A 51,189-nucleotide genomic window follows, 5' to 3' on the forward strand; every position below is an offset into this window, starting at 1 on the left:
TACCGGGCAGCGTCCCCACGCGCACCATGTCAACCAGGGTGTCGCGCAGTACGCCGGGGTGCTCATCGCCAAACAGGCGTTCGATGGCAGCGATGTCGAGGTCACGCATGGCTCGCCTCCTTGGCGGGGGTGGGGGTGGGGGACTGGCGCTTGGACGGATCCTCGGCGAACTCCTCAATCATCTCAGCAACCGTCAAACGCGCGTCGGCGGATGCGAGGCGTCGAATCATGTCGATGCTCGCGGCCTTTCGCTTCCAACGAGTGGCGAGTTGCCAAAGGTAGGCAGTGGACGTGCCCACCTGCGCAGCCAATGTTTCGCGCTCGTGGGTTGTCAGTGATGGGTATAGGTCAGATAGGCGCATGCGCGGATATTAGCTCGTCACTATGCATTGGGTCAATAGCGATGAGCTACACCATGCGCCGAGCGCTCAGCTATCTAATGTCCGCATGAAGACCATCGAGGAAATCCGCCTAGAGCGGTTGCGCGACCTAGTATCCGAAGCCGGATCGGTAGCCAATCTGAACCGGATCGCCAAACGGAACGAGCGGGACGCCACCATTAGTCAGATACTCAACCGATGGGAGGGAAAGACCGGCAAACCGAAGGAACTAGGCTCAGCTATGGCGCGAGCGCTAGAAGAGGCGATGGGGAAGGAGGTTGGATGGATGGACAACGATCCCGCAACGGGGGGTGCTGCCTGGCCATTTCCAGACATCGATCCGGCACGTTTTTCAGCATTGCCTGAGCGATTGCGAGGTAGGGCCGAAGAACGAGTGCTCGAAATAATTAAGGAATGGGAAGCCTCGATCAAAAGCGGCGCCGCCGCCTGATCCAGGCCCAATGCGGGCGCTCTGTACCAAGGGGAACGTGACCAAGATAGGCCGTTCCCCTTAAAAAAGTTGGTGAGGTAACGAAATGCGTTGGATGTTTCTGATTGCTGCGTTGACTGCCACCACGTCAGGCGCGGCATGGGCTCGCGTCTCTTCCTGGGCTTGAACCGTTGCCCGGATTCTGAGATTTTGCTAAGGGGATTCATGGCCACTCAACAAATCGCACAGCGGGAAGAAGCGCACAGCGTTCCGCTAGATTCGGTCGACGCTCCACAACTTTTTTTCCGGCAAGAGGTTTACCCGTTGACCCACGTTGAATATATCCATCTTTGCAGTGAGAGATCTACTGCTATATTTTGGTCAGCGAACCTTTTCATCGCCGGGGTCGGGAGCGCCCTTGCATTTCTAGCGAAATGCGCAATTTCGATATGGAACAGAGATCTTCTCCGAATTTTGCCCGAAGACTGGCTGCCCGTCGCCCTCCTCATGGCGGCTTCATTCGTTCTCTATTTGGTCGCACGGTTATTCCCGACAGAGGGTGCGCGTATTCGCAAGCAGATACGGCAGCACTTTGCCGAAAAACCTGGGAAATTGTCCGTCGGTGGGAGTGGGGAATGACAGCCGACAAGAGCACAAACATCCCGGTTTATCAGCCATACCGGGCTGTAAGGCTACTATCGAACACAGCTATCGAAACTCCAGAGTTGTTTCTCTTTAGCGGCCAACCAATTCTTCGCATAGGGCGTGGCAACCGCCCCATCGTGTGGCTATGGGCAAACCGAGGAGGACGCCAGGTAATTCCGATTGTTGAGGGGAATAAGCCTGTGTACCCTGGCATTGAAGTGCAGGAAGAGGGTGACGCCGTAACGTTATCGATCTTGAAAAACCGTGTCTTGATTGTCCGACAAACCGCACCTGACGATGTGTCTGTCGAATTCATAGATTTGCGGCCAGCTGGTTTTACCATTTATGGAAGCGGTGATGCTTTGATCGCTGGCAACACTCAAATGGTTGGAAACATCACAGCCCACTGCGGTTCGTTCTTGGCCTTCGATTAAGCCGGAACGTGTGATTCCGGCCTCAACCCCGCCTAGGCGGGGTTTTTTGTGCCCAGCCCTCCCGCGTGGAGGGCTTTTTTGCGTTTCAAAATATTAGCTCAAAGCTATTGACTAAAGATTAGCTCATCGCTAATATTCACCCCATCAACCGCCCACCAGGGCAAGGAGGATGGGAAATGAACAAGACACTCGCTCTTACGCTGCCGCAGGCCCAGGCCGTCTATAGCGCCATGTGTGCGCTGAACAATCTCGGAAAGTCCACGGTCAGCGTCATCATCCCCAAGGCGCCGGGACAAAACGATGAGCCGCGCGTCACCTGGAGCTTCTCAGGCGTGGCGGTTCGCCTGAGCCGCACGTTCCACGTCGAGGACTACGCCGATCAATCCGCCTTCGCCGCCGCCTACGGCCTGGATAGCGGCGCCGATCCCGAGCTGCTGGAGGCGCTGCAAGCCGAACAGGAATGGCGTGATCGCGAGCGAGACGGCGCGCTCGATCCCGAGTGGGATTACGAAAGCATGGTGGGCGCGAAGCGCCGTGCCGCCATCGCTCGCGCCACCGCCTAACTCCACCCCAACCGCCCCGTTGGGGCACGGAGCCATCATGTCCAACACCATCACCCACGAAATCAAACACCGCTACACCGGCGCCGTGCTCTACGCCGCCGAGATCCCCGCTGACACGCCGGAGCACCTGAAGACGCGGGCGGCGCTGCAAGCGGCGACCGCGGCCCGCGCGTACCTGGCCGGCGCGTACCTGGCCGGCGCGAACCTGGCCGGCGCGGACCTGGCCGGCGCGGACCTGGCCGGCGCGTACCTGGCCGGCGCGAACCTGGCCGGCGCGGACCTGGCCCGCGCGTACCTGGCCGGCGCGGACCTGGCCGACGCGGACCTGGCCGACGCGGACCTGGCCGGCGCGAACCTGGCCGGCGCGGACCTGGCCGGCGCGTACCTGGCCGGCGCGTACCTGGCCGACGCGGACCTGGCCGGCGCGCCACGCGACGCGGACGGGCGGGCCGGTACCTGCGTTGCGCGAGGGACCTGAGGGATCGCTCGGGGAACGACAATGGGCCGGGCCGGCACAATGACTGTGACAGCGGCCGCGCGGTGAGGCACGGCATGCAGAGAGAGTGCCAGGGCGGCGATCAGCAGCGATTTACGCATGTACGGTCCTTTCGGGTTGAGCGCGATCGGTGGGCCGACGCAGTTGGGTTTCTGCCTGTCGAATAGCGCACTCGCACCAGTCGGCATCCAGCAGGTGGGCATGGGCGATGTGGGCGCAGTCGGCCAGGTCGAACACCTTGCCCCGCACCAGCGGGCGGAGCCGCGCCTTGATGGCCTCAGGCAGCAACGCCGGCGATCGCCACGGGCTGTATGGCGCACCCGAGTCAGGATGCACGGACGGGCATTCGAGCATGCGGGGTGTACAGTTCTTAACCAGCATCCTTACCTCTGTTCTTCTGTCTCTTCATCGTTGAACCGCTACTGCTTCGTCTACCAGGAGCGATGAGCGGACCCCGCCCATCCTGGCGGGGCCTTCATATGCATGCACCAGTCGCGCGTCGCATAACCCGTCAGCCTTTTCGATCTCGGGGTGCTAACTTCGCCGCCCCTCCCGGTGTTTCAGATCTATCCCCCAGTCCCGGTTCTTCCCGCGCCGCTGGCGTTAAACGATGTCCGTCCAGCGCGGTGCAGTAGGTCGGGAGGCCTTAAGGCACGGTCGCCCCCTGCGGACGCGCCAGATCGCGCAGCAAGGCCGCCAATGCGGGTATTCCTGCATCCAGGTGCATGTCATTGGCGTCGTGGCCTACTGTGGGCGGCATGACCCACGGCAAGCCCGTGGACTCGGCGGCCCGGGCGCCGGTGCCGCTGGCGTCGTTGTCGGCCACCACGAACCGCCGGCCCGGCAGCAAGCCGGCCACATGGGCCAGGTTCCCCGCAGAAAAGCAGATCGCTACCCGCGCCGGGCGATGCAGGTAGCGCAGCGCACTACGCACGCTCAACGCGGTTGCGTAGCCCTCGCACAGCCACGTTTCGCCGACCGTCGCTCCCAGCACCAGGACCCCGCCCTTAGCGGCGCCACCAGGCAAGAATTTCTTCCCCCCAACAGCGTCGATCCACTGCAAACTTTGGACGCGCTGGTAGTTGCCTACGTCACGCATGGGCACCACCAGACGCCCGTCGTAATCGATCAAGCCTTCCTCGTTCGGAAAGCCCTTGCGTTCAAGATATGGATGCCGATCCGCACGACACGCCCGCACAATTTCCTGCGCCTTCGCGGCAGCAGCCGCGCGCCGGCGAGCTTCCTGGCGCTGTTGCTCCGCCATATCACGGCGGGCGGCTGCACGGGTTACCTCGGTAGCCCCCTCGGCGAACCACAGCACCGGCGCTTCATGCTGCGCCCAGTCCTGTACCCATCCCCAGTCGCGGGTGTACCGATACGCGCCATTGCGGGAGCGTGGATGCGTTTCTGTCGGGCAGCGGTTGACCCGGCCATTGTTGAGCGGCTGAGTCAGCACCAGGCCATGCAGCGCGGCGAATTGAACGAACGTCATGCGGCCGCCTTCGCTTGGCCCTTGGCCCATTTCAGGATGTTGTGCTTCACCCTGCGCGCCAGTTGCTCGGTCGGGTCTATTGCTAGGTCCGGGGAATACCTCGTAAGCGAAAATTCGCCGTACAGGGAGTGATACTGACGTTGTGCCCACCGGCGGGCGGCGTCGAAATCATCGCCCTTGCGGTTCACAGCCATACCGCACAGCTGGCGCCAGACGTGCGCGCGATCTTGCAGGAAAGGGGGCACCTTGGAGGCGGCCTGGCCGTCGTGGCCTACTGCCTCCATGACACCCGCGACGTTTTCCACCAAAGCGCGGTTGACGCGCTCCTTGCCGCAGGACGGGCACACCGCCATGACCCGGTCGAACACTTGGCCGCAGGAACACTTCCAACGCTCCAGCTCACGCGGTGTCGGCTCGGCCCTCGCCTTGCTGTCCAGGTTGCCGTCCGCCAGCCTGGATAGGCCGTTGGTGAACAGTTCCTCGACATCGCTGCGAAAGCGCATGAGGTTCCCCGAGTGATCCAGCCACAGCCCGAAGTCCTTCCCCGGCGAGGGTCGCATGACCCGGCCCATTTGCTGGACGTGGCTGGACAGGCTCTTGCGATACGGCCGCGCGGCGATGCCGCACAGCACGTCCGGAACGTCGAACCCTTTCGTAAACACCTCGCACGAGACCAGCCCGATAATCTCGCTGTCCGGCTTGCGGAACTCCTCGATCAGGGCGCGCCGCTGATCGTCGTCCGCGTCCCGGTAAGACACCTGCTGGAAATTGAAGCCGGCGGCCTGGAACTGGGCGCACAACTCGCGGCCGTGGGCCACCGTCGCAGAAAAGACAATCGTCTTGACCGGGCCGCCGAAGTGCTTCTGCGTTTTCACCTGCCATTCGGTCACGATGTCGCCGACAATCTTCAGACCACGGTCCTCGGCTTCCTTGTCGGACCACTCGCCGGCAACCGTCTTGGCTCCAGTCATGTCGATGGCCTTGGCCGCGTACATTCTCAGCGGCACCAGATAGCCTTCGGCCATCAGCTCATTCGTGGTGCAGACGCTGACCAGGTTTGAGTACAGGCCGGCCAGCCCCTTCGCAAACGGCGTGGCGGAAAGACCGATGACCGTCAGGCCCTGCCGCGCCTTGATCAACGCCGTAGTGGCTTGCCGCATTGCGTGGCACTCGTCCACGATAAGCAGGTCCAGGTCAGGAAAGAATCCGCGCTTCTCGATGGTCTGCGCGGAGCAGACCTGCACGCGCTCATAGAGCCGCCGGCGCCAGTGGCCAGCCTGCACCACACCGTGATCGATACCGTAGTAGTCCAGCGTGGCGCTGGTCTGGTCGACCAGGGCCACACGATCCACCATGAACGCCACGCGACTGGCCTTGCGTGCCGCTTCGCGCATCAGGTGGGCGGCGATGACCGTCTTGCCGGCGCCCGTAGGCGCCATCAGGATCTGCGCGCGATGGCCGGCCCGCAACCCGTCGCGCAAGCCGCCGATGGCCTCGTGCTGATAGGGGCGCAGGTCGATTTCACGCATCGCTTTCCCCGAGGCGTCGGCGCAGGCGGTGAACCTCTCGCACCAAGTTGGCCGCCTTTTCCATCTGGGTGTCACGCGCCAGCGTCAGCGCCTGGATCTGCGATTGCAGTTGCTCGATGCGAGTCAAGGCCGCCGGATCGGCAGCCAAGCGCAATGCCTCGTTCTCGCGCTCCAGTTCGCTGTTGCGCTCGCGCAGTGCGTCGATCTGTTCTTCCAGGTCGCCGATGCGCTCTTGCTGCGGATTGGGTGGCGACGTGGGCGCAGGCGCCGGCTTGATAGAAACTTCGGGAGCGATCGGCGGCGGGGTGTCGACCTTGCGCTCGACAGGGGGCGCGGCCGGTGCCGGTACTTCGGGCTCCCCCTCGGCAGCGCCAGCAGCCGGCGGATCTCGTCGGCCGATGTTGGCGGTGTTCATCACCGCCTGCGCGCCGTGCCGGGTCGTATACGTCCGTGCAGTCGATTCCTCACTATGCATTTGCATAGTGACCTCCTTGCGCACGGCGGCGACCGTGTGGGGACTCACGCGGCAAGCGCGCGCCAGTTGGTTGTCGCTCCAGGCCGCCCACTCGCTATCGGCAAGCAAGGTCCGGACGGCCTTGCGCTTGTCGTCATTGGTCCGGCGCAGGCCGTGGGAGGCATTGGCGCCGACGGAATGCAGGATCGCGTCGCGGCGCGTGCCGCCCCGCACATCGGCCTGAATGCTCAACATGCCGATGCCGCGATGGGCGCGATAGCGATGAAAGCCATCGGCGAGCCAATGGGCAACACCATCGAAGAACACCACGACCGGCGGCAGTTTCTCGCCGTCCGTCAGGGCCGCAGCGTAGTCAGCCACCACGTCCTCATTGATCGCGGTACGCGGCTGCGTGCCGCCGTCGATTCGGATGTCATCGAGCGGCAGGTTGATCAGTTGCACAGCTTCCTCCCGGCGCGCGCCAGGGCTTCCCCAAGCATGATGGCCTGGGCGGGCGGAAGCTCGAGAACGACAAAATACTCCGTGGATCGGTCACCGATCTGGAGGGCGACGCCGGTTTCGGTGGAACCGATCTGGAACGGCAGGGCCTCGCCGTCCTTCGTCATGGGCAGGCTGGGCATTAGCGATCCCTCCGAAACTGACGCGGGTCATAGCGAGGGTCAGGGCGACGATCCCGACGTTTCTCGTGGTCCTGGCGCCGACGAACGCGCATTGCCAGCCCCTCGAGCACCAGGGCCACCAGAAACGCCAGAATGAACAGAAGGGGGAAAGGGATAGAGCCGAAGGTGGCGGCGATATCACGCATCGGCCGCCTCCAATTTGACGGACTGCACATGGCGCCAATCAACGTCCGGACGCAGGTCCTGCAACCGGACGGTTGAGCCCGACTCGCGGTCGATGTTGATGGCCAGAGACTCGCGGCAACGGCGATGCCCGTAGGCAACCAGCCGGAGGTAGCCGAGCGACTTGCCGCACCGGGCGGCAAAGTCCTCTTGCTCGTGGACCGGCATGCTGTTCAGGAAATCGCGAAGCGCAGTCGGGGAGCTTGGTGCGCTCGGGAGCTGTGCCGCAGCCCGAACAACCGCGCCGGCTAGATGGATCTCTTCGCCGGGCAACAGGACGATTTCACGCATGGGTGGCCTCGCCGCATCGTTCTTGATGCATCGCGATCAAGGCGACCCCCTTGGAATACTCCAGGTCGCGCCGCCCTTCGGCGCGCAGCACCTGGCTCACGGTGGCTTGGCAGACGCCGATCCGCTCTGCGATTTCACGCTGTGCGACCCCGGCATCCATCAGGTCGCGAATAATTTTTGACCAGTTCATGCAGCAATTATCAGACAGCTACTTAATTAGGTCAATACTTGACACGATCCTTGTGAATATCCTGCTAATATTTCGCGCCCACCACTGGAGAGCAGCATGTCCTTTGCCGAACGAGTCAAGCAGCGCCGAAAGGCCATGAAAATGTCTCAGCAGCAATTGGCCGAGCGTGCCGGGGTAAGCCAAAGCCTGATAGCCGGGATCGAGCGAGGGGCTTATACCCAGACGAAGATGATGGTGGCTATTGCCGAAGCTCTTGATGTCGACCCGCGTTGGCTGGCGATAGGAGAAGGCGATCCCACGAGTCAAGCAAATGAGTCGGGGGCTGCTGGCGTGCGCCAGCGCAGGCTGGCCAAGTTCTTGAGGGAGGTGCTCAAAGGGGACAGAGAGTCCCTGGCTCGCGTTCTTGGGAGAACACCGGCCGAGATCGACGCATTCCTAGATGGTTCGGCAGAGAAAAACCCGATCACAGCCGAATTGGCCCGCGTGTTCGAAGCGGACTTGCATGTCGATGCCGGATGGCTAGACCGGGACCCACCCTCGGTCGCAAAGCGCCTTGTCGAGGCATCAGGCCAGATTGCCGTCTGGGAGCACCCAGCGGACCTTCCCGAGGACGAAAATCGGGTCTGGGTCGATCGGTACGACCTGATTTGTTCGGCTGGGCATGGCGCGGTTCAGTGGGAAATCCGGCAAAAAAATGCACTGCCCTTTACGCTCGACTTCTTCCGCGCCATTGGTTCCGATCCAAAGGATTGCCGCCTGGCAATGGCACGCGGCGACAGCATGGAACACTTTCTGTTCGATCGCGACATGATCATGATCGACGTGAGCAAGACCAAACCGCGCGATGGAGCCGTCTACGCGGTGTGCTTCGAGGACGAGTTTCTGGTGAAGCAGCTTTTCCGCCAAACCGGCGGCGCGCTGACACTGCACTCATTCAACGACAGGTATCCCGACCGCCTCGTGCAACCGGGGTCCGGCTCGCATTTCGAGATCCTGGGCGAAATCGTCTACCGCTCGGGCTCCGGATTCACACAATAAATTAGAAGCAAACTACTTGACTGCCATCAAGTAGCCACCTGATAATCTCCGTACCGACAGCGAAAAACAAAAGGCCACGCCTTGCTTTCGCTGACGCGGCCTCTGCCGGCCAAGTCGCGGCTGCCACCGCGATAAGGCCTAACTCAGACATACGGAGCCCCACATGTCTAAGCAAAATTCCGCCGTTGAGCGGAAGGACTTCTCTACGCCTACGAATTTAGCACAGGCCCCGCAAGCCGGGAAGATCCCGAACATCGCATCGATACTGGAGAGCGATTTTCTTGCGCCGATGGACTCGGTTGCGGGCTCGCTGATGGATCTGGCCGTCCTGTTCCGGACGATCGATGGGATCGCCTCCCAGGGGCTTGCCGACAAGGAAGAGCGAAGCGCCCTGCTTCGCATCAAACACCTGTGCAACATCGGCAGCTACCTCGGCGACGACTTCGGCAACTGGCTCGACAGCGCGCACGAAACGGCGCGGGATCAGCATTGCCCCGCCATCATCGCCGCGCTCGGGGGTGAAGCATGCGCGCGGTCGTTCGAGCCCGCTCGCGGCGGCCAGGTCGCCACCTCGGATGAAATCGAGGGTCTGCGCGCTCAAGTCGCGCTGCTGAAGGTATCGCTGGCCCAAGTCGAGCGCGAGAACGACGAGCTGCGCGAAGCGGCGGGAGGTGAAGCATGACCACCGCCAAGACTCGCGCCCCGCGCAAGCCCGGCCACGCCGCGGCGCAAGCTTTCTACGCCGGCCTGCAAGATCGCCTCGAGCGGGAAGCCGAGCGCCAGGGCGCCAAGAACGCCGTCCCCAGCAACATCGGGACCCTCTTCCTGGCGCTCCATCCTGACGCGCACCAGGACTTCGTGGAAGCCATCGGCGCCCTGCTGGTGGACATGCTGTACAGCGGCGATCCCTACCCGGGCCGCTGGGACCCCGCTCGCGCGATCAAGGCCCACAAGCGCGCCGTCCACGAACTCGCCGCGGAGGAAGCATGAGCGCCTACATCTACTGCGAGGACGAGGGCGGCCGCGTGTCCTGCAGCGAACTGCCCGAGGCCAGCAAGGGCAATACCGCCCTGATGGTGAATCCGGCCGCTACGGCCGAAGTGATCATCGATGCAGCGCTCGCGCGCGTGCGCCGGCTGGATCACCTTACCGCGCTCTTCGACTTCCTGACGCCCGATGCCTTGAGCAACGTGCCCGATGACGTGTTCGGAGACTACCTTCGCGCGCTGAACCGCACGTCGGTTGAGGCGGCCACCCTGCTGGAAGTTGCGCTGGAGCGGCAGCCTTTCCCGGCGGAGCACAGCGAGGCCACCGAATGAAATCGACCCTCGTGCATCACCTCTACGACTTCCAGCGCCCCGGCAAGCCGATCGTGTGCAGCAGCGAGGTCAGCGGCCCACGGGGCGAAATCGAACGGTCGCCCTTTCTCGCAGGCCTGCTGCCGGCGGCAGGCCGCAAGTTCGCCGGGTCGCACCTGCCAGCCATGCCCGGGGTGCGCGTGAAATTCTCGCGCCTCAAGTCCGGTGACGTGCGCCTTGCCTTCTTGCGCTCGCCGATCTGGAGGAACGGCGAGCCACAGCCGGTGGATGTCGGTCTCGATGACCTGCTCCACGAGGCCATGGCCGCCATGCGGGCCGCTGATGGTCGGCCTGCCGGCTGGCCCTTTCCGACCTGGGGAGGCGCCCATGGCTGCTGATTCGCTGGCCGTCGCCGCTCTTGACTGCATCGATGAGGTCCGCATTCTCGGCAGGGCCGCCAGCGCCATGCTGGCCATGACCTGCGGCGAAGGCGCCGAAGCGTTCTTCGCGCTCAACGACGCGGACCGCGTGGCCTACCTGAACCACATCGATTCCACCATCCATCAAATTCTGGCCGCCGTCGATCGTCTCGACGCCACGCGGCAAAGTGAGGCGCGCAAATGAAAACGGCAGTCATGGCGGCATACCCGCCGCCCACCGATGAAGACCTGACCAGCGTGGCCCGCCTGCTCAAGGAGGCCGAGACGGCGGCCATGGACATCTGGACCTTGTTGCAACTGCTCTATGCCGCAATGCCGGACGACGCAGCCGACCTGGGGTTCTGCCCGCGATACATCGTTGGCATGGCGCAGGACATGGCGGAAAAGTTGACTCACAGCCTCGACCATGCCGAAGGGAACATGCTCCGGAGCTTCTGCAATGTCTGAGCCCCGCGACCTTCTCACGCCCACCGTGCCGCGCGAACAGCACCAGCAGGTGCGTCGCCAGCGCGATACCTACGAACGTCTGTACCAGCAGACGCTGGCCGAGCTTTCCGAGGTCAAGGGGAAACTGCACGTCCTGCGCGAGTCCCGGCCCGATGCCGCGGCCCTGGAAGAGGCACAGCGCCAGCGCGACGAGGCCGCCATCGCCCTCCAGGCCCTGGTCCTGAGCGTCACCGGCACCAGCAGTTCCGCCTTGAAGGCGGCCCGACTGGCGAATGACTGGCTCGAAGGGTCGGGCCTGTTGCCCAAGCGCCCTGGAGGCCTTCCCTGATGCCCCGCCGCCCGAAGAACGCGCCGCGGGCGCCTGAGCCCGAGCTGTCCATCGTGCAGTTGCACCTGGACGCCGTGGACATTCCGCCGCGTCTGACCTTCCTGAACAACATCCGCCAGCTGCCGGCCTTCCAGGGCTCCGCCATGCTGAACAACATCATCGCGGACTACCGACATGCGCTGGCCGCCGCTCGAGGACACGACCTATGAACGCCGCCCCTCACGATAACCAGCAGTTGCGCGAGCTGTTCACCTTGCCACCCATCCAGGCCAGCGCCAGCACGGCGCTGGCCGTGCCCGAAATGCCGCCCCAGGAAACCGTCACCGGCGACCGTGAAGTCGATGCGGTGCTGTGGCTGCAGAAGGTCGTCAAGACCGGGCACCAGGCGCTGATCGACAAGGCGCTGGAAGCTCGCAAGCGAATCAAGACCCCCATGAAGACGCTGGCCGTGCGATACGCGCGTCACGTGGCGGTGAAAACCGGCAGCACGTTCGCGGCCGCCTTTTCAACCTTCAATTTCGGCGAGTTGGAGGACCAAGCCAAGGCGGCGATTCAAAAGGCCGCACGACGGCACGAAGCCCTCTCCAGGTTTGGCGACCAAGAAAACCTATTCAGTGCCACGCCCGCCGAAAAAGCATGCGTCAAGGCGCTGCATGGCCTGAAGCGGAGACGAGAGTTCGGAGACTATCCCAAGACCGAAGCCGCGACCCGGTTTGCAAAGGCCGCCGCGCTCACGCCTACGTCAATTTCGGACTGCCTGCACGTCTTCGCCTACTGGAACAAGCTGTACTGGCTGCGCAATGCATGCGTGGACATGGGCAGCGACAGTCCGCAGCAGGCCTGGGCGCACGACGACTACTGCTTCGGCTTTTTGGCGTCCATACCGCCGCGCGATGCCCGCGAAGCCCTGGCCGCGCTCGAGTATGTGCTTGACGAAGGGCGCGACGATCGGAAGGAAGGCCCCGCGATCCTGCGCAATCTCGTCCTCAGCGGCTGGGATTGTGCCGCGCTACCCACTGCGAGGTTGTGACATGGCGCACTTTGCAATGCCGCCCCACTTGCGCAATGCGTTGCTGTCGGCCCTGGAGAGACGCTTTCCTGGGTGTCGGCCGGGCGCCGACCTCAATCAGCACACCCGTACCGAGATCATCCGATTTCGATCGCGCACGGTGTCGCAGCACCTCGAAATTGAGGCATTCGTGGCTGGGTTCCGCGAAGGTGCAGGTGCGGCAGCAGCCCAAGGGCCGGCGCAGCACGAGAATCGGGACCGGGCAAATTTCTCGGCCGCTCACGCGCGCCGCAGGCTGGCCGGCCTGTTCAAGGACGGCGACCATGAATAGAGCCGGTGCTACCCAAAGACGGCGGCCCCTGCCACGCCAGCGCAAGATTTTCGGCACCAGCTACGACGTTGACGGCGAGGTCATGGCCTACACCGAAACACAGGTGGCCGAGTTCGGCGACGCCTGCTACCAGGACGGGCACCGCGACGCGCTGGCGGCCGTCTCCCGCGCCCTGGCCGCCGCTGGGGTACCGGTAGGCCCCGACAGCTACTCGGCCGCGCAACGCGCCGAGGATGACGCGTGGGCCGAATATCGCGCGAGCCGCGCCCTTTCCCCGCAGGGCGATGCGGGATGGATGCTGATCGAAGAGGACGCCCCTATCGACGTGCCGATGGATACGTCCGTGCTGTTGGCGTGGTGGGACGACTGGTCGGAGGAATGGAAGATCGAGGCCAACTACGCCGGCAGTGAGCGGGGCGGATGGCGCCACGGGCGGGCGACGCACTGGATGCCGCTACCGGCTCCGCCCGCAGCCCGCGGCGCCCGCAGCACCCCTGCAAAGGGAGGTGAGCAGAAATGACGCATAGCGATTATCAGGCCGCCGAGGTCGCATGGTATCGCCAGAACGGCCTGCATCATGACCGAGTAGCGACAGATAGCGAGGGCAAGCCCTATGTCATCGGCGACGACGGGTGGAATCGTCGCCACCCGAAGCGACAGGAATGGGTTGACCTTGCTATGAAGGGCTGGATCATTCGCTCAACGTACAGCACCCCGGCAATCGAGAAGGGGGAGTGATGGCATCTCGTTCGCCTGACTATCGACGCGGCTACATTGCCGGCTACCGAAAGGGGTATGACACAGGACAGCGCAAAGTGGCCGAAGCACTCGTCGATAGCCCCGTGTCCAGCAAGGTTGAACGCCTCGCAGTCGCCGCCGTAGAGGCGCGCGAAAAACTAAAGGCTGTGACGTCCATTCTTAACCGTTGCGTGCCGCACTTGCCGGCCGATCTCTCGGCCGAGGCAGCCCGCGTTATCGGCCCCACCCCTGCAAGCAAGACGGAGGGAGAGGCGCCAGCCCCTCCCGCAGTATGATTTTCTGGAGGATCTGGCCATGCCCGGCGGACTCTATCTAACCCCCGACGAACTCAAGGCCCTGACCGACTACCGCACTCGCGCGGCTGTCATTCGGTGGCTGGAACGCAACAATTGGCCGTACGCGGACGGTGCCCGCGATGGCTGGCCCAGGGTGTTGCGCTCGTACCACGACGCCCGCCTATCGGGTGAGGCGCCCATCAAGCGCGCCTCGACATACGAACCGAACTGGAGCACGGCGGGATGATCGCCAAGCGAAGCAAGAACCTCGCGCTGGGGCTGCTGCCCAGGATGGATGCCCGACCGCGCAAGAGCGGCGGCTGGACGTTTCGGTATTACACCTACGATCGGAAATACATCAACCTGGGCCACGACCGGGCCGAGGCGATACGCAAGGTGTTGGAGATGGAGCGCCGGGCACCCGATACCGGGACGGTGGCCGAGCTGGTGCGCGAATTCCTGGCCAGCGGGCAGTTCAAGAACGAGTTGGGTCAGCGCACGCAGGACGACTATATCGAAGCCAGCAAGCACATCCTGCGGGTGTTCGGTGCCATGCCGGTCGAGGCGGTCAAGCCGCCGCATGTCGCGCGGTATCTGCGGGTCGAACGTGCCGCGGCGCCGGTGCGGGCCAATCGGGAAGTGGCGTTTCTGGCCTCGGCGTTCCAGTTCGGCATCGAGCAGGGCTATGCCGCCGTCAACCCGTGCCGCCAGGTGCGCCGGAACAAGGAGCGGCCGCGCTCGCGCTGCCCGAGCTGGGAGGAGTTGGAGTCATTCTGCGCCACCGCAGCCAAGAAGGGGCCGTCCTCGCACGTGGTAGGGCTGATGGGCAAATTCATCGCGCTCACCGGGCGCCGGCGCGCGGAGTTCCTACGGCTGCCCAAAGCCGATGTGGGCGACGATGGTATCGCCATCGGCTTTGCCAAGGCGAAAGCGGGGGAAGCTAAGCGGCGCGGCCTGATCGGCTGGACGCCGGCCCTGCGTAGGCTATTCGATGAACTAGCGGCCCTGCGGCGCACCCAGCGTGACGGTAAGACGCCAATTCCCGAGTCGATTTTCGTTTTTACAAACCGGGAAGGCCAGCCCTACACGGATTCGGGATTCAAGGCGCTGTGGGCCAAGATCATGGGGGACTGGCTGGCCGAGGATCCGACGCGCGAGCGGTTCACGTTCCATGACCTGCGCGGGTATTACGTGACCAGGATGGTAGAGCGGGAGGAAAACCCGGAGACGCATGCCAATCCGGCCACGACACGGCGGGTTTATGACCGTCGGCGCGTGGTGAAAATCAAGGGCAGCGCGTAGGCCAAGCCACCATTCGGCGATCTTGCCACCATTTCAGGGAAGGGGAGATTGCCGGAAAACGGCGTAGATACTGGGGTGGCTGATGGGACTCGAACCCACGACAACCGGAATCACAATCCGGGACTCTACCAACTGAGCTACAGCCACCACTTGAAACGCTGCGCTGATCGAGCGCCGATCAAGCGAGACCGCTATTCTAGCGAATTTCTGGCGATTACGCGAATCGCCCAGGCCGCTAGCGTTCCAGCCGGACTTCGAAGTAGGCGGAGTCGGTTTCGCCCAAGGCCGAGAAGCCTTCCTGGGCCGCCTTGACGGCCGCGCGCTGCCAGCGCAGCGCCAGCGAGCGTTCCTCTTCCGAGATGTCGTCCGCAGATTCCTCGGCCCAGCTCCAGGCCTTGTAGGCGGCGGCGAGGCCTTCGATGCCGCCCAGTGCCTTTTCCAGCGTGCGGGCGTAGCGGCGTTCGGCCTGGAGCCGGAGTTCCTCGGGCAGTTGGGGGTAGTCTTGCAAGGTGACGGTATACATGGTTCTCGCACACGTTACTGTATGTATGTACAGTATCCGCTGAAAATCGTGGCGAAATCAAGAGGTCCGCGCAGGGGCCGTCGTGGCCGTCATGGGAACGGGGGTTGCTCGCCCAGGGTACGCCGCACCCGCGGCATTTTTTTCAGGAGAGCAACCATGCAGATCGCAGAAATCATGACCCGCGACGTCGCCTTTTTGTCCGCCGATGAACCCATCCAGCGCGCAGCGCAATTGATGGCCGACCTGGACATCGGCTCGGTGCCCGTATGCGACGGCCGCCGCCTGGTGGGCGTCGTGACCGACCGGGACATCGCGGTGCGTTGCATCGCGGCCGGCGCGCCGGTATCGACACGGGTCAGGGAGGCCATGACGCCGCACGTGAGCTGGTGCTATGCGGACGAGGACGCCGAGACGGTCAAGGCCAAGATGCGGGATGAACAGATACGCCGCCTGCCTATCCTGGGATCGAACAACGAACTGGTGGGCGTGGTCTCGCTGGGGGACCTGGCCACGCGGGCGGGAGGGACGGACGATACGCTGGCGGGAATCTCCGAGCCCGCGCGTGCGACGGGGGAGTTGTTTCGCTAGGAACGAGCAGGGGAAGCCCCGGCCGGACGGCCGGGGCGGGGAGTCACGAGCTTCCGGGGCTCGTCTGTACCGCATCCTCCTTTGAAGGGCTTTGTGCCTGGGCCTGCGCTTCCGCCGCGCGGCGCCGCCTGTGAGCGTGGCTCAAGGCTCCCGCGGCTCGGGCTTCTTCCGAATTGAATTCGTGCGCATTGCCAGACTGGTGGGCGGCGCGTCCCCCTTCGGCGGAAATGGCCCGCTGTTTCTGTGGGTCCATGGCGGCAAAGCCTCGAGGGCGCTTGGGGCTCGTAAGCGTAGGCATGAGGTTCTCCAAGATTAGGGAATGGTTCGGCTGACGAGACCGCGAGGTCGCAAGCCTCGTGCCAGCTTGGCGGGGCAGCGCAGGAGGCCCGTGGCGGGCCGGGGCGGGGGAGGCACGGCGCAGGTTCGCAGGATTTACATGTGGCGCTGGAGTTTTATGCATGCGGCCATCGGGGCCGGCGTGACGGGTGCGCCCGGGTACGCCACGTGCTGGAGCGTGGCATCGGAATGCCGGAGAGCCGCATGCGGACCATCGAAGACATCGCGCGCGAGATGCGTGAGCGCAAGCTGCTGCTTGCCACGGCCGAATCCTGCACGGCGGGGCTGATCGCCGCGATGCTGGCCGACGTGGAGGGGGCCGGTGCGCTGCTCGATTGCGCCTTCGTGGTGTATTCGCCCGATGCGAAGCGGCATGCCCTGGGGGTGCCCGAACGTATCCTGCGGACGTACAACCTGACCAGCGAGCACGTGGCGCGGGCCATGGGCAGGGGCGCGCTGGCGCGCAGCCGGGCCAACGTGGCGATCGCCAACACGGGCGTGGCCGATGGCGGGGGCGATGGGGTGGCCGCCGGTACCCAGTGCTACGCGTGGGTGTTCCGGGGAGGGGAAGGGAAGATCGCGGTGTACAGCGAAACGCGCCGTTTTCCGGGGGGGCGCAACGCCGTCCGGGAACGGGCGGCCCGCCACGCGCTGGAGCGCCTGCCCTACTATGCGGACCTCGCGGCGCGCACCTGAGGTGGCGCGGCCGCCGTGGCGCCGGTCAGTGCTGTCCGGTCGTATCGGATCCGGTTTCCTCGGTCTGGCAAAGCGTGGCGATGACGTTCTGCCAGCCTTTCTTGAACGAGGGGTGCGCTTCGTTCAGTGTGGGTTCCACCTGTTGCGCGATGGCCTGCATCACCTGGCGCAACTGCTCGGCGTTCGGATGGGCCGAAATCAGCATGCTTACGACGTTCTGCAAGGCGGTGAGTTGTCCCTTCATGAATTCAGGGTCGGTCACGATGGCTCCTTTTGCGGCATGTTCTGGGGAATTTGCAAGGCTCGGGTCGAGTCCAACCGGCATGTTAACGGTTCCCCGATCCGGGTGTTTCAACAAGGGTTTTCGCCAACCTCGGGATAGGTAGATATCCCAGTATGGTGGCGCTGACATCGAGGCCCGGTTGGTCTACGATGGGCGCACGCTGGAGGGCCGTATTCATGGCAACAATGGTGATTGATCGTAAGAAGCTGGTGTGTTTTGTCGTAGCGGCCACTGACCCGGCCGGCGAACCGCGTTGGTGTGCGCTCAACGAAGACCGCGAGTGGCTGACCAACCTGGGCGCCGAACCCGCGGCCGCGGCCGAAAAGGCCGGCGTCTATTGCTGCAACCCCAGCCCCGAAGTGCGGCGTGCCGCCGCCGAAGCCCTGGGGGTCGACCCCGGCGCCGAGTTCGTCGTCCATCGACTGTTCCAATCGTCGGACAGCGACGAGTGCGCCGAGGTCATCTCCCGCAAGGTGGTGCGACTGCACTGACCCGCTCAGGCATGCCGGTTGGCCGCCCGGGTGCGGGCGGCCTTCTTGGCGGCCGCCGAGCGTCCGGCCGCGCCCTTGGTGCGTGCCGCTTTCTTGGCCGCGGCCGACCTGTCCGCCGCGCTGCGGCGCTTGGCTGCCGTCTTGGCGTGAGCGGCCAGGGCGCTCTTCGACGCCCCCGACTTGCCTTCCCGTTTCAGCGCGGTCTTGGTCGCCCGTGAGCGCGTGGCCGACTTCTTGTGCGGCGTTTCGTCGCCCTTGCGCACGTCCTGTTCGGCCTTGGCGCGGGTCTTTGCGCTGGCGCGGCCGGGCTTGGGCGCGGGCAGGGCCACGCCGGAGCGGCGGGCTTCCGACAGGCCGATGGCGATGGCCTGCTTGGTCGACCGCACGCCGTGCCGACCTTCGCGCACGTGATGGATCTGTTCCTTGACGAATTCGCCGGCCTGGGTCGATGCGGACTTGCCCTGGCGCTTGTCCTGCTTCGCTTTCTCGATCGTCTTGCGTTCAGGCATGATGGCTCTCCTTGCGGAAAGCCTTCGGGCAGCAACCCCCGTGCCTACGGAGCCCGCCTGGGGGCCATGCCCGGCCTGTGCGAGCCTCCTTTTAGCGGGAACAGGCCCTAGCCGATGCGGCCCGGCGCTCCCGTCAACACGCAGCCGGCCACGGTGGGCGTGCCGTTTTCCAGCGTGGCCCGCTCGCATTCCAGGTAGACCTTGAAACCGCGCGGCAGCGTGTCCAGTGCCACCTGCTCCGGACAGTCGCGCCCGCCGTCGCAGGCGGGGTCGGACTTCAGCCGGACCCGCACCGGATGGGCCGGGTCGGCCGCCTTCAGATCGAGTTGCAGTTCGCCGGTGCCGACGATGTGAACCTTCTGCAGCCGTCCCGTCACGATGAAGGGACCCTTGCTGTATTTTTCCAGGGCGCGCGGATCCCGGGCGGCGAAGTCGACGTAGACCAGTTCGGCGTCGTAGCGAGGCGGTCCGTCGGCCGTGGCCGACGGCACGGCGGAGGGCAGGGGGTCCGGAGGGGACTTGGAGCAGGCGTGCAGGGTGACCAGCGCAAGGACGAGAAGCGACAAGCGGCGATACATGAAATGTCCTGTGGACGGGAAATGAGGCGTTTCCCGGAAGGCGCTCGTCCGCGTCGGGACGGCCTTAGGGCGTAGTGTAAACGGTCGCGCGTGCCGCCGGCTTGCCGGGCGGGCTGGCCATGGGAGTGCCTGCCGGTGCCGCGTCGGCCCTGGCGCGGCCGGCGGGCAGCACCGGCGCGACCTCGGGGCGGACTTCCGTCAGACTGTTCTGCAGCATGTAGTCGTTCATTTCCTTCCAGCCGGTGAAGATCGCGGCCTTGGACATGTGCGGATTGAACGTGTAGCAGTCTTCCAGCGCGCGGCCGGCCTGGCGGCAGGCCCCGCCGATGGCGCGCCCCTCGGAGTCCTTCCTGGCCTCGATCTGCGAGACGGGCTGCAGGCCCAGGTAGTCGCAGCCGGCCGCCGCCAGCAGGACCCACGCGGCCAGCAGCCGGCATCCTGCGCGCAGCGCGCGGCGGGTCGGCGGGGGGGCGAAAGGACGGGAAAGGAAGGTTCGCGGGCTCATGGAATCTCTTATCGGACGCAGGCCGGCGGAACTGTAGGGCGAACTCAATTTGCCCGCCTCGATGCCGATAAACGGGGGATGACCGGCCATATTCCCTCCCATCTTCCTCCAGACGGCTCGCCCGGCGACCTGACCGCCGAGGACCTGGATGCCCTGGCCCGCTCGCCGCTGTTCGCCGGCTGCACGCCGGACCAGCGCGACCGGGTCCGGGAGTTCGCCTTCGCCACCCACCTCGCCCACGGCGCGATCCTGTTGCAGCCGGGCGAGCCCAATCACCATGTCTATGTGCTGGTGGAAGGGCAACTGGCCGCCTTCCTGGACGCCGACCTGCAGAAGCGGGTGGCGCGCTTCGTTCCCGGCGACGGCCTGGGCGAGCATGCGCTGGTCGGTCCCGAAGGCGGTACCGTGTACGTGGCCGCGCAGTGGCCCGCCCGGCTGGTGGCGCTGGAGGCAACGCGGCTGCGCGCGGTGATGGAAACGGTGCCGCGCATCGCGCTGAACGCGCTGGACATGCTGAGCGCGCGGCTGCGGGCGGCCAATCTGCGCCACGATCCGCGCGAGGCTTCTGCCGGCATCGACTTCATGGCCAGTCACGATGCCGTCACCGGGCTCTACAACCGTCGATGGATGGCCACGGCCTACCCCGCCGAGATGGCACGCGCCGAGCGCGATGGCGAACCCCTGTGCCTGGCGCTGATCGACATCGACCGTTTCGACCGCCTGAACCAGGCGTTGGGCCGCGCCGCGGGCGATGCTATCCTGCGCCAGTTGGCCGATCTGACAAGGAATCTGCTGCCCTCGCTCGACATGCTGGCGCGGGTGGCCGGCGACCGCTTCGCCGTGCTGGTTCCGGCTTCGCTGGCGGAAACGCTCGCCATGTGCGAACGCCTGCGCCTGCACGTCGGCGGACGCCAGTTCGCGCTGCGGGGCAGCCTGGGCACGCAGATCACCCTGTCGGCCGGCGTGGTCCGGGCACAGGGGGATTTCGAGGCGACGTTTTCCAGGGCGCAGGCGGCACTGGAGCGCGCCAAGGAACGGGGCCGAAACACGGTCGAACCTCCGCCGGGCTGAATCGTTTCTTCGTCAACCGCCGTGTCCCCAAGGAGGGTTCCATGGACAGCCCGGGTACCGAATTCGACAGTCTCCTGCCGCCGCTCAGCCTGAACCGGCGCGGCTTCCTCACCACCACGCTGGCCGGCGGTTTCACGCTGGCCGCGGGGCCGGTCATGGCCCAGACGGCAATCCGCACCGGCACGGACGGACTGGTCGCGGGCGAGGTCAGGATTCCCGTGCGCGGCGGCGAGATCCCCGCCTACCGGGCGGCGCCGGCCGGCAAGAAGAACGCGCCGGTGGTGCTCGTGGTGCAGGAAATCTTCGGTGTGCATGAATACATCCGCGACGTCTGCCGCCGCTGGGCCAAGGCCGGCTACCTGGCGGTCGCGCCCGAGCTGTACGCGCGCCAGGGCGATCCGTCCAAGTACACCGAGATCGCCAGGTTGTCCGCCGAAGTGGTCAGCAAGGTGCCCGACGACCAGGTCCTGGCCGATCTCGACGCCACCGCGCGCTGGGCCGCCACGCATGGCGGCAGCCGTACGCGGCTGGGCGTGACCGGTTTCTGCTGGGGCGGCCGCATTGTCTGGCTGTATGCCGCCCACAATCCGGCGGTGAAGGCCGGCGTGGCCTGGTACGGAAAGCTCGTCGGCGATCCCACGGCCTTGCAGCCGCTCAGTCCCGTCGACATCGCCGCGCAGGTGAAGGCACCGGTGCTGGGCCTGTATGGAGGCCAGGATGCGGGCATTCCGCCGACTTCCATCAATGCCATGAAGGATGCCCTGGCCAAGGGCGGCCCGGCCGCTCGCGAGTCGAGTTTCGTGCTGTTCCGCGACGCGCCCCACGGATTCCACGCCGATTACCGGCCAAGTTACCGCGAGGCCGATGCCAAGGAAGGATGGCGGCTGGCCCAGGACTGGTTCGCGCGGCATCTGTGAACGCGTTTCCCCCGATACCCGGGCCGGCCGCGGACCACCCGCCGCTGTGGCTGGTCCTGGATGCCTGCGTGCTGATGTCCAGCATCCTGCGGCCGTTGTTGCTGGACCTGGCCCAGACCGGCTGGTTCCGGCCGGTCTGGAGCGAGCGCATCGGGCAGGAGTGGCGGCGCAACGCGGCCCGGATCTGGGAGGTCGAGCCGGCGGTACTGGAAGAAGAGTGGGCGTCCATGGGGCGCCGCTTTCCCGAGGCGAACGCCGGCGATGTCTCGGCCTACGAGGTGGGCCTGCACTACAGCGATCCGAAAGACCGGCACGTGGTCGCGGCGGGGCTGGCGAGCCGTGCCCGGAGCGCCCGGCTCGTGCGCCCCGAGGTGTGCGTGCTGACCTGGAACCTGAAGGATTTCAATCGCTCGGAACTGCGCCGCCTGGATGTGTCCGTCAGGGATCCGGACCGGCAATTGGCGGCCTGGGTGGACCAGGACAGGGTTTCCTTGGCGGCCGCGCTGCGGCGCCTGCCGGAGTATGCCCGGACCTTGGGCCGGGACGAGTCTCCGGCCGCCATCCTGAGGCGCGAACGCCTGTTCCGCACCGCGCGGCTGTTGGCCGGCGACATCGATTCGTAAAACTCCGGAAGTTACGTATACTTCTGTTTCTGCAACTGAGTTTCACGAGCATCCCGTGACCCTAACCTTCATCCTGCTCGCCACCCTGGCGAGCGGAGTCCTGTCGGTGGTCGTCGCCGGCTGGCTGGCCTTCCGGTATTTCGCCCGCTTTCTTCACCAGATGATCAGCTTTTCGGTCGGCGTCATGCTGTCGGTGGCGTTGCTCCACACGCTGCCCGAGGCTTTCGATTCCGAGGCCGACACGCGCGTGCTGTTCGCGCTGCTGCTGGCGGGGTTGCTGGGTTTCTTCATGCTCGAGAAGCTGGCGGTGCTGCGCCACAACCACCACCACGAGCACGACGGGCACGGGCATCCTCCCGGGCACGATGCCCACGAGGCCGGACGCGGCGGGATGGCCGTGCTGGTGGGCGACGGGCTGCACAATTTCTGCGACGGCATCGTCATCGCCGCCGCCTTCCTGGCCGATCCCATGCTGGGGGTGCTGACCACGCTGACCATCGCCGCGCACGAGATTCCGCAGGAACTGGGCGATTTCATCGTGCTGGTCAACGCCGGTTTCACGCGCAAGAAAGCCTTGCTGTTCAACGTGCTGTCGAGCATGACCGCCATCGCCGGCGGATTGGTCGGCTACTACCTGCTGGCCGATTCCCGGCAATGGGTCCCCTACGTGCTGACGCTTGCGGCCAGCAGTTTCCTATATATCGCGGTGGCGGACCTGATGCCGCAGATGCAGCGCCGCACCACGGTGCGCGAGAGCCTGCCGCAATTCGTGCTGATCGCGGCCGGCGTACTGGCGATCTATGCCGTCAACTCGGTGTTCCACCGCCATGCCCACGGGCCGGAGCACGGGCAGGCCGCTCCGGCGGTCACCGCGGCCGATCCCGTTTCTCCGCCCCCGCCGTCCGCCCACTGAAGTTCATTCCGGCGTGCCGGCGGTCTCGGGGGTGCCGGTTGCAATGGGGCCGGTGCCTGACGCGCTCAGGACCTCGGGCGCGGCATAGGCGGCCGATGCCACGAGATGGCTGTTGATGCGGCGCAGGTCGCGCAGCACGTCCAGGTGCAGGGCGCTGGTTTCCGTGGTGTCGATCCGGCCGCTGCGCAGGCGTTCGAAATGGGTTTGCGTTGCCTGGCCTTCCATGCCGCGGAAGGTCTCCTTCTCGGCGGCCAGCAGCCGCGCGGCGCGGGCGTCGGCCGTCACGAACAGCGAGGCGGCCAGGCGCAGGTTCGCCTCCAATCGTCCATGCATGTCGTCGAGCTCGCGCCGCCCCTCGGGCGAGAAGGCAAGTCCCCGCTTGGTCAGCTTGCTGATGTCGTTGAGCAGGTTCTTGTCCACGACGTCGCCGGCATGTTCCAGGTTGATGATGAAGGTCAGGATCTCGTCGGCCCGGCGCCGGTCTTCGCGCGTCAGTTCGTCGGGGTCCAGGCCCGCGACGTAGGTCTTGATCGCGCCGTTCAGGCGATCGAGCACGTCGTCCAGGCGCCGCGCCTCGGCGATGCGCTTGCGATCGCCCGTGACAAGCGCCTGGCGCGAGTGGTGCAGCATGGTCTGCAGGGTGTCCGCCATGCGCAGCGCTTCCCGCGCCGCGTTGCCCAGCGCGACCACGGGCAGGTCGCGCGCGGCGGCGTCCAGGTACCGGGGCTGCCCCGGGTCGGCGGCGGGGTTGGACGGCAGCCACCGGCGCAGCAGCGCGGCGTAAGGGGTGAGCAGCGGCAGGAATAGGACGGCCAGCGCCAGGTTGAAGACCGTGTGGAAGTTGGCCACGGCGCGCGCGTTGTCGCCCGCCAGCTGGGTCATCCAGGGATGGATGTGGTGCAGCATGGCCAGGCCGATCAGCACCCCCACCACGCGGTTCAGCAGGTTGCCCAGCGGCAGCCGGCGGGCCTGGGGGTCGTCCTTGGCGGAGCCTTCCAGCAGCGGGTTGATGGCCGTGCCCAGGTTGGCGCCCAGCACCAGCGCGAAGGCGACGTCCACCGGCAGGAGCCGCTGGGCCGAGAAGGACATGACCAGCACCACGATGGCCACGCTGGAGTGCGCGGCCCAGGCCAGCACGGCGGCCAGCAGGATCGCCATCCCGGGCTGGCCCGACAGCGCCTTCAACGCCGAGCGCAAGGCGGGCAGGTCGCGATAGGGTTCGAGCTGCGCAAGCAGCAGGTGCAGGGACAGCAGCAGCAGGCCCAGGCCGATGAAGACCCGTCCCAGGTCGCGCACGTGCGTGGCGTTGCCGCGGCGGAACATGGCCACGCCTATCAGCACCAGGATGGGAGCGATGCGGGAGATGTCGAACGACAGCACCTGCACGATGAGGGTGGTGCCGACGTTGGCGCCCAGCATGGCGGCCAGCGCGGGCACCAGGCCCACCAGGCCGTTGGCGGCGAAACCCGCCACGATCAGGCCGGTGGCCGTGCTGCTTTGCAGGATGGCCGTCACGCCAAGTCCGGCGAAGAAGGCGTATACGCGATTGCCCAGCGCCACGCCCAGCGTGGTGCGCAGGCGCGGACCGAAGGCCCGCTGGATGCCGGTCTGCACCATGTGCACGCCCCACAGCAGCAGGGCGACGAAACCGGCGATGTCGAAGAGCGTGAGATAGGCGTTCATGACGTTCAACGGCCGTCCGGGGGCCGGTGCACGTCGTGCGTGACGAACGGATGTTCGGCGCTGGGTACCTCGAGCCAGGACGGATGTTCAAGTGTACGGCGTATGTCGGCCAGGCCTCCGGTCCATCGTTCTTCCATGCCCAGCCGGCCGAACTGGTAGTCCTTGTACGGCGCTTCGCATTTCTCGCCGCGGTAGATCAGGTGCAGCACGTTGATGCGTCGGTCGCTGGCCAGTTCGCGCGCCCGCTTCATCCAGGGCTCGCGGCCGTGCCCGGCCGGCACGTGCTTGAGCAGTTCGCGCAGCAGGCCGCGGTATTCCTGCACTTCGCGCATGTAGTCGGTCACCAGGCGCGTGCGGCTGGAATACTGGATGTCCTTCTGGCGGATGGGCACTTCGCTCAGGTTGCCGGGCACCTGGCCGTGCGCGCTCCAGAGGTCGACCTGGAAGACCAGCGAATAGCGGCGCGGACTCGATTGCAGGATCTGGTAGAGCGGCGTGTTCGAGACGACGCCGCCGTCCCAGTAGTATTCGCCGTCGATCTCGACCGGCGCGAATCCGGGGGGCAGGGCGGCCGAAGCCATGATGTGGTCGGCAGTCAGCACCCGGGTGGTGTTGTCGAAATAGGCGAAGTTGCCGGTCCGCACGTTGACGGCGCCCACCGATATGCGGGTGCCGCCATGATTGAGCCGGTCGAAATCGACGAATTCTTCCAGCGTGCGCTTGAGCGGCGTGCTGTCGTAGACGCTGGCGGTGCCCGGGTCGTGCTGCGCGGGCCATGATGGCACCGGCCGCGGCACGAAGAAGCCGTTCTGTCCTTCCAGGACGGCGCGCCAGGCTTCCCAGGCGCTGAGCGCCGCGCCGGCCGGACCGGGAAGATGGGCGAGCGCATCGCGCAACGCGTCCACCGGCGTGGGCGGCAGCAGCGGCGGACGGCAGATGTGGTCCCAGAACCGCTGCAATTGTTCGACCCGCCGCTCGGGCGCGTTGCCGGCAATGATGGCGGCATTGATCGCGCCGATCGAAATGCCGGCTATCCAGTCCGGATGCAGGCCGGCCTCGGCCAGGCCTTCATAGACGCCGCCCTGGTAGGAGCCCAGCGCGCCGCCGCCCTGCAGGACGAGCGCGACGGTGTCGTAGCCGAGTTCGCCGCGCCGCGATTGGATGGAACGAGTCATTTCAGTCACCCATGGCGCACGTAGCGGATGTCTCCGGACCCAGGGCACCGCGGATCCGGCTCCGCCGGTCCGCCAGTGCCGCCCGACGGGGTCCGGCGCCGGGCCGTCCCAAGGCGGGCCCCGGCTCCCTCGGGGGGCTGCCGCGCAGCGGCTGGGGGCTCACCATGCTGGGCGCGCGTAAGCGCGTAGGGGGGGCTCCCATCTCTAGTGCATATACCAGCCGTGGCTGACGACGAACGATTGCCCGGTGAAGGCGGCCGTGGGGAAGGTCGCCAGGAACAGGACGGTTTGCGCGACGTCCTGCAGGGTGGTGAACTCGCCGTCCACGGTGTTGCCCAGCATGACCTTCTTGACCACTTCCTCTTCCGGGATGCCGAGCTCGCGGGCTTGCTCGGGAATCTGCTTTTCCACCAGCGGCGTGCGCACGAAGCCGGGGCAGACCACGTGCGAGCGCACGTTGTGCTTGGCGCCTTCCTTGGCCAGCACGCGGGCGAGGCCGAGCAGGCCGTGCTTGGCGGTGACGTAGGCCGACTTCAGGGGCGAGGCTTCGTGCGAATGCACCGATCCCGTGTAGATGACGATGCCGCCGCGATCGTCGCGGTACATGTGCTTGAGGGCCGCCTTGGTGGTCAGGAAGGCGCCGTCGACGTGGATGGCCATGACCTTCTTCCAGTCGGCGTACGCGAACTGGTCGATGGGGTTGACGACCTGGATGCCGGCGTTGGACACGAGGATGTCCACGCTGCCGAAGGTGTCGACCACCTGTTGGGTGCCGCGTTCGACAGCCGCCTCGTCGGTCACGTCGAAGTCCACCGCCATCGCCTGGCAGCCCTTGAGCCTGAGTTCGTCGGCCACCGCCTGGGCGGCCGTCAGGTTGATGTCCGCGATGGCGACGGCGGCGCCCGCGGCGGCCAGCGTGTCGGCGATTTCCTTGCCGATGCCGCTGGCGGCGCCGGTGACGAGAGCGACTTTTCCTTGGAGCTGCATGTTGATCCCTTGGTATGCGCGTGGGTGGGAAGCGGTCAGGCCATCAGCGCCGAGGCCAGCAACTGGTAGCTGCGGACCCGGTATTCGTGGCTGTGGATCTGGGAGTTGATCATGACCTCGTCGGCCTGCGTGGCACGGGCCAGCGCGCCGATCGAGCCGGCCAGCGCCTCGGGCGTGCCGATGTGGATGCGGGTGCGGTTGTACTGGCGCAGCGCCTCTTCGTCGGGCTGATAGACGTAGGCCAGCGCTTCCTCGACGCTGGGCAGCGGGGTGCGGGTGCGGCCGCTGCGCGTGCGCATCATGCTGAGGTCGGCGGTGGAGGCCAGGCGCTCGGCTTCGTCGGCGGTGGGCGCGCAGACGGCCGACACCGCCAGGATGGCGCGCGGCTCGTGGCCGAACGGCGAGGCGCGGAATTCCTCGCGATAAAGCCGCATCGCCGCATGGGCGTTCTCGGGGACGATATGGTGCGCGTAGGCGAAGCCGAAGCCGTTGGCGGCGGCCACGCGCGCGCCGAACAGGCTCGAGCCCAGTATCCAGATGGGCGGGCACGGCACCCCCACCGGCGTGGCGCGCACCCGCGCATGGGGATGGTCGGACGGCATGACGTCCTTCAGGTAGCCGACCAGGTCGGCCAGTTGCTGCGGGAATTCATCGGCATCGGCGTGGCCCCGGCGCAGCGCGCTGGCGGTTACCGGATCGGTGCCCGGCGCGCGCCCCAGGCCCAGGTCGATCCGGCCCGGGAACATCGCCTCCAGCACGCGGAACGTCTCGGCCACCTTCAGCGGACTGTGATTGGGCAGCATGATGCCGCCCGATCCCACGCGCAGCCGGGTGGTGGCGCCGGCGATCCGGCAGATCAGCAGTTCCGGCGCGGAGCACGCCAGCATGCCCGTGTTGTGGTGTTCCGCCAGCCAGTAGCGGTGGTAGCCCGCGGCCTCGGCCTGGCGCGCGAGGTCCACGCTGTTGGACAGGGCGTCGGTGGGCGTGTAGCCGGCGGGAATGGGGCTCAGGTCGAGGACGGACAGCTTCAGGGACATGGGAAGGGAGGACGGCCGTTAACGCATCAAGTGTGAACCCGACGGCGTTTTGCTGCAACCCAGCATGGCCGGCGGGGCGAGGGCGGCGCGGCCGGCGACGGACTCAGGCCCGCCGCGCCAGCACCAGCGTGCGCCAGGTCGAGACCAGGCCCGCCGCCGCGATCAGCATCATGCCGGCCCAGCCCAGCATGTCGGGATGGTCGTCCCAGAACACGTAGCCGAGCAGGACCGAGAACGGGATGGTGCTGTACTGGAGCACCGACGACAGGGCGGCCGACCCGCGGCTGAAGGCGCGCGTCATCGCGAACTGGCCCAGCAGCCCGCTGATGCCGACGCCCAGCAGCGTGAACCAGCCATAGAGCGAGGGCGGCTGCCAGCCGGTGACGGAGGTGGCGATGCCGCCGGTCAGGCAGGACGACAACGCGAAGAACAGCACGATGCGCCATTCGGGTTCGCCGGACTGGCCCAGCGAGCGCACCTGCATCACGGCGATCGCCGTCAGGCTGCCGGCGGCCAGGCCCAGCAGCGCCGCCAGCCATTGCGAATGGTCCAGAGTGGGGCGCAGGATCGCGATCACGCCGATGAAGCCGATGACGACCGCCAGGGTGCGCAGCCGGTCGGTCAGGTCGTGCTGGCGCCAGATCATCCAGCCGGCGATGAACAGCGGCGAGGTGTAGTTCAAGGTGATCGCGGTGGCCAGCGGCAGCCGGCCCATGGCGAAGAACGACAGCCAGATCGACCCGACCCCGGCGACGTTGCGCATGATGTGCAGCCGCCAGGTCGGCGGGATCACGATGCGCCGGGTGGCCCAGGCCCAGGCCAGGATGCCCGCCGCCGTGGGCAGTCCCCGGAACAGGATGATCTGCCCCAGGCTGGCCTGTTCGGAGGCGAATTTCACGAACATGGCCATGATCGCGAACATCAGCGAAGCGAAGAGCATCCAGAGGGCTTGCATGGAGGGCGGGCGGCGATGAGGTGGCCTCGATTGTAGCTTCTGGGGTAAACCCCAGTATTCGCCTTGAAATCATCGTCCCGGCTACCATATAGCCCCAACCGGGAAACGGGTATCGCCCCTCTTGCCGTTCTGCGGCGGCCGGAGGGAACTTCCGATGCCTGTTGCCGTCACATTCGGCGCCGCGCGGGGCGGTTCCCGGTGGCCGAGGGGAAAAACCACCCCCGGACAAGACATCAAAAGGTTTTCGGAGCTTCCTGCCCTCATGAAACGCATCGTGTTATTTCTGGCGACCAACATCGCGGTCATGCTGGTCCTGACGGCGACGCTGAGCATCCTCGGCGTCAACCGTTTCCTGACCGCGAACGGCCTGGACATCCAGGCGCTGGCCATCTTCTCGCTCGTCGTCGGTTTCACCGGCTCCATCATCTCGCTCCTCATGAGCAAGCCGATGGCCAAGTGGAGCACCGGCGCACGGGTCATCGATCCCAACGCGCCCAACGGCGCCGAGGAACAGTGGCTGGTGGACACCGTGCATCAACTGGCCGACCGCGCCGGCATCGGCCGCCCCGAGGTCGCCATCTACGAGGGCGAGCCCAATGCCTTTGCCACCGGCGCCTTCAAGAACGACGCGCTGGTCGCGGTATCCACCGGCCTCTTGCGGGGGATGACCGAGGAAGAAGTCAGCGCGGTGCTGGGGCACGAAGTGGCCCACATCGCCAACGGCGACATGGTGACTCTGACCCTGATCCAGGGCGTGGTCAACACCTTCGTGGTGTTCCTGGCGCGGGTCGTGGGCTACGTGGTCGACCAGATGGTGCTCAAGAACGAACGCAGCGGCGGCATCGGCTACTTCGCCACCGTCATCGTCTGTGAACTCGTGTTCGGCATCCTGGCCTCCATCATCGTCGCCTGGTTCTCGCGCCTGCGCGAATACCGTGCCGACGCCGGCTCGGCCTACCTGCTGGGCTCGCGCGAACCCATGATCCGCGCGCTGGCCCGCCTGGGCGGCATGGAGCCGGGCGACTTGCCCAAGAGCTTCGAGGCGTCCGGCATCGCTGGCGCCGCCAAGGGCTTCGGCGCCCTGTTCGCCTCCCACCCGCCCATCGAGCAGCGCATCCGCGCCCTGATGAACGCAAAAGGGTAGAGGTTAGCCCCCCCTACGCGCTGACGCGCGCCCCCCAGGGGGCGATGCGGGTGGACCGGCGGAGCCGGATCCACCGCATCCTGGGGTACCAAGCGGCTGGCGGGGTCTGGGGTTTTGGCTGGTTGCTGGTTGGAATGAGAAAACGGCTTCGCTTTTTTGGGCGAAGCCGTTTTTTGTCGCGTGCGCGTCAGCGCATGGGGACTTTACCGAGGGTTGTTCTTCACCCGCAGGTCGTTGCGGACGCTTTGGACGCCCTCGACGCCGCGGGCCACTTCCACGGCGCGGGAGGCTTCGGCCTGGGAGTTGACGAAGCCGGAGAGCTGGACGGTGCGGCGGAAGGTTTCGACGTTGACGTCGGCGGCGCTGACGTCCTTGGCCGAGACCAGGGCCGCCTTGACCTTGGCGGTAATGGCGGCGTCGCTGGCATATTCGCCCGCGGATTGATGGGTGCGGGTCGACGTGCAACCGCCCATGACCGTGGCGGTACCGATGATGCCGGCGACGAGCAGGGTACGAACGTTCATGATTTTTCTCCTTGGACGTGAATCATTTTCGGAACAGGCCGCTCAGCAGCGACAGGACCGCAAGCACGATGAAAATGAAGAACAATATCTTCGCGATCGACGCGGCACCGGCGGCAATGCCGCCGAAACCCAGAACCGCCGCGATGATGGCGATGACGAAAAATACGACTGCATAATGCAGCATGCTTTTCTCCCGTCTTTTTTTGCCTATGGCGAAAATCCGGCCGTATATGCATCCAAGCCTGAATTTCGATTTGAAAGTTACGCGCCGCCTCTATGGTTGACAAGGCGGCAGTGTGTGTATTTGTAATGGTGCGCATGCCGCCGGGGTACCGTGTATTTATTACAGATCAGTGGGCATTGCCTTCAAAATCGTCATGACCGGCCTGGGCCCGCCGCGATTGAAAAAAAGAAAAGCGCCCGTGAAGGGCGCTTTGATGGGCAGTCAGACAAAAGTTACGTCTTTACATATCTTCCGGCTCGTCCATGGCCTTCCGATACCATTCATGGAAGTGCTGCATGCCGTCTTCCATGGGGGATTGGTAGGGGCCGGCTTCGTTGGCACCGCGTTCCATTAATGCCTTGCGGCCGGCATCCATGCGTTCGGCAATCTCGTCGTCCTCGACCGCGGTTTCCATATAGGCCGCCTGCTGGGCCTCGACAAAATCGCGTTCGAAATGGACGATTTCCTCGGGATAATAAAACTCGACGATATTGACCGTTTCCTGCGGGCTCTTGGGATAGAGCGTCGACAATACCAGCGTGTGCGGATACAGCTCGATCATGTGGGTCGGGAAATGCGTGACCCAGATCGCCCCGAATTCGGGCGCGCTGCCGTTGCGGTAGGCCAAGAGGGCGTCGTGCCAGCGCTGGTAGACGCCCGAGCCGGGATGCGCCAGCGCATTGTGCACGCCCACCCGCTGCAGGCTGTAGTAGTCGCCGAATTCCCAGCTCAGGTCGTCGCATGTGACGAAGCGGCCCAGGCCGGGGTGGAACGGGCCGACGTGGTAGTCCTCGAGATAGACCTCGATGAACGTCTTCCAGTTGTAGTTGCACTGGTGCACCTGCACCCGGTCCAGGACGTAGTCGCTGAAGTCGAATTCGGGCCTGCCGTCCAGCGCGGCAAGCTCGGCGGCGATCTGGCGGCCGCCGGCGCGGGGCGACTCGAACAGCGAGCCGTTCCATTCCTGCAGCGGGAAACGCTGCAGGTCCAGGCCCGGCGTTTCGCTGAACAGCGGGGCGCCGATCAGCTTGCCGCGGGCATCGTAGGTCCAGCGGTGCAGCGGGCAGACGATGTTGCCCGGGCGCCCCAGGTTGCCGCTGCAATGCGCGGCCTGCCGTTCGCCGCCGGCCGGGTGCTTGCCCAGCATCAGCGCCTGCCGGTGACGGCATACGTTGGACAGCAGTTCGACGCCGGTCTGGTTGCGCACCAGCACCCGGCCGTCGTTTTCCTGTATCAGGGTACGGTAGTCCCCGACTTCGGGGACGCCTTTCTGGTGCCCCACATAAATCGGGGCCTGGCCAAAGATGTTCTGCATTTCGCGCGCGAAGCGCGCTTCATCGAAATAGGCACTGACTGGGAGCTGCGCTCGGCTCGCCGCCACGTGTGCCACGCGACCGATATCGGTCATGACTTCCCTCCGCGAGAGTTGTGAAGCCAGTCCCCCTCGCTGCGAAACCACCCCTTACGCGACCTGGAGCGGTGTTTGGACTTCGCAGATGGTGCTGGCGCGAAGAAAATGATCTGCCCGATCAAGCCCGCTATTGTACCCCGGACGGCCGTAGAAGTCCCCGCCGCCGCGCCGGCCCGACCCGGCCGGTGGCGGGGGCGGTATCCCGTCATCCCGTACAATTCCGGGTTCGATGCCGTGACGAGATCCAGGAGGCTTGATTGGCCGACAAATTCGTGAATGTCCACCCTGCGCAGGGCGACGCCCCCGAGCAGGCCCTGCCTCAGGACTTCGAGGCCGCGCTGGGCGAGCTCGAGGCGCTGGTGGCGATGATGGAGGATGGTTCCATGCCGCTGGAGTCCTCGCTGGCCGCCTATCGCCGCGGCGTCGACCTCGTGCGGGTCTGCCAGGACAGGCTGGCGCGCGCCGAGCAGCAGGTCAAGGTCCTCGAGGGAGAATTGCTGCGCCCGTTCGAAGAGGCCGGGGACTGACTTGATGGCTGGCAGTCGCGAAGATTTTTCCGTCTGGATGGCGGCGTGCGGGGTGCGCGCCGAACAGGCGCTTGCGCGTTTGTTGCCTGCCCAGGATACCGATCCGCGCGCGTTGCACGACGCCATGCGCTATGCGGTGCTGGGCGGCGGCAAGCGCGTACGCCCCATGTTGACCTATGCCGCGGGCGAGGCCTGCGCGGCATCCGGCGCCGGGAGCGACGCGGCGCTGGACGCCGCCGCCGCCGCGGTCGAGCTGATCCATGCCTATTCGCTGGTGCATGACGACATGCCGTGCATGGACGACGATGTCCTGCGCCGCGGCCGCCCGACCGTGCACGTGGAATTCGGCCAGGCCACGGCGCTGCTGGTGGGGGACGCCCTGCAGGCCCTGGCCTTCGAGGCCCTGGCGGGCATGCCGATTGCCCCCGGCCTGACCGTGCAGGCGGTGCAGGTGCTCGCGGCGGCGGCCGGCAGCCTGGGAATGGCTGGCGGCCAGGCCATCGACCTGGCCAGCGTCGGCAAGCCTCTCGACCGGAACGAACTGGAGGCCATGCATCGGCTCAAGACCGGTGCGCTGCTGCGTGCCAGCGCCGCGCTGGGCGGCATCGTGGCGGGGGCGAGTTCGGTCCAGCGCGCGGCGCTCGACGGCTACGCGCAAGCCGTGGGACTGGCGTTCCAGGTGGTCGACGACATCCTCGACGTCACCGCCGACTCGGCCAGCCTGGGCAAGACCGCCGGCAAGGACGCGGCCGCCGACAAGCCCACCTATGTATCCATACTGGGCCTGGACGAGGCCCGGACCCTGGCGGAGCAACTGCGCCAAGCCGCGCACGAGGCCATCGCTCCGCTGGGCGCGGGCGGTGCGCGCCTGGCCGCGCTGGCCGATTTCATCGTGCTGCGCGATCGCTGAACGGAGACTCCGAAACATGCCCACCGATATGCTCGACCGCATCGAATCTCCGGCCGACCTGAAAAAACTGGACCGCTGCCAACTCTCGGCGCTGGCCGACGAGTTGCGTGCCTTCGTGCTGGAGTCGGTATCCCGCACCGGCGGCCACCTGTCTTCCAACCTGGGCACGGTCGAACTGACCCTGGCGCTGCACTACGTCTTCGATACGCCCGACGATCGCATCGTCTGGGACGTGGGGCACCAGACCTATCCGCACAAGATCCTGACGGGTCGGCGCGCCGGCATGGCGACCCTGCGGCAGCAGGGCGGCATCTCCGGCTTTCCCCGGCGCAGCGAGTCCGAGTACGACGCCTTCGGCACCGCCCATTCTTCCACCTCCATCTCGGCCGCGCTGGGCATGGCCGTGGCGGCGCGCAACGCCGGCATCGAGCGCAAGCACATCGCCGTGATCGGCGACGGCGCGATGTCGGCCGGCATGGCCTTCGAGGCCTTGAACAACGGCGGCGTCCTGCCCGACGTCGACCTGCTGGTGATCCTGAACGACAACGACATGTCGATCTCGCCGCCGGTCGGCGCGCTGAACCGCTATCTCGCGCGCCTGATGTCGGGCAGGTTCTACGCCGCCGCGCGCAACGTGGGCAAGGCCGTGCTGTCGCACGTGCCGCCCGTGTTCGAACTGGCCCGGCGCATCGAGGAGCACGCCAAGGGCATGGTCACGCCCGCCACGATGTTCGAGGAACTGGGCTTCAACTATGTCGGCCCCATCGACGGACACGATCTGGATTCGCTGATTCCCACGCTGCAGAACATGCGCAAGCTCTCCGGGCCGCGCTTCCTGCACGTCGTCACTCGCAAGGGGCAGGGGTACAAGCTGGCCGAGGCCGATCCCGTCCTGTACCACGGACCGGGCAAGTTCGACCCCGCCGTGGGCATCAGCAAGCCGTCCACGCCGCCCAGGAAGACGTTCACCCAGGTGTTCGGCGACTGGCTGTGCGACATGGCGGCCGAGGACACGCGCCTGATCGGCATCACGCCGGCCATGCGCGAGGGCAGCGGTCTCGTCGAGTTCGAGCGGCGCTTTCCGGAGCGCTATTTCGACGTCGGCATCGCCGAACAGCATGCCGTGACCTTCGCCGGCGGCCTGGCCTGCGAGGGGCTCAAGCCGGTGGTGGCCATCTACTCCACCTTCCTGCAGCGAGGCTATGACCAGTTGATCCACGACGTCGCGCTCCAGGACCTGGACGTGACCTTCGCGCTCGATCGAGCCGGCCTCGTGGGCGCGGATGGCGCGACGCACGCCGGCAACTACGACATCGCCTTCGTGCGCTGCATTCCCAACATGGTGGTGGCAACCCCTTCGGACGAGGCCGAATGCAGGCTGTTGCTATCGACCTGTTATCGGCATCCGGGGCCCGCCACGGTCCGATATCCGCGCGGCGCGGGGGCCGGCGCGACGCCGGCGGCCAGCCTGGACACCGTGCCCCTGGGCAAGGGCGTCGTGCGGCGCCAGAGCGGCCGCGCGCAGCCCGGCGACAAGGCCGGCATTGCGATACTCGCGTTCGGCACGCTGGCCATCCCCGCGTTGCGGGCGGGGCAGGCGCTGGATGCGACGGTGGTGGACATGCGCTTCGTCAAGCCCATCGACCGCGAACTCATACTCGACCTGGCGTCGCGGCATGCCGCGCTGGTCACGGTGGAAGAGGGCAGCATCATGGGAGGCGCGGGCAGCGCCGTTTGCGAGGTGCTGAACGAGGCTGGCACGACCGTGCCCGTGATGCAGCTCGGCCTGCCCGATCGTTTCATCGACCATGGCGAGCAGGGCGCGCTGCTGGCGGGGCTGGGGCTCGACGCGGCGGGCATCGAGCGTTCGGTGCGCGAGCGTTTTCCCGATCAGGTGAGTTGATCCCCCGAACGCGGGAAGCGCGCGCTTCCCGCGTCGGGCGCGGCCCGCATGACCGAGGGTTAGCCCCGTATGTGTGTCGCCCTCCGACAGGCGCAGAATTACTTTTGCTGAAGCGCTTTGCGAAGCGTTGCAATCGCGTCCAGTAAAAGTGATGTAAAAGCGGTAGATATAACGCGCTGTCGTGGGGAGTATGCGTCAATGCCCGCACCTCTGAGATCCCCCAATCCGTCGGCGTCCTTGACGACGCTGCGCGAGATCCTCGGCTACAACGTACGAGCGTTCCGGGTCGCGCAGAAGATGTCGCAGGAGCAGCTCGGGTTTGCCGCCCATCTCGACCGGACCTTTGTCAGTCAGGTCGAGCGGGCGCGCGTCAACATCTCGGTCGACAACATCGAGAAACTGGCCAAGGCGCTCGAACTCGACCCCGCCATGCTGTTCAAACGCCCCGTGCTCTGAGTCCCGGCGGGGCGTTCATGATCGTTCCGCGAGCCGGGCCGTTCAGTCCCTGAAGTTCTCGAAGCCCAGAGGCAGGTCGGTCACGTCCTTCTTCAGCAGCGCGATGGCGCTTTGCAGGTCGTCGCGCTTGGCGCCCTGCACGCGCACGGTGTCGCCCTGGATGCTGGACTGGACCTTCATCTTGCTGTTCTTGATCAGGGCCACGATCTTCTTGGCCGCGTCCAGGGGCACGCCGTTGCGCACGGTCAGGACCTGCTTGACCTTGTCGCCGCCTATCTTCTCGACCTTGCCCTGGTCGAGGAAACGCACGTCCACGCTGCGCTTGGTCATCTTGTTCAACAGCACGTCCCGCACCTGGTTCAGCTGGAAATCGCTGTCGGCATAGGCCGTGAGTTCCTTGTCGGTCTGTTCGACGCGGGCATCCGAGCCCTTGAAGTCGAAGCGGGTGGAGATTTCCTTGTTGGCCTGTTCGACGGCATTGCGCAGTTCGACCAGGTTGGGCTTGCAGACGACATCGAATGTAGGCATGAGTGAGCTCCTTGCGTGCGGCTTGCGGCCTGTCTTGGAATAGGGGAATTGTAGTCAAGTAAGATGGCGGGGCCGCGGGAAATCCCTCCCGCCGCATTCGTTCGTCCTGCCTGGTGTCCAGATTGGCTGTCGCTCCCGATTCCAGCGCTCGCGCGGGCCTCGTGCCCGGTGCCTGCGATCTTTCGTCTCTCAACACCCTGGGGCTGGCCAGTTCGGCGCCGGCCTGCGTCACGCTGCGCAGCCGCGACGAGCTGCCGGCGCTGGCCTGCCTGGCGCGTTCCGACGGTGCGGGGCTCCTGGTGCTGGGCGGCGGCAGCAACCTGGTTCTGCCGCCCCGGGTGCGCGGCCTGGTGGCGCGGATGGCGCTGCGCGGTATCCGGCTGTTGGCCCAGGACGACGAGTCCCGCGTGGTCGAAGCCGCGGCGGGCGAAATCTGGCACGACTTCGTTACCTATTGTGTCGAACAGGGCTGGGGCGGGCTGGAAAACCTCGCGCTCATTCCCGGCACGGTCGGCGCGGCGCCGGTGCAGAACATAGGTGCCTATGGTGTCGAACTGCGCGACCGCTTCGCGGGCCTGACGGCTTACGACCTGCTGCGCGACGCCTGGACGGAGATGGACGCGGCGCAATGCGCCTTCGCCTATCGGGACAGCGTCTTCAAGCGCGAACCCGGACGTTGGGTCATCACCGCCGTGCGGTTGCGACTGCCCCGGCAATGGACGCCCGTGCTGGACTATCCCGATCTGCGGCGGCACGAGAGCCTGGCGGGCTCGCCTACGGCACGCGACGTATTCGAGGCGGTCTGTGCGATCCGGCGCGCGAAGCTGCCGGACCCGGCCGTGCTGGGCAATGCCGGCAGTTTTTTCAAGAATCCAGTGGTGCCGGCCGCGCAATACGAGCGGCTGCATACCCGCTTTCCCGGCCTGGTGGCGTATCCGCAAGAGGACGGCGGCTACAAGCTGGCCGCGGGGTGGCTGATCGACCAATGCGGCTGGAAGGGGCGCCGCATGGGGCCGGTGGGGGTGCACGAGCGCCAGGCGCTGGTGCTGGTCAATCATGGGGGCGCGCAATCGGGCGACGTGCTTGCGCTGGCGCGGGCCGTGCAGCACGACGTGCGCGAACGCTACGGCCTGGAACTGGAGATCGAGCCGGTCGTGGTGCCGGGTATCGATCCCTAGGCCGCTTCCTGCAGTGCCGCGTGCTGCCGCACGAAGCGCAGCAGCAGCTCGCGGGCCTCGGGGGCGGGGCGCAGCCGGGCGTTCAGCGCCTGGACGTCGAAGCCTTCCTCGCCCAGCCTGGGGCCGAAGTGCGCGAGGTAGGTCCCCATGATGCGGGGGCAGAACTCGGGATGGTACTGGCTGGAAATCACGCGATCGCCGTATTGCACGATCTGGTGCGCGTCGTGTTCCGAGCGTGCCAGCACGGTGGCGCCGGCCGGCAGCTCCATCACGCTTTGCTGGTGGATCAGGTGCGCGGGAAAGCGCGAGGGCAGTCCCGCGAGCAGGGGAACGTCGCTGGCGGCAGGCAGCAGTTCGACCGTTTGCGTGCCCACCTCGCGGCCGCGGGGATGAAAGTCGACCCTGCCGCCCAGCGCATGGGCCAGCAACTGGTGTCCGTAGCAGATGCCCAGGATGGGCAGGCCCTGGTCCACCGCGCGCCGTATCCAGGCGGCCGTGCGTTCGCTCCAGTCGGCCAGGTCGGTGACCATGGCGGGCGAGCCGGTGATGATGGCGGCGCGATAGCTGGAGGGCGGCCGCAGCTCGGCCCCCTGGTGCACGGCCACGACTTCCACGTCGCCGGCGCGCAGCCCGGCCGCTTCGCGGATCATGCAACTGAAGGTGCCGTGCCGGTTGGACACCGGTTCGGGCGGGAGCCCGGTCTGGATGATGACTAGGGGCGGATGGGCGTTCTCGTTCATGGCGCTCGAAAAACAAATCGGCGGCCCGAGGGCCGCCGACGGCGGGTCAACGCCAGCCCGTCTCCGGGCTGGTGGTAGGCACAGGTTCGGACGGTTGGCTCATCCGCGCTTGCGACGGGCGTTTTCCGCGATGCGCATGCGCAGGGCGTTCAGCTTGATGAAGCCGCCGGCATCGGCCTGGTCATAGGCGCCGCCGTCGTCGTCGAAGGTCGCGATGGTCTGGTCGAACAGCGTGTTCTTCGAATCGCGGGCGACGGTGTAGACGTTGCCCTTGTACAGCTTCAGGCGCACCCATCCGTTCACGGCCTGCTGGGTGTGGTCGATCAGCACCTGCAGCGCCTTGCGCTCGGGGCTCCACCAGTAGCCGTTGTAGATCAGGCTGGCGTAGCGCGGCATCAGGTCGTCCTTGAGGTGGGCGACTTCGCGGTCCAGCGTGATGGATTCCATCGCGCGGTGGGCGCGCAGCATGATCGTGCCCCCCGGGGTCTCGTAGCAGCCGCGCGACTTCATGCCGACGTAGCGGTTTTCCACCAGGTCCAGGCGTCCGATGCCGTGCTTGCCGCCCAGCTTGTTCAGCTCGGTCAGCACTTCGGCGGGCGTCATGCGCTTGCCGTTCAGGGCGACGATGTCGCCGTGCTCGAACTCGACGTCGAGGTATTCGGGGGCGTCGGGCGCGGCTTCAGGCGCCACGGTCCAGCGCCACATGGATTCCTCGGCCTCGGCCTTCGGGTCTTCCAGGTGACGGCCTTCGTAGCTGATGTGCAGCAGGTTCGCGTCCATCGAGTAGGGCGCGCCGCCCTGCTTGTGCTTCATTTCGATGGGGATGCCGGCTTTTTCGGCGTAGGCCAGCAGCTTCTCGCGCGAGAGCAGGTCCCACTCGCGCCACGGGGCGACGACCTTGATGCCCGGCTCCAGCGCGTAGTAGCCCAGTTCGAAGCGGACCTGGTCGTTGCCCTTGCCGGTGGCGCCGTGGGAGACGGCGTCGGCCTTGACCGCGCGCGCGATCTCGATCTGGCGCTTGGCGATCAGCGGGCGGGCGATGGAGGTGCCCAGCAGGTACTCGCCTTCGTAGATGGTGTTGGCGCGGAACATCGGGAAGACGAAGTCGCGGACGAATTCCTCGCGCAGGTCGTCGATGTAGATGTGTTCCGGCTTGATGCCGAACTTCAGGGCCTTGGCGCGTGCCGGCTCGAGCTCTTCACCTTGGCCGATGTCGGCGGTGAAGGTGACGATTTCGCACTGATACGTGTCCTGGAGCCATTTCAGGATCACGGATGTGTCAAGACCGCCCGAGTAGGCAAGTACGACCTTCTTTACTTCGCTCATTGATGTTCCCAGGGCATGGACGGCCCGCGCTTGGGCGGTGCAGCTTTCTGGCCGGTCAGGTCACCGGGATATGGGGGCGCACCCAAGGGGCGCTCCGTGCCATATGCGCGGGATCGTGCAATCGCCCCCCGGCCTCACAAGGGCGATCCGGGATTGTACCACCCCCTACCCGCTTCGCGGGCCCCCTCCAGGGGGCGGCGCTGGCGGACCGGCAAAGCCGGATCCGCGGCGCCCTCGGTCTAGTACTTGTTTCTTGGTACGCCACGCCGTTGCTGCCGCTGGCAGCCAGCGAAGCATAGGACGCCAACCCAGGATAAAGGCCCCAGACCCAGGATGCGGTGGATCCGGCTCCGCCGGTCCACCCGCATCGCCCCCTTGAGGGGGCCCGCGTCAGCGGGTAGGGGGTGGGCTTCCCTTATAGTTTGCCCAGAAGCAGAAATTCCATCAGGGCTTTCTGGACGTGCATGCGGTTTTCGGCTTCGTCCCACACCACGCTCTGGGGGCCGTCGATGACTTCGGCGGTGACTTCCTCGCCGCGGTGGGCAGGCAGGCAGTGCATGAAGACCGCGCCGGGGTCGGCCACGGCCATCATGTCGCTGTCGACGCACCAGTCGGCGAAGGCGGCGCGGCGCTCCTCGTTCTCGGCTTCGAAGCCCATGCTGGTCCAGACGTCGGTGGTGACCAGGTGCGCGCCCTTGCAGGCTTCCATGGGGTCGGCGAACTGCTTGAGCCGCTCGGCGTCGACGACGCCCGCGCGTTCGGGCTCGAGCTCGTATCCGGGCGGGGTCGAGACGTGGAGGTTGAAATCCAGCAGCTCGGCGGCCTGCAGCCAGGTGTTGCACATGTTGTTGGAGTCGCCCACCCAGGCCACGGTCTTGCCCTGGATCGAGCCGCAATGCTCGATGTAGGTGAAGATGTCGGCCAGGATCTGGCAGGGGTGGAACTCGTTGGTCAGGCCGTTGATGACCGGCACGCGCGAGTAGGCGGCGAAACGCTCGATCTTGGTCTGCTCGAAGGTGCGGATCATGACCAGGTCGACCATGCGGGAGATGACCTGGGCGGAGTCCTCGACCGGCTCGGAGCGGCCGAGCTGGGAGTCGCCCGTGGTCAGGTGGATGACCGAGCCGCCCATTTGGTACATGCCGGCTTCGAACGACACGCGGGTGCGGGTGCTGGCTTTCTCGAACACCATGGCGAGGGTGCGGTCGCTCAGGGTGAAGTGCGGTTCGTAGTTCTTGAACTTGCGCTTGATCAGCGCGGCGCGGCTGAATAGATATTCGATTTCCTCGCGCGTGAAGTCGTTGAACTGGAGGAAATGGCGCAGCGGAGGAGAGGTCTTCGGGTTTTGCTGGAGATTTGCGTTCATACGACGCCTCTGACAGGGAGTTGCCGAATCGGCGGGCGGTGCCGTGGCGCCGCGGGCCATCGACTCATCGGCTCGTTTCGCGGAAAGGGTCAATGATACCCGAGGCATTGTTACAGGCGGCGGGGGCGGTGTCGGCCGCGCCAGGATTGTGCGCGATCGCGTCGGCGACCTGGTCCGCGTGGAGCCGGAAGCGGTCGTGCCGCGCTGCCCGCCGTTGAGCATGCGGGTGGAGGGCGAGGGGGACGATACGCTACAATGGCGAGCTTCCCTGGCGGGGCGTGCACCCGCCCGCTGCGAGCCTGGCGGGACCCTATCGGGCCTTGCCGGGTCCGCGTCGAGCCCCGCCGTCGCGCGGGGCGGCCCGGTCGGCGCATGCAACGCCGGTGTGCAACAGACCGGGCTCAGGATCCATCGGGTTCACGAGACCCCTCACCGCGGACTCCTTCCGCAGACAACGACGATGGCTGAAAGCGTCAGGCAGTTCATTATCCAGGGTATCACTTCCAATGGCAGCAAGTTCCGCCCCAGCGATTGGGCCGAACGCCTGGCCGGCGTGATGTCGCCTTTTCGGCCCAAGGGGAGCGTGGCGAGTCCTTTCACCTATTCGCCCTATGTCGTGCCCACCTTCATCGACGGCGTCAAGTGCGTGGTGGTCGACGAACGGCTGCGGGCGCTCGAGCCCCTGGCCTGGCAGTTCGTGAACGATTTCGCGCGCGACAACGATTTGCGCACGGTCGAGGCCTGCCTGATTCCCGACGCCCAGGGCAAGCCCCGGCAGCCCTGAGGGGCGGCGGGGCGTCTCCCTGCGCGAGCGGGGTATCTGCTTGCGATATGTATGGACGAACGAACGCCAGCCTGGCAGGAGGATATCCTGCCAGGCTGGCGTCTTGCGCGCGCGGCGCCGGGCCGCGCAGCGGAGTCAGATCAGGCCAGGGCCTTGACGGCGGCGGCCAGGCGGCTCTTGTGGCGAGCGGCCTTGTTCTTGTGAATGATCTTCTTGTCCGCGACGCGGTCGATGACGCTGGTGGCTTTCTGCAGCACTTCCGTGGCGGCGGCCTTGTCGCCGGCTTCCACGGCCTGGCGCACGCGCTTGATGGACGTGCGCAGCATCGAACGCAGGCTGGAGTTGTGCTTGTTGCGGACCACTGCTTGGCGGGCGCGCTTGCGTGCTTGGGCGGTATTAGCCATGAAAATTCCGTATCTGGTAGGGCGAAGTCACGACTTGCTATATGTGCTATACGCGGCGGCAGGAGCTTCGCAAAGCCAAAGACTATAGCCCCAAATGGCCGTAAAATCAAATGCTTCGTGGCGAAGTCCCCGCAAAACCACGAGCAAGGCAACCATACTCGCGCGGCGCGCCGCGTACAAGACAAGGTCATCCATGAATTTGCTGCGCGCCGCGGCCACGATCAGTAGTTATACCCTGTTGTCCCGCATCACCGGCCTCGTGCGCGACGTGCTGATCGCCCGGGCGTTCGGCGCGGGCAGCCTGACCGACGCGTTCTGGGTCGCCTTCCGCATTCCCAACCTGCTGCGGCGGCTGTTCGCCGAGGGAGCGTTCTCGCAGGCTTTCGTGCCGATCCTGGGCGAGGTCCGGAACCGCCATGCGCCCGAGGACACCCGCCGCCTCCTGGATCACGTGGCATCGCTGCTGACCTTCGCGCTGATGGCGGTGACGGCAGTGGGCGTGATCGCCGCGCCCTGGGTGGTCAGCGCAATGGGCAGCGGGCTGCGGGGCGCGGAGCGCGCGGCCGACTTCCAGGCGGCGGTCTGGATGACCCGCGTCATGTTCCCCTACATATTGTGCATGTCGCTGGTGGCCTTTGCCTCGGGCGTGCTCAATACCTGGCGGCATTTCGGCGTGCCGGCGTTCACCCCGGTGCTGCTGAACCTGTCGATGATCGCCGCCAGCCTCTGGCTCGCGCCGCATCTGGACGTCCCCCTCTATGCCCTGGCGCTGGGGGTGATGGCCGGCGGCGTGGCGCAGCTGGCGATGCAGTTCGCCGCCCTGGCGCGGCTGGGCCTGTGTCCCCGCATCGGCACGGGGCTGCGCGCGGCCTGGGCGGACCCTTATGTGCGGCGCATCCTGAGACAGATGCTGCCGGCCATCGTGGGTGTCTCGGTGGCCCAGGTGTCGCTGCTGATCAACACCAACATCGCCACCTGGCTGGCCCCGGGCAGCGTCACCTGGCTGTCCTTCGCCGACCGGCTGATGGAGTTCCCCACCGCGCTGCTGGGCATCGCGCTCAGCACCGTGCTGCTGCCCAACCTGTCGCAGGCGCATGCCGCCGGCCATGCCGAGGAATACAGCGCGTTGCTGGACTGGGGGTTGCGCCTGACGCTGCTGCTGGGCCTGCCCGCCTGCCTGGGCATGGCGCTGATGTCCAAGGCCCTGGTCAGCACGCTGTTCCACTACGGCGCCTTCACCGCCGCCGACGTCGCCCAGACCCGCATGGCGGTGGTAGCCTACGCGGTGGGCCTGATCGGACTCCTGTCCGTGAAAATCCTGGCGCCCGGTTTCTACGCCAGGCAAGATATCCGTACGCCGGTCAAGATCGCGCTGGTGGTGCTGGTGGCCACGCAGTGCCTGAACCTGGTGTTCGTGCCGTGGCTGCATCACGCCGGGCTCGCGCTGTCCATCGGGCTGGGCGCCTGCATCAATGCGCTCGCTCTTCTTGCGGGCCTGCGCCGGCGCGGCGTCTATCGGCCGGCGGCCGGGTGGGGCGGTTTCCTGGCGCGGGTGGCGGTGGCGCTGGCGGCCATGGGCGCCGCATTGTGGCTGGCCGAACAGCGTGTGGACTGGCTGGGCCTGCAGGCTCACGCCTGGCTGCGTGTGGCCCTGCTGCTGGGCGCGGTGGCCGGCGCCGCCGTGATCTATTTCGGCGCGCTGTTCGCGCTGGGTTTCCGGCTGCGCGATTTCCGGCGCCGCGCGGCTCCGCCCAGGGAATAGGAAGCGCCGGCAACCGGGAGCACCGAAGCGATGCCTGACGCGCCGATCAACCGCACGAGCGAATTCCTTCCGCATACCGCGTTCTGGATCCGCGATCAGGCCACCGCGGTCGGGCAGCCGCCGCTGCACAAGCACGAGTACTTCCAGGTCTACGTGAACCTGGCGGGCCGCACCGAGCACGTGCTGGGCGCGACAGTGCGGCCCATCCTGCCGGGCACGCTCAGCTTCATCATGCCGCTGCGCGTGCATTGCATCCGGCATGTCGAGCCGGCCGAATTCTTCGTCATCAACTTCCGCCGCGATTTCCTGCGGCCGGAGTCGCGCATCGACCTGCTGGAGCTGGAGGATGTCTCCGTCGACGAGATGCCCGAACTCGCGCCCTTCCTGTATCAGGAACACCTGGATTTCGAACTCGGCGCCGACGAACTGGCCGAGGTGCGCCGCTTGTGCCTGCGCATGCAGGCCGAGCACGACCGGGGTGGCTTCTATGCCATCGAATTCATCCGCGCCGACCTGTTCCGCCTGATCGGCCTGGTGTGCCGCCGGTACCAGGACGACCTCCAGGCACTGGCCCGAACCTCGATGCTCCAGGGCAGCCGCCGCGCATCGCTGGCCCGCGTGAGCCGCTTCATGCGCGAGCACCTGTCCGAGCCCATCACGCTGGCGGACGCGGCGGCCGCCGCCTACCTGTCGACCCACTATCTTGCGCATCTGCTCAAGCGGGAGACCGGCCGCACCTTCACCGAGATCCTGGCCGACCAGCGCATGGACCTCGCGTGCCGGATGTTGACGGGATCGTCGCGGCCGATCGCCGAGATCGCGGCCAGCGTGGGCTTTCCCGACGAGGCCTACTTCGCCCGGCGTTTCCGGCAGCTGCGCGGCGTGACGCCCAGCGCCTATCGCGGCCAGGCCGCGGGCCGCGATAGCCCGGCCGAACGGGGCGAGGCCTGGCAGGCGCCGTCCTGATTTTGTCCAAATAGTCGCCAATCCCGTCCATGGCCGGCGGCGGCCGCGCTTCCTATACTTTTTCGCATGCGCGGGGCGTGCGGGGCATGCCGTCCGCGCCACCGGAAAAGGGAGGGCGCCATGTATCGACCGTTACGCCGGCTGGGACTTGCCGCATGCCTGTGGGCAAGCGCGATGGGAGCGGCCGCCGCGGCCGAGGCGGACTACCCGTCCCGTGCGGTCCGCATGGTGGTGCCCTATGTCGTGGGCGGCAGCACCGACCTGCTGGGCCGCCAACTGGCGCAGCGGCTGGGCGCCGCGCTGGGCCAGCAGGTCTTCGTCGAGAACCAGGGCGGCGCCGGCAGCACGATAGGCACGGCCACGGTGGCGCGGGCGCAGCCCGACGGCTACACCATAGGACTGCTGGATACGGCCTTCGCCATCAATCCCAGCCTGTACGCCAACCTGCCCTACGACAGCCTGAAGGATTTCGATTTCCTGTCGGTGGTCGCCACCGCGACCGGCGTGCTGGTGGTCAACAGCAAGCGCATCAAGGCGCGGACGGTGCGGGAACTGGTGGCCGAGGCCAAGGCCAGGCCCGACCAGCTCAGCTTCGCGTCCGCCGGCGCGGGCACCGTCGTCCACCTCCATGGCGAGACCTTCAAGACCGCCGCCGGGATCAAGCTGCTGCACGTCCCCTACAAGGGTGCGGGGCCGGCGATCGCGGACCTCCTGGGAGGGCAGGTGGACATGATGTTCAACCTGCCGGCGCTGGTCGTGCAGCAGGTCAAGAGCGGCGTGCTGGCTCCGATCGCGGTGACCGGCGACAAGCGTTCGCCGCTGTTCCCCGACACCGCGTCCTTCGCCGAGGCGGGCTATCCGGGCGTCGATGCCGTGTCGCTGTGGGTGGTGGCCGCGCCCAAGGGCCTGCCCGCCGCCGTCCACGACAAGCTGGTGGCCGCCATCGAACAGGCCATGGCGGGGCCGGACATGCAGGCCAAGCTGGCCGAGAGTTCGTTCGAGCGCACCGTCGTGCCGTATCCGCGCAGCGTGGATTTCGTGCGCGAGCAGATGGCCAAGTTCGCCGCCGCGGTGAAGGCTTCCGGCGCGACGGTGAACTGATGCGCATCGTCGACGTCATCGAGAAGACGGTCGCGCTGGAGTCGCGCCTGTCCAACGCCCGCTCCGATTTCAGCCAGATGACCGCCACCGTGGTGGCGGTGGTCTCGGACGTGATCCGCGACGGGCGGCCGCTGGTGGGATTCGCGTTCAACTCCTTCGGCCGCTATGCCTGCGGCGAGCAGATCCGCGACCGGATCGCGCCGCGCATCCTGGGGGCCGATCCCGACAGCCTGCTGGATGCGACGGGACGCAACTTCGATCCGGCGGCGATCCTGGCCTGCGGGCAGCGGCGGGAGCGGCGCGGCGGCTACGCGGAACGCGCCATTCCCATGGGCACGGTGGACGTGGCCGTATGGGACCTGGTGGCCAAGGTCGAGGACAAGCCGCTGCACGCCGTGCTGGCCGAGCGCCACGGCGGCGGGCGGGCACGGACGCATGCCCCGGTGTATGTCGGTGGCGGCTGGTATTTCCCGGGCCAGACCGCGCGCGACCTGAAGGACGAGATGATCCGTTACCGCGACGCCGGCTACCGGATGGTGAAGATGAAGATAGGCGGTTTGTCCGTGGACGAGGACTGCCGGCGCATCGAGGCGGTGCTGAGCGAGATGGGCGACGGCCGGGCCCTGGCCGTGGACGCGAGCTGCGCGTTCGGCCGCGACACCGCGCTGGACTATGCCCGGGCCATCGCGCCCTACGGCCTGCGCTGGTTTGAAGAGCCCTGCGATTTCCTGGAGTACGACATCTATGCCGAACTGGCCCGCGCCTACGAGGGGCCCCTGGCCACCGGCGAGAACATGGCCTGCGGCAAGGAGCTGGACCATTTCCTGTCCTACGCGGGCTTTCGTCCGGATCGCGACATCATCCAGCTCGATCCTCCGCTGTCCTTCGGCATCACCGAATACCTGAACGTGCTGGAGGTGGCCGGCAGGCACGGCTTCGCCCGTTCCGCGATGTATCCGCACGGCGGCAACCTGATGTGCCTGCACCTGGTCGGCGGCCTGGGGCTGGGAGGATGCGAGTCCTACCCGGACACGTTCGGGATCTTCAGCGGCTTCGGCGAGGAAGTCGCCATCGCAGACGGGCAGGCCATCCTGCCGCAGTCGCCGGGCATCGGCTTCGAGCGCCAGCCCGGCCTGTACGCCGTGATGAAGGACATGGCGGGACGTTGACACAAGAAAGGAGCAAGGATGAAGATCGGACGCATGGCCACCGTGGCCGGAGCGCACGTGTGCGCGATCGAGGGAGATCGCGTCGTCGACCTGGCGCTGGCCGCCTGCGCGGCGGACCGAGAATGGATGGCGCCGTTGTTTCGCGACCTGCGGCTGTTCCTGGCAGCGGGCGACATGGCCCGCGAGGCGGCCGCCGGCCTGGCCGCGTCCGGGCCGGCCGTCCCGCTGGAGTCGGTGCGCCTCCTGGCGCCCATCGAGGCGGGATCGAAGATCCTCGCGCACGTCGTCAACTACTTCGACCATGGCGCCGAGGGCAAGCTGACGCCGCCCGAGCAGCCTTTCTTCTTCACCAAGCTGCCCGGCACGGTGGTGGCTCCCGGCGACCCCATCGGCGGCCACGACTTCTCGAGCAAGATGGACTACGAGGCGGAACTGGCGGTCGTGATCGGCAGGGAAGGGCGCGACATCGCCGAAGAGGACGCCTACGACCACGTGGCGGGCTACACCGTCTGCAATGACGTGAGCTACCGCGAGCTGCAGGCCAACGAGGCGGCGCCGACGCTGACCGGCCGCTACGGACAGAACTGGCTGCAGGGCAAGAGCCTGGACCGCTCCTGCCCGCTGGGGCCGGCCATCGCGCTGGCGCGGGACATTCCCCGGCCGTATCCGCTGCGCATCATGTGCCGGGTCAACGGCGAGACCCGCCAGGATGCGTCCACCGAGCAGATGATCTTCAAGATCCCGGCGCTGGTCGCGCACATTTCGCGTGCGATGACCCTGCGGCCGGGCGACGTCATCGCCACCGGCACGCCCGCGGGCTGTGGCGTGGCCGACGGCCGCTACCTGCGGCCGGGCGATGTCGTCGAATGCGAGATCGAGAGGGTGGGAAGCCTGCGCAACACGGTGATGGCGGCGGTCCGGGCCTGAGCGGCCCGGACCCCGCCGCCGCGCCCGGCCGCTAGAGCAGCGGCACCAGCAGCAGCGCGACGATGTTGACGATCTTGATCAGCGGGTTCACCGCCGGTCCGGCCGTGTCCTTGTAGGGGTCGCCCACGGTGTCGCCGGTGACGGCGGCCTTGTGGGCCTCGGAGCCCTTGCCGCCGTGGTGGCCTTCCTCGATGTATTTCTTGGCGTTGTCCCAGGCGCCGCCGCCGGTGCACATGGAAATGGCGACGAACAGCCCGGTCACGATGGCGCCCATCAGCATGCCGCCCACCGCCATGCGCGCCGACTCGCCGCCCATCAGCACGCCGATGACCAGGGCCAGAACGATGGGCACCACCACGGGCAGCGCCGAGGGCACCATCATTTCCTTGATGGCGGCCTTGGTCAGCATGTCCACCGCCTTGCCATATTCTGGCTTGCCGGTGCCTTCCATGATGCCGGGGATCTCGGTGAACTGGCGCCGGACCTCGACCACCACCGATCCCGCGGCGCGGCCCACGGCTTCCATCGCCATCGCCGCGAACAGGAAGGGAATGAGGCCGCCCACGAACAGGCCGATGATGACGGCCGGCTCGGCCAGCGAGAAATCGACGTTCTTGCCGAGATGGTCGAGCGCGTGGGTGAAGTCGGCGAACAGCACCAGCGCGGCCAGGCCGGCCGAGCCGATGGCGTAGCCCTTGGTGACCGCCTTGGTGGTGTTGCCCACCGCGTCCAGCGGATCGGTGATGTTGCGCACCGATTCGGGCATCTGCGCCATCTCGGCGATGCCGCCGGCGTTGTCGGTGATGGGACCGTAGGCATCCAGCGCGACGATGATGCCGGCCATGGACAGCATGGCGGTGGCCGCGACGGCGATGCCGTACAGGCCCGCCAGCGTATAGGCGGCGTAGATGGCCAGGCAGACCAGGATCACGGGCGCGGCGGTGGACTTCATCGAGACCGCCAGGCCGGCGATGATGTTGGTGCCGTGTCCGGTGGTCGAGGCCTGCGCCACGTAGCGCACCGGCTTGTATTCGGTGCCGGTGTAGTACTCGGTGATCCAGACGATCAGGCCGGTCAGCACCAGGCCCACCACCGTGCAGCCGTAGAGCCGGCCCAGGCTGTTGCCGTCGTCCAGCGGGGTGCCGGCGAACACCCAGGCCGTCAGCGGGTAGAACACCACCAGCGCCAGGATGCCCGCCACCGCCAGGCCCCGGTACAGTGCGCTCATGATGCGCTTGCCGGGGCTGGCCTTGACCGCCATGCAGCCCAGGATCGAGGCGATGATGGAGAAACCGCCCAGGACCAGCGGGTAGATCACCGCCTGCAGCGGCGCCACCTCGATCACCAGCGAGCCCAGCAGCATGGTGGCCACGATGGTGACGGCATAGGTCTCGAACAGGTCCGCCGCCATGCCGGCGCAGTCGCCCACGTTGTCGCCGACGTTGTCGGCGATGACGGCGGGATTGCGCGGGTCGTCCTCGGGGATGCCGGCCTCGACCTTGCCCACCAGGTCGGCGCCCACGTCGGCGCCCTTGGTGAAGATGCCGCCACCCAGCCGGGCGAAGATGGAAATCAGCGAGGAGCCGAACGCCAGGCCGATCAGGGGCTGCAACTGCTCGTGCAGCCCGGCGCCTTCGGCGCCCGACAGGTTGGTGCCCAGCAATACCCACAGCAGCACGGTGATGCCGGTCAGCCCCAGGCCCACCACCAGCATGCCTGTGATGGCGCCGCCGCGGAAGGCGACGGTCAGGGCTTCGTTCAAGCCCCGGGTGGCAGCCTGGGCGGTACGCACGTTGGCGCGCACCGAGACGTTCATGCCTATGAAGCCCGCGGCGCCGGAAAGCACGGCGCCCACTGCGAAGCCCAGCGCGCACGGCCAGCCCAGGCCGGGCACGAGGCCGATGACGATGAACAGCACCACGCCGACGATGGCGATGGTCGTGTACTGACGGGCGAGATAGGCTTGAGCGCCCTGCTGCACGGCCGTCGCGATTTCCACCATGCGGGTATTCCCGCTTTCCTGCTTGAGGATCCAGAAGGTGGAAATCGCGCCGAACGCCACGGCCAGAAGGCCGCATACGAGCGCGAATGACAGACCGGTTGCCATGCAACTCCTCCTTTTGTTCAACTACGAAAGTTTCAAAAACTACCGAGCAAACAAAAAACAGTGCAAGACATCCCCGATCCAGGGCACAGCGGATCCGGCTTTGCCGGTCCGCTAGTGCCGCCCCTGGGGGCGCGCGTAAGCGCGTAGGGGGGGCTTTATTTCAGCGCATCGAACAGGCGGGTCTTGATCTCGTCGACCGAGCCGACGCCGGAGATCTTGCGGTAGCGGGGCGCCTTCGCGTCGCCTTCGGCGGCCCACTGAGAGTAATAGTCGACCAGCGGCCGGGTCTGCTGCCGATAGACCTCGAGACGCTTGCGCACCGTCTCTTCCTTGTCGTCGTCGCGCTGGACGAGCGGTTCGCCCGTGACGTCGTCGACACCGGCGTTCTTGGGCGGGTTGAAGCGCAGGTGGTAGGTGCGGCCGCTGGCCAGGTGCACCCGGCGGCCGCTCATGCGTTCGATGATCTCTTCCTCGGGGACGTCCACCTCGATCACGAAATCCAGCGGCACGCCGGCCGACCGCAGCGCCTCGGCCTGGGGGATGGTGCGGGGGAATCCGTCGAACAGATAGCCATTGGCGCAGTCCGGCTCTTTCAGCCTGTCCTGGACGAGGCCGATGATGATGTCGTCGGACACGAGTCCGCCGGCATCCATGACTTTCTTGGCTTCGATGCCCAGGGGCGTGCCGGCCTTGACCGCGGCCCGCAGCATGTCGCCGGTGGAAATCTGGGGAATGCCGTAACGGTCCTTGAGGAACGCGGCCTGAGTGCCTTTGCCGGCGCCGGGCGCTCCGAGCAAGATTAGACGCATTGATGCTTCCTGATTGAGTTGGTGTTCTTGGCCTGCGGCGTTACCGGCGCACACACCGCT

The 51,189-nt window shown here is 66.5% G+C and carries 67 protein-coding genes and 1 tRNA gene; 38 read left to right on the top strand and 30 right to left on the bottom strand.

Features of this window, described 5'->3' with window-relative positions:
- Positions 1-101: 101 nt before the first annotated feature.
- Entirely contained in the window at positions 102-230 is a 129-nt protein-coding gene (locus ABD104_RS02505) for a hypothetical protein (RefSeq protein ID WP_343927065.1), read from the bottom strand.
- Positions 231-447: 217 nt separating this feature from the next.
- Here ABD104_RS02505 and ABD104_RS02510 point away from each other — a divergent pair, with 217 nt between their 5' ends.
- The 4 genes from ABD104_RS02510 (at position 448) to ABD104_RS02525 (ending at position 2,930) form a co-directional block, all read left to right on the top strand.
- Positions 448-831, top strand: a complete 384-nt coding sequence (locus ABD104_RS02510) for a hypothetical protein (protein WP_343927066.1) — start codon at positions 448-450, stop codon at positions 829-831.
- 614 nt (positions 832-1,445) lie between these two features.
- Positions 1,446-1,889 (top strand): hypothetical protein, encoded by a 444-nt coding sequence (locus ABD104_RS02515; protein ID WP_343927067.1) that lies wholly within the window; start codon positions 1,446-1,448, stop codon positions 1,887-1,889.
- 176 nt (positions 1,890-2,065) lie between these two features.
- Positions 2,066-2,452, top strand: coding sequence for a hypothetical protein (locus ABD104_RS02520; RefSeq protein WP_343927068.1), 387 nt, complete (start codon positions 2,066-2,068; stop codon positions 2,450-2,452).
- A gap of 37 nt (positions 2,453-2,489) precedes the next feature.
- Positions 2,490-2,930, top strand: a complete 441-nt coding sequence (locus ABD104_RS02525) for a pentapeptide repeat-containing protein (RefSeq protein ID WP_343927069.1) — start codon at positions 2,490-2,492, stop codon at positions 2,928-2,930.
- A 664-nt stretch (positions 2,931-3,594) separates the two neighbouring features.
- On the opposite strand, the gene ABD104_RS02530 is transcribed toward ABD104_RS02525, so the two are convergent.
- Genes ABD104_RS02530 through ABD104_RS02560 form a run of 7 tightly spaced genes read right to left on the bottom strand, consistent with a single transcriptional unit; the run spans position 3,595 to position 7,767 of the window.
- Positions 3,595-4,440, bottom strand: a complete 846-nt coding sequence (locus ABD104_RS02530; RefSeq protein WP_343927070.1) for a primase/helicase family protein — start codon at positions 4,438-4,440, stop codon at positions 3,595-3,597.
- Complete coding sequence (locus ABD104_RS02535; protein ID WP_343927071.1) at positions 4,437-5,969, bottom strand: DEAD/DEAH box helicase; 1,533 nt, start codon at positions 5,967-5,969, stop codon at positions 4,437-4,439. The genes ABD104_RS02530 and ABD104_RS02535 overlap by 4 nt, the downstream gene beginning before the upstream one ends.
- Positions 5,962-6,885 (bottom strand): ParB N-terminal domain-containing protein, encoded by a 924-nt coding sequence (locus tag ABD104_RS02540; RefSeq protein ID WP_343927072.1) that lies wholly within the window; start codon positions 6,883-6,885, stop codon positions 5,962-5,964. The genes ABD104_RS02535 and ABD104_RS02540 overlap by 8 nt, the downstream gene beginning before the upstream one ends.
- Complete coding sequence (locus ABD104_RS02545; protein WP_343927073.1) at positions 6,876-7,064, bottom strand: hypothetical protein; 189 nt, start codon at positions 7,062-7,064, stop codon at positions 6,876-6,878. The genes ABD104_RS02540 and ABD104_RS02545 overlap by 10 nt, the downstream gene beginning before the upstream one ends.
- Complete coding sequence (locus ABD104_RS02550; RefSeq protein ID WP_343927074.1) at positions 7,064-7,249, bottom strand: hypothetical protein; 186 nt, start codon at positions 7,247-7,249, stop codon at positions 7,064-7,066. The genes ABD104_RS02545 and ABD104_RS02550 overlap by 1 nt, the downstream gene beginning before the upstream one ends.
- A complete protein-coding gene (locus tag ABD104_RS02555; RefSeq protein ID WP_343927075.1) occupies positions 7,242-7,577 on the bottom strand; it encodes a hypothetical protein in 336 nt (111 codons plus the stop codon). Before ABD104_RS02555 ends, ABD104_RS02550 begins: the two co-directional genes overlap by 8 nt.
- The gene (locus tag ABD104_RS02560; RefSeq protein WP_343927076.1) at positions 7,570-7,767 is read right to left on the bottom strand and encodes a hypothetical protein; all 198 of its coding nucleotides are present in this window, start codon (positions 7,765-7,767) and stop codon (positions 7,570-7,572) included. The genes ABD104_RS02555 and ABD104_RS02560 overlap by 8 nt, the downstream gene beginning before the upstream one ends.
- Before the next feature lie 96 nt (positions 7,768-7,863).
- Between ABD104_RS02560 and ABD104_RS02565 the strand changes: the two genes are divergently transcribed.
- From ABD104_RS02565 to ABD104_RS02630, 15 genes are all read left to right on the top strand, one after another.
- Positions 7,864-8,805 carry a S24 family peptidase gene (locus ABD104_RS02565; RefSeq protein ID WP_343927077.1) on the top strand — a complete coding sequence of 314 codons (942 nt, stop codon included), beginning with the start codon at positions 7,864-7,866 and terminating at the stop codon, positions 8,803-8,805.
- Positions 8,806-8,968: 163 nt separating this feature from the next.
- Positions 8,969-9,487: a hypothetical protein gene (locus tag ABD104_RS02570; protein ID WP_343927078.1), complete on the top strand. Its 519-nt coding sequence runs from the start codon at positions 8,969-8,971 to the stop codon at positions 9,485-9,487.
- Positions 9,484-9,795: a hypothetical protein gene (locus tag ABD104_RS02575; RefSeq protein WP_343927079.1), complete on the top strand. Its 312-nt coding sequence runs from the start codon at positions 9,484-9,486 to the stop codon at positions 9,793-9,795. The genes ABD104_RS02570 and ABD104_RS02575 overlap by 4 nt, the downstream gene beginning before the upstream one ends.
- Complete coding sequence (locus ABD104_RS02580; protein ID WP_343927080.1) at positions 9,792-10,124, top strand: hypothetical protein; 333 nt, start codon at positions 9,792-9,794, stop codon at positions 10,122-10,124. Before ABD104_RS02575 ends, ABD104_RS02580 begins: the two co-directional genes overlap by 4 nt.
- Positions 10,121-10,501, top strand: coding sequence for a hypothetical protein (locus ABD104_RS02585; RefSeq protein ID WP_343927081.1), 381 nt, complete (start codon positions 10,121-10,123; stop codon positions 10,499-10,501). The genes ABD104_RS02580 and ABD104_RS02585 overlap by 4 nt, the downstream gene beginning before the upstream one ends.
- Positions 10,491-10,727 (top strand): hypothetical protein, encoded by a 237-nt coding sequence (locus ABD104_RS02590; RefSeq protein ID WP_343927082.1) that lies wholly within the window; start codon positions 10,491-10,493, stop codon positions 10,725-10,727. The genes ABD104_RS02585 and ABD104_RS02590 overlap by 11 nt, the downstream gene beginning before the upstream one ends.
- Positions 10,724-10,990: a hypothetical protein gene (locus tag ABD104_RS02595; RefSeq protein WP_343927083.1), complete on the top strand. Its 267-nt coding sequence runs from the start codon at positions 10,724-10,726 to the stop codon at positions 10,988-10,990. Before ABD104_RS02590 ends, ABD104_RS02595 begins: the two co-directional genes overlap by 4 nt.
- Positions 10,983-11,318, top strand: coding sequence for a hypothetical protein (locus tag ABD104_RS02600; protein WP_343927084.1), 336 nt, complete (start codon positions 10,983-10,985; stop codon positions 11,316-11,318). The genes ABD104_RS02595 and ABD104_RS02600 overlap by 8 nt, the downstream gene beginning before the upstream one ends.
- Positions 11,318-11,527 carry a hypothetical protein gene (locus tag ABD104_RS02605; protein ID WP_343927085.1) on the top strand — a complete coding sequence of 70 codons (210 nt, stop codon included), beginning with the start codon at positions 11,318-11,320 and terminating at the stop codon, positions 11,525-11,527. The genes ABD104_RS02600 and ABD104_RS02605 overlap by 1 nt, the downstream gene beginning before the upstream one ends.
- Complete coding sequence (locus tag ABD104_RS02610) at positions 11,524-12,348, top strand: hypothetical protein (protein WP_343927086.1); 825 nt, start codon at positions 11,524-11,526, stop codon at positions 12,346-12,348. Before ABD104_RS02605 ends, ABD104_RS02610 begins: the two co-directional genes overlap by 4 nt.
- A 1-nt stretch (position 12,349) precedes the next feature.
- Complete coding sequence (locus tag ABD104_RS02615) at positions 12,350-12,658, top strand: hypothetical protein (RefSeq protein WP_343927087.1); 309 nt, start codon at positions 12,350-12,352, stop codon at positions 12,656-12,658.
- A complete protein-coding gene (locus ABD104_RS02620) occupies positions 12,651-13,178 on the top strand; it encodes a DUF551 domain-containing protein (protein WP_343927088.1) in 528 nt (175 codons plus the stop codon). The genes ABD104_RS02615 and ABD104_RS02620 overlap by 8 nt, the downstream gene beginning before the upstream one ends.
- Complete coding sequence (locus ABD104_RS02625; protein ID WP_343927089.1) at positions 13,175-13,396, top strand: hypothetical protein; 222 nt, start codon at positions 13,175-13,177, stop codon at positions 13,394-13,396. The genes ABD104_RS02620 and ABD104_RS02625 overlap by 4 nt, the downstream gene beginning before the upstream one ends.
- Positions 13,397-13,711: 315 nt before the next feature.
- A complete protein-coding gene (locus ABD104_RS30290) occupies positions 13,712-13,939 on the top strand; it encodes a DUF4224 domain-containing protein (protein WP_425543305.1) in 228 nt (75 codons plus the stop codon).
- Positions 13,936-14,994 carry a tyrosine-type recombinase/integrase gene (locus ABD104_RS02630; protein ID WP_343927090.1) on the top strand — a complete coding sequence of 353 codons (1,059 nt, stop codon included), beginning with the start codon at positions 13,936-13,938 and terminating at the stop codon, positions 14,992-14,994. The genes ABD104_RS30290 and ABD104_RS02630 overlap by 4 nt, the downstream gene beginning before the upstream one ends.
- A 71-nt stretch (positions 14,995-15,065) precedes the next feature.
- Here ABD104_RS02630 and ABD104_RS02635 read toward each other — a convergent pair.
- A tRNA-His gene (locus ABD104_RS02635) sits at positions 15,066-15,141 on the bottom strand.
- Positions 15,142-15,229: 88 nt separating this feature from the next.
- Positions 15,230-15,517 (bottom strand): hypothetical protein, encoded by a 288-nt coding sequence (locus ABD104_RS02640; protein ID WP_087839681.1) that lies wholly within the window; start codon positions 15,515-15,517, stop codon positions 15,230-15,232.
- A gap of 156 nt (positions 15,518-15,673) precedes the next feature.
- Here ABD104_RS02640 and ABD104_RS02645 point away from each other — a divergent pair, with 156 nt between their 5' ends.
- A complete protein-coding gene (locus ABD104_RS02645) occupies positions 15,674-16,105 on the top strand; it encodes a CBS domain-containing protein (RefSeq protein ID WP_165963080.1) in 432 nt (143 codons plus the stop codon).
- 43 nt (positions 16,106-16,148) lie between these two features.
- Here the strand turns inward: ABD104_RS02645 and ABD104_RS30295 are convergent, their stop codons facing one another.
- On the bottom strand, positions 16,149-16,565 hold the full coding sequence (locus tag ABD104_RS30295) for a KGG domain-containing protein (RefSeq protein WP_420495853.1): 417 nt from the start codon (positions 16,563-16,565) through the stop codon (positions 16,149-16,151).
- 80 nt (positions 16,566-16,645) lie between these two features.
- On the opposite strand from ABD104_RS30295, the gene ABD104_RS02655 reads away from it, so the two are divergent.
- Positions 16,646-17,137, top strand: a complete 492-nt coding sequence (locus ABD104_RS02655) for a CinA family protein (protein ID WP_087839678.1) — start codon at positions 16,646-16,648, stop codon at positions 17,135-17,137.
- Between the two features lie 25 nt (positions 17,138-17,162).
- Here ABD104_RS02655 and ABD104_RS02660 read toward each other — a convergent pair whose 3' ends face one another.
- The gene (locus tag ABD104_RS02660; RefSeq protein WP_087839677.1) at positions 17,163-17,399 is read right to left on the bottom strand and encodes a hypothetical protein; all 237 of its coding nucleotides are present in this window, start codon (positions 17,397-17,399) and stop codon (positions 17,163-17,165) included.
- Between the two features lie 197 nt (positions 17,400-17,596).
- On the opposite strand from ABD104_RS02660, the gene ABD104_RS02665 reads away from it, so the two are divergent.
- Complete coding sequence (locus tag ABD104_RS02665; RefSeq protein WP_132979339.1) at positions 17,597-17,911, top strand: hypothetical protein; 315 nt, start codon at positions 17,597-17,599, stop codon at positions 17,909-17,911.
- A gap of 5 nt (positions 17,912-17,916) precedes the next feature.
- Here the strand turns inward: ABD104_RS02665 and ABD104_RS02670 are convergent, their stop codons facing one another.
- The 3 genes from ABD104_RS02670 to ABD104_RS02680 all read right to left on the bottom strand — a co-directional run bounded on the left by ABD104_RS02670 (position 17,917) and on the right by ABD104_RS02680 (position 19,503).
- Positions 17,917-18,420, bottom strand: coding sequence for a DUF6496 domain-containing protein (locus ABD104_RS02670; protein ID WP_343927091.1), 504 nt, complete (start codon positions 18,418-18,420; stop codon positions 17,917-17,919).
- 107 nt (positions 18,421-18,527) lie between these two features.
- Entirely contained in the window at positions 18,528-18,998 is a 471-nt protein-coding gene (locus ABD104_RS02675; RefSeq protein ID WP_343927092.1) for a hypothetical protein, read from the bottom strand.
- A gap of 64 nt (positions 18,999-19,062) precedes the next feature.
- On the bottom strand, positions 19,063-19,503 hold the full coding sequence (locus tag ABD104_RS02680) for a hypothetical protein (protein WP_087839673.1): 441 nt from the start codon (positions 19,501-19,503) through the stop codon (positions 19,063-19,065).
- Between the two features lie 78 nt (positions 19,504-19,581).
- Between ABD104_RS02680 and ABD104_RS02685 the strand changes: the two genes are divergently transcribed.
- The 4 genes from ABD104_RS02685 to ABD104_RS02700 all read left to right on the top strand — a co-directional run bounded on the left by ABD104_RS02685 (position 19,582) and on the right by ABD104_RS02700 (position 23,027).
- The gene (locus ABD104_RS02685; protein WP_087839672.1) at positions 19,582-20,574 is read left to right on the top strand and encodes a GGDEF domain-containing protein; all 993 of its coding nucleotides are present in this window, start codon (positions 19,582-19,584) and stop codon (positions 20,572-20,574) included.
- A gap of 41 nt (positions 20,575-20,615) precedes the next feature.
- A complete protein-coding gene (locus ABD104_RS02690) occupies positions 20,616-21,491 on the top strand; it encodes a dienelactone hydrolase family protein (RefSeq protein ID WP_343927093.1) in 876 nt (291 codons plus the stop codon).
- A gap of 74 nt (positions 21,492-21,565) precedes the next feature.
- Positions 21,566-22,114: a PIN domain-containing protein gene (locus tag ABD104_RS02695; RefSeq protein WP_420495964.1), complete on the top strand. Its 549-nt coding sequence runs from the start codon at positions 21,566-21,568 to the stop codon at positions 22,112-22,114.
- A gap of 55 nt (positions 22,115-22,169) precedes the next feature.
- Positions 22,170-23,027, top strand: coding sequence for a ZIP family metal transporter (locus tag ABD104_RS02700; protein ID WP_087839669.1), 858 nt, complete (start codon positions 22,170-22,172; stop codon positions 23,025-23,027).
- Between the two features lie 3 nt (positions 23,028-23,030).
- Here ABD104_RS02700 and ABD104_RS02705 read toward each other — a convergent pair whose 3' ends face one another.
- From ABD104_RS02705 to ABD104_RS02725, 5 genes are all read right to left on the bottom strand, one after another.
- A complete protein-coding gene (locus ABD104_RS02705; RefSeq protein WP_343927094.1) occupies positions 23,031-24,710 on the bottom strand; it encodes a Na/Pi cotransporter family protein in 1,680 nt (559 codons plus the stop codon).
- A gap of 5 nt (positions 24,711-24,715) precedes the next feature.
- Positions 24,716-25,885 carry a patatin-like phospholipase family protein gene (locus ABD104_RS02710; RefSeq protein WP_132979337.1) on the bottom strand — a complete coding sequence of 390 codons (1,170 nt, stop codon included), beginning with the start codon at positions 25,883-25,885 and terminating at the stop codon, positions 24,716-24,718.
- A gap of 204 nt (positions 25,886-26,089) precedes the next feature.
- The gene (locus ABD104_RS02715; protein WP_087839666.1) at positions 26,090-26,872 is read right to left on the bottom strand and encodes a 3-hydroxybutyrate dehydrogenase; all 783 of its coding nucleotides are present in this window, start codon (positions 26,870-26,872) and stop codon (positions 26,090-26,092) included.
- A gap of 35 nt (positions 26,873-26,907) precedes the next feature.
- Positions 26,908-27,909 (bottom strand): LLM class flavin-dependent oxidoreductase, encoded by a 1,002-nt coding sequence (locus ABD104_RS02720; RefSeq protein ID WP_087839665.1) that lies wholly within the window; start codon positions 27,907-27,909, stop codon positions 26,908-26,910.
- 103 nt (positions 27,910-28,012) lie between these two features.
- On the bottom strand, positions 28,013-28,864 hold the full coding sequence (locus ABD104_RS02725) for a DMT family transporter (protein ID WP_087839664.1): 852 nt from the start codon (positions 28,862-28,864) through the stop codon (positions 28,013-28,015).
- A gap of 262 nt (positions 28,865-29,126) precedes the next feature.
- On the opposite strand from ABD104_RS02725, the gene htpX reads away from it, so the two are divergent.
- Positions 29,127-30,008 carry a protease HtpX gene (gene htpX / locus ABD104_RS02730; protein WP_087839663.1) on the top strand — a complete coding sequence of 294 codons (882 nt, stop codon included), beginning with the start codon at positions 29,127-29,129 and terminating at the stop codon, positions 30,006-30,008.
- Positions 30,009-30,211: 203 nt separating this feature from the next.
- Here the strand turns inward: htpX and ABD104_RS02735 are convergent, their stop codons facing one another.
- The 3 genes from ABD104_RS02735 to ABD104_RS02745 form a co-directional block, all read right to left on the bottom strand.
- A complete protein-coding gene (locus ABD104_RS02735) occupies positions 30,212-30,532 on the bottom strand; it encodes a BON domain-containing protein (protein ID WP_087839662.1) in 321 nt (106 codons plus the stop codon).
- 22 nt (positions 30,533-30,554) lie between these two features.
- On the bottom strand, positions 30,555-30,716 hold the full coding sequence (locus ABD104_RS02740; protein WP_087780828.1) for a DUF1328 domain-containing protein: 162 nt from the start codon (positions 30,714-30,716) through the stop codon (positions 30,555-30,557).
- 280 nt (positions 30,717-30,996) lie between these two features.
- A complete protein-coding gene (locus ABD104_RS02745) occupies positions 30,997-32,163 on the bottom strand; it encodes an aromatic ring-hydroxylating oxygenase subunit alpha (RefSeq protein ID WP_087839661.1) in 1,167 nt (388 codons plus the stop codon).
- A gap of 275 nt (positions 32,164-32,438) precedes the next feature.
- Between ABD104_RS02745 and ABD104_RS02750 the strand changes: the two genes are divergently transcribed.
- The 4 genes from ABD104_RS02750 (at position 32,439) to ABD104_RS02765 (ending at position 35,962) form a co-directional block, all read left to right on the top strand.
- Complete coding sequence (locus tag ABD104_RS02750) at positions 32,439-32,693, top strand: exodeoxyribonuclease VII small subunit (protein WP_087839744.1); 255 nt, start codon at positions 32,439-32,441, stop codon at positions 32,691-32,693.
- Positions 32,694-32,730: 37 nt separating this feature from the next.
- Positions 32,731-33,603 (top strand): polyprenyl synthetase family protein, encoded by an 873-nt coding sequence (locus ABD104_RS02755; RefSeq protein WP_371695560.1) that lies wholly within the window; start codon positions 32,731-32,733, stop codon positions 33,601-33,603.
- A 16-nt stretch (positions 33,604-33,619) separates the two neighbouring features.
- Positions 33,620-35,506 (top strand): 1-deoxy-D-xylulose-5-phosphate synthase, encoded by a 1,887-nt coding sequence (gene dxs, locus ABD104_RS02760; RefSeq protein WP_087839660.1) that lies wholly within the window; start codon positions 33,620-33,622, stop codon positions 35,504-35,506.
- Between the two features lie 237 nt (positions 35,507-35,743).
- Positions 35,744-35,962, top strand: coding sequence for a helix-turn-helix domain-containing protein (locus ABD104_RS02765; RefSeq protein ID WP_233146180.1), 219 nt, complete (start codon positions 35,744-35,746; stop codon positions 35,960-35,962).
- 42 nt (positions 35,963-36,004) lie between these two features.
- Here ABD104_RS02765 and ABD104_RS02770 read toward each other — a convergent pair whose 3' ends face one another.
- Entirely contained in the window at positions 36,005-36,490 is a 486-nt protein-coding gene (locus tag ABD104_RS02770) for a YajQ family cyclic di-GMP-binding protein (RefSeq protein WP_343927095.1), read from the bottom strand.
- A gap of 122 nt (positions 36,491-36,612) precedes the next feature.
- On the opposite strand from ABD104_RS02770, the gene murB reads away from it, so the two are divergent.
- Complete coding sequence (gene murB / locus ABD104_RS02775; RefSeq protein WP_425543306.1) at positions 36,613-37,668, top strand: UDP-N-acetylmuramate dehydrogenase; 1,056 nt, start codon at positions 36,613-36,615, stop codon at positions 37,666-37,668.
- On the opposite strand, the gene ABD104_RS02780 is transcribed toward murB, so the two are convergent.
- The 3 genes from ABD104_RS02780 to argF form a co-directional block, all read right to left on the bottom strand.
- Positions 37,665-38,408: a glutamine amidotransferase gene (locus tag ABD104_RS02780; protein ID WP_343927096.1), complete on the bottom strand. Its 744-nt coding sequence runs from the start codon at positions 38,406-38,408 to the stop codon at positions 37,665-37,667. The genes murB and ABD104_RS02780 overlap by 4 nt on opposite strands.
- Before the next feature lie 99 nt (positions 38,409-38,507).
- On the bottom strand, positions 38,508-39,734 hold the full coding sequence (locus ABD104_RS02785) for an argininosuccinate synthase (RefSeq protein WP_087839657.1): 1,227 nt from the start codon (positions 39,732-39,734) through the stop codon (positions 38,508-38,510).
- A 415-nt stretch (positions 39,735-40,149) separates the two neighbouring features.
- Positions 40,150-41,100 (bottom strand): ornithine carbamoyltransferase, encoded by a 951-nt coding sequence (argF, locus tag ABD104_RS02790; protein ID WP_087839656.1) that lies wholly within the window; start codon positions 41,098-41,100, stop codon positions 40,150-40,152.
- Positions 41,101-41,560: 460 nt separating this feature from the next.
- On the opposite strand from argF, the gene ABD104_RS02795 reads away from it, so the two are divergent.
- Positions 41,561-41,884: a DUF3579 domain-containing protein gene (locus ABD104_RS02795; protein WP_087839655.1), complete on the top strand. Its 324-nt coding sequence runs from the start codon at positions 41,561-41,563 to the stop codon at positions 41,882-41,884.
- 140 nt (positions 41,885-42,024) lie between these two features.
- On the opposite strand, the gene rpsT is transcribed toward ABD104_RS02795, so the two are convergent.
- Positions 42,025-42,288, bottom strand: coding sequence for a 30S ribosomal protein S20 (gene rpsT, locus ABD104_RS02800; RefSeq protein ID WP_087780818.1), 264 nt, complete (start codon positions 42,286-42,288; stop codon positions 42,025-42,027).
- Between the two features lie 193 nt (positions 42,289-42,481).
- Between rpsT and murJ the strand changes: the two genes are divergently transcribed.
- The 5 genes from murJ (at position 42,482) to ABD104_RS02825 (ending at position 48,213) form a co-directional block, all read left to right on the top strand.
- Positions 42,482-44,050, top strand: a complete 1,569-nt coding sequence (gene murJ, locus ABD104_RS02805; protein WP_087839654.1) for a murein biosynthesis integral membrane protein MurJ — start codon at positions 42,482-42,484, stop codon at positions 44,048-44,050.
- A 30-nt stretch (positions 44,051-44,080) separates the two neighbouring features.
- Positions 44,081-45,016, top strand: coding sequence for an AraC family transcriptional regulator (locus tag ABD104_RS02810; protein WP_279820600.1), 936 nt, complete (start codon positions 44,081-44,083; stop codon positions 45,014-45,016).
- Between the two features lie 120 nt (positions 45,017-45,136).
- Positions 45,137-46,117, top strand: a complete 981-nt coding sequence (locus ABD104_RS02815) for a Bug family tripartite tricarboxylate transporter substrate binding protein (protein ID WP_165963079.1) — start codon at positions 45,137-45,139, stop codon at positions 46,115-46,117.
- Entirely contained in the window at positions 46,117-47,286 is a 1,170-nt protein-coding gene (locus ABD104_RS02820; RefSeq protein WP_279820603.1) for an enolase C-terminal domain-like protein, read from the top strand. The genes ABD104_RS02815 and ABD104_RS02820 overlap by 1 nt, the downstream gene beginning before the upstream one ends.
- Before the next feature lie 18 nt (positions 47,287-47,304).
- Complete coding sequence (locus tag ABD104_RS02825) at positions 47,305-48,213, top strand: fumarylacetoacetate hydrolase family protein (protein WP_087839650.1); 909 nt, start codon at positions 47,305-47,307, stop codon at positions 48,211-48,213.
- 31 nt (positions 48,214-48,244) lie between these two features.
- Here the strand turns inward: ABD104_RS02825 and ABD104_RS02830 are convergent, their stop codons facing one another.
- Positions 48,245-50,320, bottom strand: a complete 2,076-nt coding sequence (locus ABD104_RS02830) for a sodium-translocating pyrophosphatase (protein ID WP_087839649.1) — start codon at positions 50,318-50,320, stop codon at positions 48,245-48,247.
- Between the two features lie 155 nt (positions 50,321-50,475).
- Positions 50,476-51,129 carry an adenylate kinase gene (gene adk / locus ABD104_RS02835; protein WP_087839648.1) on the bottom strand — a complete coding sequence of 218 codons (654 nt, stop codon included), beginning with the start codon at positions 51,127-51,129 and terminating at the stop codon, positions 50,476-50,478.
- Positions 51,130-51,189: the final 60 nt, after the last annotated feature.

Origin of the sequence: Pigmentiphaga daeguensis (assembly GCF_039523035.1) — a bacterium.
Classification (GTDB): Bacteria; Pseudomonadota; Gammaproteobacteria; order Burkholderiales; family Burkholderiaceae_B; genus Pigmentiphaga; species Pigmentiphaga daeguensis.

Bases quoted from the DNA above. Each gene is read 5' to 3' on its own strand.
- ABD104_RS02520 (WP_343927068.1), top strand. From the start codon at position 2,066: ATGAACAAGACACTCGCTCTTACGCTGCCGCAGGCCCAGGCCGTCTAT.
- dxs (WP_087839660.1), top strand. From the start codon at position 33,620: ATGCCCACCGATATGCTCGACCGCATCGAATCTCCGGCCGACCTGAAA.
- ABD104_RS02505 (WP_343927065.1), bottom strand. From the start codon at position 230: ATGATTCGACGCCTCGCATCCGCCGACGCGCGTTTGACGGTTGCTGAG.
- ABD104_RS02600 (WP_343927084.1), top strand. From the start codon at position 10,983: ATGTCTGAGCCCCGCGACCTTCTCACGCCCACCGTGCCGCGCGAACAG.
- ABD104_RS02510 (WP_343927066.1), top strand. From the start codon at position 448: ATGAAGACCATCGAGGAAATCCGCCTAGAGCGGTTGCGCGACCTAGTA.
- ABD104_RS02590 (WP_343927082.1), top strand. From the start codon at position 10,491: ATGGCTGCTGATTCGCTGGCCGTCGCCGCTCTTGACTGCATCGATGAG.
- ABD104_RS02810 (WP_279820600.1), top strand. From the start codon at position 44,081: ATGCCTGACGCGCCGATCAACCGCACGAGCGAATTCCTTCCGCATACC.
- ABD104_RS02830 (WP_087839649.1), bottom strand. From the start codon at position 50,320: ATGGCAACCGGTCTGTCATTCGCGCTCGTATGCGGCCTTCTGGCCGTG.
- ABD104_RS02530 (WP_343927070.1), bottom strand. From the start codon at position 4,440: ATGACGTTCGTTCAATTCGCCGCGCTGCATGGCCTGGTGCTGACTCAG.
- ABD104_RS30295 (WP_420495853.1), bottom strand. From the start codon at position 16,565: ATGCATAAAACTCCAGCGCCACATGTAAATCCTGCGAACCTGCGCCGT.
- ABD104_RS02820 (WP_279820603.1), top strand. From the start codon at position 46,117: ATGCGCATCGTCGACGTCATCGAGAAGACGGTCGCGCTGGAGTCGCGC.
- ABD104_RS02720 (WP_087839665.1), bottom strand. From the start codon at position 27,909: ATGTCCCTGAAGCTGTCCGTCCTCGACCTGAGCCCCATTCCCGCCGGC.
- ABD104_RS02535 (WP_343927071.1), bottom strand. From the start codon at position 5,969: ATGCGTGAAATCGACCTGCGCCCCTATCAGCACGAGGCCATCGGCGGC.
- ABD104_RS02795 (WP_087839655.1), top strand. From the start codon at position 41,561: ATGGCTGAAAGCGTCAGGCAGTTCATTATCCAGGGTATCACTTCCAAT.
- ABD104_RS02630 (WP_343927090.1), top strand. From the start codon at position 13,936: ATGATCGCCAAGCGAAGCAAGAACCTCGCGCTGGGGCTGCTGCCCAGG.
- ABD104_RS02825 (WP_087839650.1), top strand. From the start codon at position 47,305: ATGAAGATCGGACGCATGGCCACCGTGGCCGGAGCGCACGTGTGCGCG.
- ABD104_RS02575 (WP_343927079.1), top strand. From the start codon at position 9,484: ATGACCACCGCCAAGACTCGCGCCCCGCGCAAGCCCGGCCACGCCGCG.
- ABD104_RS02570 (WP_343927078.1), top strand. From the start codon at position 8,969: ATGTCTAAGCAAAATTCCGCCGTTGAGCGGAAGGACTTCTCTACGCCT.
- ABD104_RS02735 (WP_087839662.1), bottom strand. From the start codon at position 30,532: ATGAACGTTCGTACCCTGCTCGTCGCCGGCATCATCGGTACCGCCACG.
- ABD104_RS02550 (WP_343927074.1), bottom strand. From the start codon at position 7,249: ATGCGTGATATCGCCGCCACCTTCGGCTCTATCCCTTTCCCCCTTCTG.
- ABD104_RS02640 (WP_087839681.1), bottom strand. From the start codon at position 15,517: ATGTATACCGTCACCTTGCAAGACTACCCCCAACTGCCCGAGGAACTC.
- ABD104_RS02690 (WP_343927093.1), top strand. From the start codon at position 20,616: ATGGACAGCCCGGGTACCGAATTCGACAGTCTCCTGCCGCCGCTCAGC.
- ABD104_RS02565 (WP_343927077.1), top strand. From the start codon at position 7,864: ATGTCCTTTGCCGAACGAGTCAAGCAGCGCCGAAAGGCCATGAAAATG.
- ABD104_RS02710 (WP_132979337.1), bottom strand. From the start codon at position 25,885: ATGACTCGTTCCATCCAATCGCGGCGCGGCGAACTCGGCTACGACACC.
- argF (WP_087839656.1), bottom strand. From the start codon at position 41,100: ATGAACGCAAATCTCCAGCAAAACCCGAAGACCTCTCCTCCGCTGCGC.
- ABD104_RS02615 (WP_343927087.1), top strand. From the start codon at position 12,350: ATGGCGCACTTTGCAATGCCGCCCCACTTGCGCAATGCGTTGCTGTCG.
- ABD104_RS02595 (WP_343927083.1), top strand. From the start codon at position 10,724: ATGAAAACGGCAGTCATGGCGGCATACCCGCCGCCCACCGATGAAGAC.
- ABD104_RS02525 (WP_343927069.1), top strand. From the start codon at position 2,490: ATGTCCAACACCATCACCCACGAAATCAAACACCGCTACACCGGCGCC.
- rpsT (WP_087780818.1), bottom strand. From the start codon at position 42,288: ATGGCTAATACCGCCCAAGCACGCAAGCGCGCCCGCCAAGCAGTGGTC.
- ABD104_RS02725 (WP_087839664.1), bottom strand. From the start codon at position 28,864: ATGCAAGCCCTCTGGATGCTCTTCGCTTCGCTGATGTTCGCGATCATG.
- ABD104_RS02685 (WP_087839672.1), top strand. From the start codon at position 19,582: ATGACCGGCCATATTCCCTCCCATCTTCCTCCAGACGGCTCGCCCGGC.
- ABD104_RS02585 (WP_343927081.1), top strand. From the start codon at position 10,121: ATGAAATCGACCCTCGTGCATCACCTCTACGACTTCCAGCGCCCCGGC.
- ABD104_RS02580 (WP_343927080.1), top strand. From the start codon at position 9,792: ATGAGCGCCTACATCTACTGCGAGGACGAGGGCGGCCGCGTGTCCTGC.
- ABD104_RS02610 (WP_343927086.1), top strand. From the start codon at position 11,524: ATGAACGCCGCCCCTCACGATAACCAGCAGTTGCGCGAGCTGTTCACC.
- ABD104_RS02770 (WP_343927095.1), bottom strand. From the start codon at position 36,490: ATGCCTACATTCGATGTCGTCTGCAAGCCCAACCTGGTCGAACTGCGC.
- ABD104_RS02695 (WP_420495964.1), top strand. From the start codon at position 21,566: ATGTCCAGCATCCTGCGGCCGTTGTTGCTGGACCTGGCCCAGACCGGC.
- adk (WP_087839648.1), bottom strand. From the start codon at position 51,129: ATGCGTCTAATCTTGCTCGGAGCGCCCGGCGCCGGCAAAGGCACTCAG.
- ABD104_RS02560 (WP_343927076.1), bottom strand. From the start codon at position 7,767: ATGAACTGGTCAAAAATTATTCGCGACCTGATGGATGCCGGGGTCGCA.
- ABD104_RS02645 (WP_165963080.1), top strand. From the start codon at position 15,674: ATGCAGATCGCAGAAATCATGACCCGCGACGTCGCCTTTTTGTCCGCC.
- ABD104_RS02780 (WP_343927096.1), bottom strand. From the start codon at position 38,408: ATGAACGAGAACGCCCATCCGCCCCTAGTCATCATCCAGACCGGGCTC.
- ABD104_RS02705 (WP_343927094.1), bottom strand. From the start codon at position 24,710: ATGAACGCCTATCTCACGCTCTTCGACATCGCCGGTTTCGTCGCCCTG.
- ABD104_RS02605 (WP_343927085.1), top strand. From the start codon at position 11,318: ATGCCCCGCCGCCCGAAGAACGCGCCGCGGGCGCCTGAGCCCGAGCTG.
- ABD104_RS02715 (WP_087839666.1), bottom strand. From the start codon at position 26,872: ATGCAGCTCCAAGGAAAAGTCGCTCTCGTCACCGGCGCCGCCAGCGGC.
- ABD104_RS02515 (WP_343927067.1), top strand. From the start codon at position 1,446: ATGACAGCCGACAAGAGCACAAACATCCCGGTTTATCAGCCATACCGG.
- murJ (WP_087839654.1), top strand. From the start codon at position 42,482: ATGAATTTGCTGCGCGCCGCGGCCACGATCAGTAGTTATACCCTGTTG.
- ABD104_RS02740 (WP_087780828.1), bottom strand. From the start codon at position 30,716: ATGCTGCATTATGCAGTCGTATTTTTCGTCATCGCCATCATCGCGGCG.
- ABD104_RS02620 (WP_343927088.1), top strand. From the start codon at position 12,651: ATGAATAGAGCCGGTGCTACCCAAAGACGGCGGCCCCTGCCACGCCAG.
- ABD104_RS02625 (WP_343927089.1), top strand. From the start codon at position 13,175: ATGACGCATAGCGATTATCAGGCCGCCGAGGTCGCATGGTATCGCCAG.
- ABD104_RS02545 (WP_343927073.1), bottom strand. From the start codon at position 7,064: ATGCCCAGCCTGCCCATGACGAAGGACGGCGAGGCCCTGCCGTTCCAG.
- ABD104_RS02785 (WP_087839657.1), bottom strand. From the start codon at position 39,734: ATGAGCGAAGTAAAGAAGGTCGTACTTGCCTACTCGGGCGGTCTTGAC.
- ABD104_RS02670 (WP_343927091.1), bottom strand. From the start codon at position 18,420: ATGCCTGAACGCAAGACGATCGAGAAAGCGAAGCAGGACAAGCGCCAG.
- ABD104_RS02680 (WP_087839673.1), bottom strand. From the start codon at position 19,503: ATGAGCCCGCGAACCTTCCTTTCCCGTCCTTTCGCCCCCCCGCCGACC.
- ABD104_RS02665 (WP_132979339.1), top strand. From the start codon at position 17,597: ATGGCAACAATGGTGATTGATCGTAAGAAGCTGGTGTGTTTTGTCGTA.
- ABD104_RS30290 (WP_425543305.1), top strand. From the start codon at position 13,712: ATGCCCGGCGGACTCTATCTAACCCCCGACGAACTCAAGGCCCTGACC.
- ABD104_RS02745 (WP_087839661.1), bottom strand. From the start codon at position 32,163: ATGACCGATATCGGTCGCGTGGCACACGTGGCGGCGAGCCGAGCGCAG.
- ABD104_RS02555 (WP_343927075.1), bottom strand. From the start codon at position 7,577: ATGCGTGAAATCGTCCTGTTGCCCGGCGAAGAGATCCATCTAGCCGGC.
- ABD104_RS02655 (WP_087839678.1), top strand. From the start codon at position 16,646: ATGCGGACCATCGAAGACATCGCGCGCGAGATGCGTGAGCGCAAGCTG.
- ABD104_RS02675 (WP_343927092.1), bottom strand. From the start codon at position 18,998: ATGTATCGCCGCTTGTCGCTTCTCGTCCTTGCGCTGGTCACCCTGCAC.
- ABD104_RS02755 (WP_371695560.1), top strand. From the start codon at position 32,731: ATGGCGGCGTGCGGGGTGCGCGCCGAACAGGCGCTTGCGCGTTTGTTG.
- htpX (WP_087839663.1), top strand. From the start codon at position 29,127: ATGAAACGCATCGTGTTATTTCTGGCGACCAACATCGCGGTCATGCTG.
- ABD104_RS02815 (WP_165963079.1), top strand. From the start codon at position 45,137: ATGTATCGACCGTTACGCCGGCTGGGACTTGCCGCATGCCTGTGGGCA.